61 protein-coding genes and 5 pseudogenes (2 of these 66 only partly in view) are annotated in these 53,530 nt (G+C 70.3%); 32 read left to right on the top strand and 34 right to left on the bottom strand.

Annotation, left to right across the window (positions count from 1 at the left end; all coding sequences use genetic code 11):
* The 3 genes and pseudogenes from ACYVO6_RS20115 to merB form a co-directional block, all read right to left on the bottom strand.
* Nucleotides 1–8, bottom strand: partial view of a four-helix bundle copper-binding protein gene (locus ACYVO6_RS20115; RefSeq protein ID WP_461063003.1) — the 5' end (the start) only. The gene continues 400 nt to the left of window position 1, outside the view; the window shows 8 of its 408 coding nt (coding positions 1–8); the start codon lies at nt 6–8; the stop codon falls past the left edge of the window.
* 66 nt (nt 9–74) lie between these two features.
* Nucleotides 75–263: pseudogene (locus ACYVO6_RS20110) on the bottom strand (DUF5990 family protein); the annotation flags it as partial.
* Nucleotides 264–271: 8 nt separating this feature from the next.
* Nucleotides 272–1,276, bottom strand: a complete 1,005-nt coding sequence (merB, locus tag ACYVO6_RS20105; RefSeq protein WP_461062913.1) for an organomercurial lyase — start codon at nt 1,274–1,276, stop codon at nt 272–274.
* Nucleotides 1,277–1,360: 84 nt separating this feature from the next.
* On the opposite strand from merB, the gene ACYVO6_RS20100 reads away from it, so the two are divergent.
* From ACYVO6_RS20100 to ACYVO6_RS20090, 3 genes are all read left to right on the top strand, one after another.
* Nucleotides 1,361–1,768, top strand: coding sequence for a heavy metal-responsive transcriptional regulator (locus ACYVO6_RS20100; RefSeq protein ID WP_461062911.1), 408 nt, complete (start codon nt 1,361–1,363; stop codon nt 1,766–1,768).
* Nucleotides 1,769–1,815: 47 nt separating this feature from the next.
* Entirely contained in the window at nt 1,816–2,718 is a 903-nt protein-coding gene (locus ACYVO6_RS20095; protein ID WP_461062909.1) for a ClpX C4-type zinc finger protein, read from the top strand.
* A gap of 90 nt (nt 2,719–2,808) precedes the next feature.
* Complete coding sequence (locus ACYVO6_RS20090) at nt 2,809–4,338, top strand: FAD-dependent monooxygenase (protein ID WP_461062907.1); 1,530 nt, start codon at nt 2,809–2,811, stop codon at nt 4,336–4,338.
* On the opposite strand, the gene ACYVO6_RS20085 is transcribed toward ACYVO6_RS20090, so the two are convergent.
* Entirely contained in the window at nt 4,302–4,664 is a 363-nt protein-coding gene (locus ACYVO6_RS20085; RefSeq protein WP_461062905.1) for a TOTE conflict system archaeo-eukaryotic primase domain-containing protein, read from the bottom strand. The two genes, ACYVO6_RS20090 and ACYVO6_RS20085, sit on opposite strands and share 37 nt — an antisense overlap.
* A 519-nt stretch (nt 4,665–5,183) precedes the next feature.
* Between ACYVO6_RS20085 and ACYVO6_RS20080 the strand changes: the two genes are divergently transcribed.
* Nucleotides 5,184–5,711: a thioesterase II family protein gene (locus ACYVO6_RS20080; RefSeq protein WP_461063001.1), complete on the top strand. Its 528-nt coding sequence runs from the start codon at nt 5,184–5,186 to the stop codon at nt 5,709–5,711.
* A pseudogene (locus tag ACYVO6_RS20075) lies at nt 5,620–5,853 on the top strand (cation transporter dimerization domain-containing protein); the annotation flags it as partial. The gene ACYVO6_RS20080 and the pseudogene ACYVO6_RS20075, both read left to right, overlap by 92 nt.
* 26 nt (nt 5,854–5,879) lie before the next feature.
* On the opposite strand, the gene ACYVO6_RS20070 reads toward ACYVO6_RS20075, so the two are convergent.
* Complete coding sequence (locus tag ACYVO6_RS20070) at nt 5,880–6,380, bottom strand: hypothetical protein (RefSeq protein WP_461062903.1); 501 nt, start codon at nt 6,378–6,380, stop codon at nt 5,880–5,882.
* 147 nt (nt 6,381–6,527) lie between these two features.
* On the opposite strand from ACYVO6_RS20070, the gene ACYVO6_RS20065 reads away from it, so the two are divergent.
* Nucleotides 6,528–6,755, top strand: coding sequence for a hypothetical protein (locus ACYVO6_RS20065; protein ID WP_461062901.1), 228 nt, complete (start codon nt 6,528–6,530; stop codon nt 6,753–6,755).
* Nucleotides 6,756–7,518: 763 nt separating this feature from the next.
* Here the strand turns inward: ACYVO6_RS20065 and ACYVO6_RS20060 are convergent.
* The 6 genes from ACYVO6_RS20060 to ACYVO6_RS20035 are packed head-to-tail and all read right to left on the bottom strand — an operon-like array spanning nt 7,519 to nt 11,035.
* Nucleotides 7,519–7,884 carry an ArsR/SmtB family transcription factor gene (locus ACYVO6_RS20060; protein WP_461062899.1) on the bottom strand — a complete coding sequence of 122 codons (366 nt, stop codon included), beginning with the start codon at nt 7,882–7,884 and terminating at the stop codon, nt 7,519–7,521.
* Entirely contained in the window at nt 7,871–8,230 is a 360-nt protein-coding gene (locus ACYVO6_RS20055; RefSeq protein WP_461062896.1) for a (2Fe-2S) ferredoxin domain-containing protein, read from the bottom strand. Before ACYVO6_RS20055 ends, ACYVO6_RS20060 begins: the two co-directional genes overlap by 14 nt.
* Nucleotides 8,231–8,274: 44 nt before the next feature.
* Nucleotides 8,275–9,303, bottom strand: a complete 1,029-nt coding sequence (locus ACYVO6_RS20050; RefSeq protein WP_461062894.1) for a WD40 repeat domain-containing protein — start codon at nt 9,301–9,303, stop codon at nt 8,275–8,277.
* Nucleotides 9,300–10,331, bottom strand: a complete 1,032-nt coding sequence (locus ACYVO6_RS20045; RefSeq protein WP_461062892.1) for a CobW family GTP-binding protein — start codon at nt 10,329–10,331, stop codon at nt 9,300–9,302. The genes ACYVO6_RS20050 and ACYVO6_RS20045 overlap by 4 nt, the downstream gene beginning before the upstream one ends.
* A gap of 6 nt (nt 10,332–10,337) precedes the next feature.
* A complete protein-coding gene (locus tag ACYVO6_RS20040; RefSeq protein WP_461062890.1) occupies nt 10,338–10,610 on the bottom strand; it encodes a hypothetical protein in 273 nt (90 codons plus the stop codon).
* Between the two features lie 29 nt (nt 10,611–10,639).
* On the bottom strand, nt 10,640–11,035 hold the full coding sequence (locus tag ACYVO6_RS20035) for a Fur family transcriptional regulator (RefSeq protein ID WP_461062888.1): 396 nt from the start codon (nt 11,033–11,035) through the stop codon (nt 10,640–10,642).
* 118 nt (nt 11,036–11,153) lie between these two features.
* Here ACYVO6_RS20035 and ACYVO6_RS20030 point away from each other — a divergent pair, with 118 nt between their 5' ends.
* Together ACYVO6_RS20030 and ACYVO6_RS20025 are read left to right on the top strand one after the other, a co-directional pair.
* On the top strand, nt 11,154–11,375 hold the full coding sequence (locus tag ACYVO6_RS20030) for a hypothetical protein (RefSeq protein ID WP_461062886.1): 222 nt from the start codon (nt 11,154–11,156) through the stop codon (nt 11,373–11,375).
* Nucleotides 11,376–11,474: 99 nt separating this feature from the next.
* Nucleotides 11,475–11,771 carry a hypothetical protein gene (locus ACYVO6_RS20025; protein ID WP_461062884.1) on the top strand — a complete coding sequence of 99 codons (297 nt, stop codon included), beginning with the start codon at nt 11,475–11,477 and terminating at the stop codon, nt 11,769–11,771.
* Nucleotides 11,772–12,063: 292 nt separating this feature from the next.
* Here ACYVO6_RS20025 and ACYVO6_RS20020 read toward each other — a convergent pair whose 3' ends face one another.
* The 3 genes from ACYVO6_RS20020 to ACYVO6_RS20010 all read right to left on the bottom strand — a co-directional run bounded on the left by ACYVO6_RS20020 (nt 12,064) and on the right by ACYVO6_RS20010 (nt 13,707).
* On the bottom strand, nt 12,064–12,195 hold the full coding sequence (locus ACYVO6_RS20020; protein WP_461062882.1) for a hypothetical protein: 132 nt from the start codon (nt 12,193–12,195) through the stop codon (nt 12,064–12,066).
* 578 nt (nt 12,196–12,773) lie between these two features.
* Nucleotides 12,774–12,977 (bottom strand): cold-shock protein, encoded by a 204-nt coding sequence (locus tag ACYVO6_RS20015; protein ID WP_141307768.1) that lies wholly within the window; start codon nt 12,975–12,977, stop codon nt 12,774–12,776.
* Between the two features lie 334 nt (nt 12,978–13,311).
* A complete protein-coding gene (locus ACYVO6_RS20010) occupies nt 13,312–13,707 on the bottom strand; it encodes a VOC family protein (RefSeq protein WP_461062879.1) in 396 nt (131 codons plus the stop codon).
* 184 nt (nt 13,708–13,891) lie between these two features.
* Between ACYVO6_RS20010 and ACYVO6_RS20005 the strand changes: the two genes are divergently transcribed.
* The 3 genes from ACYVO6_RS20005 to ACYVO6_RS19995 all read left to right on the top strand — a co-directional run bounded on the left by ACYVO6_RS20005 (nt 13,892) and on the right by ACYVO6_RS19995 (nt 16,367).
* Nucleotides 13,892–14,716, top strand: coding sequence for an HARBI1 family protein (locus ACYVO6_RS20005; RefSeq protein ID WP_461062877.1), 825 nt, complete (start codon nt 13,892–13,894; stop codon nt 14,714–14,716).
* Between the two features lie 729 nt (nt 14,717–15,445).
* Nucleotides 15,446–15,613, top strand: a complete 168-nt coding sequence (locus ACYVO6_RS20000) for a hypothetical protein (RefSeq protein WP_461062875.1) — start codon at nt 15,446–15,448, stop codon at nt 15,611–15,613.
* 76 nt (nt 15,614–15,689) lie between these two features.
* On the top strand, nt 15,690–16,367 hold the full coding sequence (locus ACYVO6_RS19995) for a uracil-DNA glycosylase (RefSeq protein ID WP_461062873.1): 678 nt from the start codon (nt 15,690–15,692) through the stop codon (nt 16,365–16,367).
* Nucleotides 16,368–17,140: 773 nt separating this feature from the next.
* Here ACYVO6_RS19995 and ACYVO6_RS19990 read toward each other — a convergent pair.
* From ACYVO6_RS19990 to ACYVO6_RS19980, 3 genes are all read right to left on the bottom strand, one after another.
* Complete coding sequence (locus tag ACYVO6_RS19990) at nt 17,141–17,668, bottom strand: TerD family protein (protein WP_461062871.1); 528 nt, start codon at nt 17,666–17,668, stop codon at nt 17,141–17,143.
* A 257-nt stretch (nt 17,669–17,925) separates the two neighbouring features.
* Nucleotides 17,926–18,450: a hypothetical protein gene (locus tag ACYVO6_RS19985; protein ID WP_461062869.1), complete on the bottom strand. Its 525-nt coding sequence runs from the start codon at nt 18,448–18,450 to the stop codon at nt 17,926–17,928.
* Between the two features lie 42 nt (nt 18,451–18,492).
* On the bottom strand, nt 18,493–19,812 hold the full coding sequence (locus ACYVO6_RS19980) for an AI-2E family transporter (protein ID WP_461062867.1): 1,320 nt from the start codon (nt 19,810–19,812) through the stop codon (nt 18,493–18,495).
* A 145-nt stretch (nt 19,813–19,957) separates the two neighbouring features.
* On the opposite strand from ACYVO6_RS19980, the gene ACYVO6_RS19975 reads away from it, so the two are divergent.
* Complete coding sequence (locus tag ACYVO6_RS19975) at nt 19,958–21,139, top strand: sensor histidine kinase (protein ID WP_461062865.1); 1,182 nt, start codon at nt 19,958–19,960, stop codon at nt 21,137–21,139.
* Nucleotides 21,136–21,804, top strand: a complete 669-nt coding sequence (locus ACYVO6_RS19970) for a response regulator (protein WP_461062863.1) — start codon at nt 21,136–21,138, stop codon at nt 21,802–21,804. Before ACYVO6_RS19975 ends, ACYVO6_RS19970 begins: the two co-directional genes overlap by 4 nt.
* A 67-nt stretch (nt 21,805–21,871) precedes the next feature.
* On the opposite strand, the pseudogene ACYVO6_RS19965 reads toward ACYVO6_RS19970, so the two are convergent.
* Both ACYVO6_RS19965 and ACYVO6_RS19960 read right to left on the bottom strand, forming a co-directional pair.
* Nucleotides 21,872–22,135 (bottom strand): annotated as a pseudogene (locus tag ACYVO6_RS19965) (ISKra4 family transposase); the annotation flags it as partial.
* Between the two features lie 69 nt (nt 22,136–22,204).
* Entirely contained in the window at nt 22,205–22,729 is a 525-nt protein-coding gene (locus ACYVO6_RS19960) for a hypothetical protein (RefSeq protein WP_461062861.1), read from the bottom strand.
* Between the two features lie 249 nt (nt 22,730–22,978).
* On the opposite strand from ACYVO6_RS19960, the gene ACYVO6_RS19955 reads away from it, so the two are divergent.
* The 5 genes and pseudogenes from ACYVO6_RS19955 to ACYVO6_RS19935 all read left to right on the top strand — a co-directional run bounded on the left by ACYVO6_RS19955 (nt 22,979) and on the right by ACYVO6_RS19935 (nt 27,625).
* Nucleotides 22,979–23,359: a hypothetical protein gene (locus ACYVO6_RS19955; RefSeq protein ID WP_461062859.1), complete on the top strand. Its 381-nt coding sequence runs from the start codon at nt 22,979–22,981 to the stop codon at nt 23,357–23,359.
* Nucleotides 23,360–23,423: 64 nt separating this feature from the next.
* Nucleotides 23,424–23,813 (top strand): annotated as a pseudogene (locus ACYVO6_RS19950) (ISKra4 family transposase); the annotation flags it as partial.
* 183 nt (nt 23,814–23,996) lie between these two features.
* On the top strand, nt 23,997–24,914 hold the full coding sequence (locus ACYVO6_RS19945) for an ABC transporter ATP-binding protein (protein ID WP_461062857.1): 918 nt from the start codon (nt 23,997–23,999) through the stop codon (nt 24,912–24,914).
* Nucleotides 24,911–25,678 (top strand): ABC transporter permease subunit, encoded by a 768-nt coding sequence (locus ACYVO6_RS19940; RefSeq protein WP_461062855.1) that lies wholly within the window; start codon nt 24,911–24,913, stop codon nt 25,676–25,678. The genes ACYVO6_RS19945 and ACYVO6_RS19940 overlap by 4 nt, the downstream gene beginning before the upstream one ends.
* Nucleotides 25,679–25,708: 30 nt before the next feature.
* Entirely contained in the window at nt 25,709–27,625 is a 1,917-nt protein-coding gene (locus ACYVO6_RS19935; protein WP_461062853.1) for an alpha/beta hydrolase, read from the top strand.
* A gap of 12 nt (nt 27,626–27,637) precedes the next feature.
* Here ACYVO6_RS19935 and ACYVO6_RS19930 read toward each other — a convergent pair whose 3' ends face one another.
* The 4 genes from ACYVO6_RS19930 to ACYVO6_RS19915 form a co-directional block, all read right to left on the bottom strand.
* Complete coding sequence (locus ACYVO6_RS19930; protein WP_461062851.1) at nt 27,638–27,916, bottom strand: twin-arginine translocase TatA/TatE family subunit; 279 nt, start codon at nt 27,914–27,916, stop codon at nt 27,638–27,640.
* Nucleotides 27,917–27,991: 75 nt separating this feature from the next.
* Entirely contained in the window at nt 27,992–28,576 is a 585-nt protein-coding gene (locus ACYVO6_RS19925; RefSeq protein ID WP_461062849.1) for a TerD family protein, read from the bottom strand.
* On the bottom strand, nt 28,561–28,848 hold the full coding sequence (locus tag ACYVO6_RS19920) for a hypothetical protein (protein ID WP_461062847.1): 288 nt from the start codon (nt 28,846–28,848) through the stop codon (nt 28,561–28,563). The genes ACYVO6_RS19925 and ACYVO6_RS19920 overlap by 16 nt, the downstream gene beginning before the upstream one ends.
* Nucleotides 28,849–28,940: 92 nt before the next feature.
* Nucleotides 28,941–29,516, bottom strand: a complete 576-nt coding sequence (locus ACYVO6_RS19915; RefSeq protein WP_461062845.1) for a TerD family protein — start codon at nt 29,514–29,516, stop codon at nt 28,941–28,943.
* A gap of 428 nt (nt 29,517–29,944) precedes the next feature.
* Between ACYVO6_RS19915 and ACYVO6_RS19910 the strand changes: the two genes are divergently transcribed.
* Nucleotides 29,945–30,334, top strand: a complete 390-nt coding sequence (locus ACYVO6_RS19910; RefSeq protein WP_461062843.1) for a BlaI/MecI/CopY family transcriptional regulator — start codon at nt 29,945–29,947, stop codon at nt 30,332–30,334.
* 6 nt (nt 30,335–30,340) lie between these two features.
* Complete coding sequence (locus tag ACYVO6_RS19905) at nt 30,341–31,273, top strand: M56 family metallopeptidase (protein WP_461062841.1); 933 nt, start codon at nt 30,341–30,343, stop codon at nt 31,271–31,273.
* Between the two features lie 172 nt (nt 31,274–31,445).
* Here the strand turns inward: ACYVO6_RS19905 and ACYVO6_RS19900 are convergent, their stop codons facing one another.
* Nucleotides 31,446–32,291: an SDR family NAD(P)-dependent oxidoreductase gene (locus ACYVO6_RS19900; RefSeq protein ID WP_461062839.1), complete on the bottom strand. Its 846-nt coding sequence runs from the start codon at nt 32,289–32,291 to the stop codon at nt 31,446–31,448.
* Nucleotides 32,292–32,405: 114 nt separating this feature from the next.
* Between ACYVO6_RS19900 and ACYVO6_RS19895 the strand changes: the two genes are divergently transcribed.
* Nucleotides 32,406–33,005 carry a TetR/AcrR family transcriptional regulator gene (locus tag ACYVO6_RS19895; protein ID WP_461062837.1) on the top strand — a complete coding sequence of 200 codons (600 nt, stop codon included), beginning with the start codon at nt 32,406–32,408 and terminating at the stop codon, nt 33,003–33,005.
* 178 nt (nt 33,006–33,183) lie between these two features.
* On the opposite strand, the gene ACYVO6_RS19890 is transcribed toward ACYVO6_RS19895, so the two are convergent.
* Both ACYVO6_RS19890 and ACYVO6_RS19885 read right to left on the bottom strand, forming a co-directional pair.
* Nucleotides 33,184–33,861, bottom strand: coding sequence for a serine hydrolase (locus ACYVO6_RS19890; RefSeq protein WP_461062835.1), 678 nt, complete (start codon nt 33,859–33,861; stop codon nt 33,184–33,186).
* Nucleotides 33,852–34,730 carry a serine hydrolase domain-containing protein gene (locus ACYVO6_RS19885; protein WP_461062833.1) on the bottom strand — a complete coding sequence of 293 codons (879 nt, stop codon included), beginning with the start codon at nt 34,728–34,730 and terminating at the stop codon, nt 33,852–33,854. Before ACYVO6_RS19885 ends, ACYVO6_RS19890 begins: the two co-directional genes overlap by 10 nt.
* Before the next feature lie 103 nt (nt 34,731–34,833).
* Here ACYVO6_RS19885 and ACYVO6_RS19880 point away from each other — a divergent pair, with 103 nt between their 5' ends.
* Together ACYVO6_RS19880 and ACYVO6_RS19875 are read left to right on the top strand one after the other, a co-directional pair.
* The gene (locus ACYVO6_RS19880) at nt 34,834–35,487 is read left to right on the top strand and encodes a TetR/AcrR family transcriptional regulator (protein ID WP_461062831.1); all 654 of its coding nucleotides are present in this window, start codon (nt 34,834–34,836) and stop codon (nt 35,485–35,487) included.
* Nucleotides 35,488–35,490: 3 nt separating this feature from the next.
* Nucleotides 35,491–35,699: pseudogene (locus ACYVO6_RS19875) on the top strand (M56 family peptidase); the annotation flags it as partial.
* 20 nt (nt 35,700–35,719) lie between these two features.
* On the opposite strand, the gene ACYVO6_RS19870 reads toward ACYVO6_RS19875, so the two are convergent.
* A complete protein-coding gene (locus ACYVO6_RS19870; RefSeq protein WP_461062829.1) occupies nt 35,720–36,103 on the bottom strand; it encodes a DUF4190 domain-containing protein in 384 nt (127 codons plus the stop codon).
* A gap of 316 nt (nt 36,104–36,419) precedes the next feature.
* Here ACYVO6_RS19870 and ACYVO6_RS19865 point away from each other — a divergent pair, with 316 nt between their 5' ends.
* The 3 genes from ACYVO6_RS19865 to ACYVO6_RS19855 are packed head-to-tail and all read left to right on the top strand — an operon-like array spanning nt 36,420 to nt 38,721.
* The gene (locus ACYVO6_RS19865; RefSeq protein ID WP_461062827.1) at nt 36,420–36,824 is read left to right on the top strand and encodes a GntR family transcriptional regulator; all 405 of its coding nucleotides are present in this window, start codon (nt 36,420–36,422) and stop codon (nt 36,822–36,824) included.
* Nucleotides 36,821–37,717, top strand: a complete 897-nt coding sequence (locus tag ACYVO6_RS19860; protein WP_461062825.1) for an ABC transporter ATP-binding protein — start codon at nt 36,821–36,823, stop codon at nt 37,715–37,717. The genes ACYVO6_RS19865 and ACYVO6_RS19860 overlap by 4 nt, the downstream gene beginning before the upstream one ends.
* Nucleotides 37,714–38,721 carry a transporter gene (locus tag ACYVO6_RS19855; RefSeq protein ID WP_461062823.1) on the top strand — a complete coding sequence of 336 codons (1,008 nt, stop codon included), beginning with the start codon at nt 37,714–37,716 and terminating at the stop codon, nt 38,719–38,721. The genes ACYVO6_RS19860 and ACYVO6_RS19855 overlap by 4 nt, the downstream gene beginning before the upstream one ends.
* An 84-nt stretch (nt 38,722–38,805) precedes the next feature.
* Here ACYVO6_RS19855 and ACYVO6_RS19850 read toward each other — a convergent pair whose 3' ends face one another.
* Nucleotides 38,806–39,261: a tellurite resistance TerB family protein gene (locus ACYVO6_RS19850; protein WP_151484836.1), complete on the bottom strand. Its 456-nt coding sequence runs from the start codon at nt 39,259–39,261 to the stop codon at nt 38,806–38,808.
* 139 nt (nt 39,262–39,400) lie between these two features.
* Nucleotides 39,401–40,387, bottom strand: coding sequence for a sporulation protein (locus ACYVO6_RS19845; protein ID WP_461062820.1), 987 nt, complete (start codon nt 40,385–40,387; stop codon nt 39,401–39,403).
* 393 nt (nt 40,388–40,780) lie between these two features.
* Between ACYVO6_RS19845 and ACYVO6_RS19840 the strand changes: the two genes are divergently transcribed.
* The 4 genes from ACYVO6_RS19840 to ACYVO6_RS19825 all read left to right on the top strand — a co-directional run bounded on the left by ACYVO6_RS19840 (nt 40,781) and on the right by ACYVO6_RS19825 (nt 45,727).
* Nucleotides 40,781–42,118, top strand: a complete 1,338-nt coding sequence (locus tag ACYVO6_RS19840; RefSeq protein ID WP_461062818.1) for a hemolysin family protein — start codon at nt 40,781–40,783, stop codon at nt 42,116–42,118.
* Complete coding sequence (locus tag ACYVO6_RS19835; protein WP_461062816.1) at nt 42,115–43,137, top strand: hemolysin family protein; 1,023 nt, start codon at nt 42,115–42,117, stop codon at nt 43,135–43,137. The genes ACYVO6_RS19840 and ACYVO6_RS19835 overlap by 4 nt, the downstream gene beginning before the upstream one ends.
* A 233-nt stretch (nt 43,138–43,370) precedes the next feature.
* On the top strand, nt 43,371–44,711 hold the full coding sequence (locus ACYVO6_RS19830; RefSeq protein WP_461062814.1) for a hemolysin family protein: 1,341 nt from the start codon (nt 43,371–43,373) through the stop codon (nt 44,709–44,711).
* Nucleotides 44,708–45,727 (top strand): hemolysin family protein, encoded by a 1,020-nt coding sequence (locus ACYVO6_RS19825; protein WP_461062812.1) that lies wholly within the window; start codon nt 44,708–44,710, stop codon nt 45,725–45,727. The genes ACYVO6_RS19830 and ACYVO6_RS19825 overlap by 4 nt, the downstream gene beginning before the upstream one ends.
* 385 nt (nt 45,728–46,112) lie before the next feature.
* Here the strand turns inward: ACYVO6_RS19825 and ACYVO6_RS19820 are convergent, their stop codons facing one another.
* From ACYVO6_RS19820 to ACYVO6_RS19805, 4 genes are all read right to left on the bottom strand, one after another.
* Nucleotides 46,113–47,450, bottom strand: a complete 1,338-nt coding sequence (locus tag ACYVO6_RS19820; RefSeq protein WP_461062810.1) for a serine/threonine-protein kinase — start codon at nt 47,448–47,450, stop codon at nt 46,113–46,115.
* 410 nt (nt 47,451–47,860) lie between these two features.
* Nucleotides 47,861–49,078 (bottom strand): trypsin-like peptidase domain-containing protein, encoded by a 1,218-nt coding sequence (locus tag ACYVO6_RS19815; RefSeq protein ID WP_461062808.1) that lies wholly within the window; start codon nt 49,076–49,078, stop codon nt 47,861–47,863.
* Nucleotides 49,068–49,565 (bottom strand): DoxX family protein, encoded by a 498-nt coding sequence (locus tag ACYVO6_RS19810; RefSeq protein ID WP_461062806.1) that lies wholly within the window; start codon nt 49,563–49,565, stop codon nt 49,068–49,070. The genes ACYVO6_RS19815 and ACYVO6_RS19810 overlap by 11 nt, the downstream gene beginning before the upstream one ends.
* A 281-nt stretch (nt 49,566–49,846) precedes the next feature.
* A complete protein-coding gene (locus tag ACYVO6_RS19805) occupies nt 49,847–50,599 on the bottom strand; it encodes an SDR family oxidoreductase (protein WP_461062804.1) in 753 nt (250 codons plus the stop codon).
* Between the two features lie 70 nt (nt 50,600–50,669).
* Here ACYVO6_RS19805 and ACYVO6_RS19800 point away from each other — a divergent pair, with 70 nt between their 5' ends.
* Together ACYVO6_RS19800 and ACYVO6_RS19795 are read left to right on the top strand one after the other, a co-directional pair.
* Nucleotides 50,670–51,635 carry a LysR family transcriptional regulator gene (locus tag ACYVO6_RS19800; RefSeq protein WP_461062802.1) on the top strand — a complete coding sequence of 322 codons (966 nt, stop codon included), beginning with the start codon at nt 50,670–50,672 and terminating at the stop codon, nt 51,633–51,635.
* An 825-nt stretch (nt 51,636–52,460) separates the two neighbouring features.
* Nucleotides 52,461–53,339, top strand: coding sequence for a universal stress protein (locus ACYVO6_RS19795; protein WP_461062800.1), 879 nt, complete (start codon nt 52,461–52,463; stop codon nt 53,337–53,339).
* Nucleotides 53,340–53,459: 120 nt separating this feature from the next.
* On the opposite strand, the gene ACYVO6_RS19790 is transcribed toward ACYVO6_RS19795, so the two are convergent.
* Nucleotides 53,460–53,530 carry the final stretch of a nuclear transport factor 2 family protein gene (locus ACYVO6_RS19790; protein WP_461062798.1) on the bottom strand. It continues 346 nt past the right edge of the window, so 71 of the gene's 417 nt are visible here — the last part of the coding sequence; its start codon lies off the right edge, out of view — the gene reads right to left on this strand; the stop codon is at nt 53,460–53,462.

The following is a 53,530-nucleotide window of genomic DNA, read 5'->3' as shown; positions in this document are numbered from 1 at the left end:
GTGGTCATCACCGGTCGCCTCCTTTGGATCGTGCCGGAGGGCCGCGGGCCGGGACGTGCCGTTCGGTGAGGCCGTGTGGTGCACTCCAGGGTCCAGGTCGCGGCTGCTGCGTCGCCGGGCCGTGGGTCGAGGAGTTCGGCTGGGCGGTCACGGCGTTGTACGGCGACGTGGATATTGCGGTAGGTCGGGACCTGGGTGCCGGCGAGGACCGCAGGCGGGCAGGTCAGACCGGGTAGGTCGACAGCGTCGATGCGGATGCGCATGGCGACCATCATCCGCGCGCTTTCCTGGGGGAGATCCCGGGCTCTGGGGCAGGCTCCGTATCCGTCAGGAGCGCGCCGAAGACCGACCGTCCCAGGGCTTCGGCGCGGGCTTGGTCGATGGCCTTGCCGGTGTAGTCGGAGTGCTGCTCGGTCCACCTCCGTGCGGTGCGGCGGCTGGTGAAGAAGTTCAGGGCGCCGCAGGCGACGTCGGCGGCGGGGCCTGTGCAGGAGCGTTGGCCGACGTAGACCACGGCGGTGTGGGGCTGCCAGCTCATGTGTCCGCCGGTGGAGGTGACGGTAATGATCTCGCCGCTGACCGGGTCGGCGGAGGTGATCACGGCGTCGGTCCCGAGCATGTCCGGGATGCCGAGGGCATCGATCGCGCACATCGCCCACGTCTCGGTGCCGTCGGGGAGGCGGATCCGGTGGGCGGTGGGGGTGGCGGAGAAGGGGTATGCCGCCCGAATCCGCCTTTGGTCGTCGAGGGTGAGGAAGTCCTCGGCGGCCAGTTCGGCCAAGACCTCGCTGGAGTCCCGCCCGAAGGCCCGTGCCACCTGATCCAGGTCGGCCGGATCGGGTGCGCGGCCGGTGGTGGCGAAGGACCGCAGGACAGCCTGTTGCACGACCCGCAGCCCTCCCGTGACAGGTGCGAGAGGGCCGCGGCCACCGCGTCCCGCCGCGTCCATGGGCGGGCAGTCGCAGTCTTCGCCTGCCTCCGCGACATCCAGGGCCCGCTGCAGGTCGGTCACGCTCGGCGCCCCCTCGGTCCGCCCGTCCGGGCTGCGATACAGGCGGCAGGAGACGGAGGCGGCTGTTCCCAGCGCGGCGAAGGGGTCGGTGCCGTCGATGAGCACTGTGGGGGAACCGGTCATGCCGAGCCGTGCGGCCTGCGCCGTGTCGGCAACCTCGACGAACTCCATCTCTGCGGCTCGCCCCTCGAGCGCCCGCTCGATGCGCTCGCGCGCCAGGGGCGCGTTGGGGCAGTCGGGCACCGTCAGAACCGTGATGAGCATCGCCGCGTCCTCCCAGGTCACTGCGGATGTGACCGACGTTAGACCTTCCAGTGCACTGGAAGGTCAAGGCGTAGCCTCGGCCGTATGCGCATCGGAGAACTGGCCGCCGCGAACGACCTCACGCCCAAGACGATCCGTTTCTATGAGCAGGCCGGACTGCTGCCCGCGCCTCCCCGGACGGCTGGCGGTTACCGCGACTACCCGCCGCGGACCGGTGCCCGGCTGGCCTTCGTCCGCGACGCCCAGTCGGCCGGTCTCACGCTCGCCGAGATCCGCTCGATCCTCGCCCTGCGCGACTCGGGCGAGGCACCGTGCGCCCACGTCACCGACCTGATCCAGCAGCACCTCGACGACATCGAGCGGCGCATGGCCGAGTTGCGCAAGACCCGCTCCGCGCTGCGCGGCCTGGCCGAGCGGGCCGCCACCACCGACCCGAGCACGTGCACAGACGCCGACATCTGCAGCATCATCGGCGGCCCCGCAGGTAGGTGACAACAAAGGATTGTCACTCCCCCGATTGACAATCTACGGTTGTCAGCATGAGCGAAGAGCCCACCGTGGAGCAGCTCATCGCAGCCGCCCACGACCGTGCCGGCAGCGTCGACGAACTCGCCCTGCTGGACGCCGTGATCGCCGTCACCCAGGACCTGTCCGGCCATGCGGACGCGGCCGTCGACCAGGTCGTGCGCGAGGTTCGCGCCGTCGGCCACTCCTGGACGGTGATCGGCGAACACCTCGGCGTCTCGCGCCAGGCGGCCCGCCAGCGATACGCCGACCGCGTCGACCGCCTCACCGAGACCCCGCCGGCCGCCGGGCTCATCCGGGGCCGCGACCTGCAGAGCGGACTGTCCGCAGCGCTGGCCGCGGCCGAGGCGGACGGACTGGCCGAGGCAGGAACCGAACACCTCCTCCTCGGACTGCTCACCGATGGCGTGGCCGCCGCCACCCTGGAAAAACTCGGCGTCACCCGCGACAAGATCCGCGAGGCGAGCCGCCGGCTCTTCGCCTGCCCCGCCGGTACGGCGGCCGGGGATCCTGTGTTCTCCGGCGAGGCGCAGGCCGCGCTGGCCGCCGCCGAGCAGCTGGCGACCGAACGCACCTCCACCTGCGCGCCGGTCGTGGTCAACACGCCGCAGCTGCTGGCGGTCATCGCGACGAACCCCGGCTCCCGGGCCCGCCGTGTCCTCAACGACCTCGGCGTCGACGTGGCGGACATCAAGCGCCAACTCCACTGCTACATCAACGTTCCTCGCACCGTTTTCGGGCGTCGCACCCGACGCAAGCGGCGGCCCGAGGACCCCTCCGTCCGTTGCTCCTTCTGCGGCAAACCGGGAGGCGACGAACGCCGCCTGGTTGCCGGCCCCGATGTGTGGATCTGCGCCGACTGCGTCACGCTGTGCGGCGAGATCCTCGCTCAACCCGCGGGGGCGGGCTCCGCGTAGCGCGCTGTCCACGAGGCTCAGGCGGCGGCGCTCGACGAGGGCGAGCCCGCGCGGACTCCAGGCGAGGCGGTCGAGCACTACCGTGGATCCATGACGGCGCCCCTGGACGTGCTGGTGGTCGGCGCGGGGCCCACAGGGCTGGCGCTCGCCGCACAACTGCGTACGTACGGCGCGTCATTCCGGATCGTCGACCGCTCTCTCGACCGGGTCCACGAGTCGCGCGCCCTGGGTATCCAGCCGCGCACCCTGGAGGCGCTCGCCGGGTTCGGGGTGACGGATGAGCTGATCGCTCGCGGCAACCCTGCGATGCAGCTGAGGATGCATCTGCCGCAGCGTGTGGTGCAGATGCCGCTGTTCGACATCGGGCTGACCGACACGGCGTATCCCTTCCTCCTTTTCCTCTCGCAGGCGGAGACGGAGAGCGTCCTCGCGGAGCAGCTCGCGGGGCAGGACGTGGTCATCGAGCGGGGCACGGAGCTGGTCCGGCTGGAGCGAAAGGGGCCGGCCGTCACCTGCCGACTCCGGCGCGGCGACGGCGGTGAGGAAACCGTGGACGCTCGGTACGTCGTGGGCTGCGACGGCGCGCACAGCACCGTCCGCACCCAGGCGGGCATCGGCTTCGAGGGGTACGCCTATCCGCAGACCTTCCTCCTCGCCGACCTGGAGGTCGACGGCCTGGAGCCGGGTGCCGTGCACACGTACATGACCGGATCCGGAATGCTGCTCTTCTTCCCGCTCGGCTCGCCGGCGACCTGGCGGATGCTCGCGATGCGTCCGCCGGGCGCCCCGGACACCGAGGTGAGGCTCGGGCTCCTCCAGAAGATCACCGGCGAGTACACCCCGGACCGGCTGGTGCTGCGGGACCCGGTCTGGATGACCGACTTCCGCCTCCACAACCGCGGCGCCGCCCACTACCGCTCGGGCCCCTGCTTCCTCGCCGGCGACGCGGCCCACATCCACAGCCCGGCCGGCGCCCAGGGCATGAACACCGGCATCCAGGACGCCCTCAACCTGGGCTGGAAGCTCGCCCTCGTGTGCCGGGGCAGGGCTCCGGCGGAGCTGCTGGATACGTACGAGATCGAGCGCGCCCCGGTCGGCCGCAGCGTGCTGCGCTTCACCGACCGCGCCTTCACGATCGGCACCAGCCGCAACCCGCTCATCCGCCTCGCCCGTATGCGACTCGCCCCGCGCCTGGCCCCGTTGGCGCTCCGCGCCACAGGACCGCGCGGGCGGGTCTTCCGTACGGTCTCCGAGCTGGGCATCCACTACCGGCGAAGCCCCGCCTCCACCGCGGGCTCCCGGCCACCGAGGAAGGGGCCGCGAGCCGGCGACCGGCTGCCCGACCTGCCGCGCGGGCTCCAGGCGCGGAGTTCGGGGCCGGGCTGGCACCTGCTTCTGTCCGGGCCGCCCGCACTCTGGCCCGACGAACGCTTCGCCTCAGTCCTGCGCGGACGGGACCACCTGATCAGCGTGCACCGGCTCGGCGGGCAGAGCCCGTGGCCGGACGCGGCCCAGGGGCTCGTACGCCCCGACGGCTACCTCGGCTACGTCGCGCGCGGTGCACACCTCGAAGGGCTGCGCGCTTACCTCGAGCGCTGGCTGCCCGCACAACACGGTTGATCCGTACGGACGAAGAGCCGTGGGCGTCGGTCCGGCGTCCCTACGCCCTGTGCGCAGTCAGTGCTGTGCTCGCGTCCCTGCCGGGTGGGGTCGAGGTGGCGGTAGACGGTCTCGTCGGTCAGTGGCCAGAACACCCGGTCCGTCTCGGCCTTGGTCTTGCCGAACGGGTTGTGCTCGGCCGGGCTCCAGCCACTCCGGCCGGACTTGGCGCTCGCCCACCGTCGCGCGTACACGTCTTGGCGCCGACGAACGACGCGCCACACCTGATCCCGAAGAGCGAGGCTCGCGCCGTCCGCTGCGAAGTCGCTGTCGCAGGCCGGTCGCATGCCGAAGCGCTGCAAAAGCAGCTGCTCCAGGCGATGGCGAAGGTGCTGACCTGGCTGGTGGACCTAGGGGGCGGCGGGGCGTAGGCCGGTCGCGACGGGAGGCAGCCGCGCACGACGCCGTCAAGACGGAGCGCGCTCCCTGAACAGCTCGTATGGCAGAGCGTGACGGAAGCGCTTGCTGCCAGCTACCCCGTATGGCTCGAACCTGCGCACGTCACCAGCGGGTCCCAAAACCGCTGAGGCACGCCCCTCACCTGCGGCAATACCCTGTGCGGGCATGCCGCAGACGAGAGGTGATCTTCCTCGTTGGCTGACTTTCTGTGCACCAGAGGTAGTCCCGCAGGCAGGGCCAATGTGGGCCCTGACCTGCGAAAACACGGAATGTGATCTGGTGCCCCCGGCGGGGGACACGGAACATGGGAACGAGGGAAACCACTGGTCAGTGGGGAGCTGGTGATTCGTGAGACTGTCCGGCTTCGGTGATGGCTACTTGTCGCAGGTTCGAGTCCTGGGCGTGAACTGCGTCACGGAGAGGAGATCAGCGACGGTTGGCAGGGCTTGGTCACCGAATGCGCGGACGCAGTGGCGAATGAGGTGCGTGGACCGTACGTGCTCTACGGCCACAGCATAGGCGCACTGGTCGCCTATGAGGTTGCCAGAATCCTCCAGGCTCGAGGCGCGGACGGTCCGGAGAGCCTGGTGCTGTCCGGGCACATCGCACCACAGCACTGGACGGGAGCCCGGTCGGCCGCCCTCGCCGGTGCACCGGACGCGGAGCTGTCCGCCTGGCTGAAGGCAACTGGTGGAGCACCGGAAGCGGTGCTGGCCAATCCTGATCTGCGTGCCATGGCAGTCGATCTGCTCCGGATGGATCTGGCTGCGTACGCCACCTATCGATACGAGCCCGAGGAGTGGCTGCGTGCCGGAATCCATCTGCTGGTCGGCGGGGCCGAGTCGAGCCCTCTGCGAGCTGCGGCTGCGCTGGATCGGGCATCGGCTGGGTGCGGAGACGGCGGTCGTCATCGACGGGGAGGTGACGGTCCGTGAGGCCCACCAGGTGGCCGTCGATGCCGAGTACGCGCTGCTGCACGTCGTCCCCAGGCCGGCCGCCGCGCTCGTCCACGCCGATCCGGCCTCGGTGCCGGGTGTGCCCGACCCGCACGCCGAACTCGCTCACCACGCGGCCTGACCGCAGCGATCGTTGGCAGCATCTGCTCATCGGCACCTGTCGGCCAGGGCGATGTCGTCGGCCGCCTGGGCCAGTGCGCAGAAGGTCGGCACCGAGACCTTCCAGGTGCCGTCCTGCAGGACGGCGTTCCCCACGGCGGTTGGCAGGGGCCGGCCTCGGAGAGTCAGCGTGTAGGTGACGTCTGCGGTGGTCGCGGTGGCGAACACGACCTGTTCGACTGCGGCTTCGGCCTGCCCGTAGCGCGGGTGGGTGGCGAAGGCTGCCACCATCGGGGCGAGCTGCTCGCCGTCCTTCAGGAGTGCGATGCGCTCCTTGATCGGGGTGCGAGGGTGGAAGAACCTCTCCCAGTTCGTCTCGACCTCGGCCGTGGCCGCTGCCAGGTCGCCCGGCGCTGTGGCGGTCGCGGGCGGAGGCGAGGTGCCCGTCGTTGCGGCGGGCGGCCGGGGCGATGGGCCGACGGGGTTTCCGTCGCCGTTGCCGCAGGCCCCGGCCAGCAGGACGGTGGCGGCCGTGACCGACGCAACCATGCATACGCTCCGGCGTCGGGTCATCTGCCCCACCTCCCGATGCGGCACCAGTCGGGCATTCGCAGGTCACAGGTGTCTTTGCGCCTCAGGTGAATCATCCGAACCTGCCCCGCGGTGCCCCCGGCGGGCTTCATGACGGGATCCGCCATGTCGTGGACCGTCCCGGGTACCCGCGCAGCGCGCCGGGCCCACCCCGAGCTGGTGTACGGCGTGCCGGTTGCGATTGTCCGCGCGGCGGTGTTCACCGCTCCCGACACGGGGCTCTCGGTGGATGCTGCCCTCGTCGCGGCCCGCCGCCGGCTGGCCGCCGCCCGCCCCTCCAGCTCTCGCGCGACCGCCCCCGCCGCGCACTCCAGCGCATCGCGGTGGGCATGACAACAACAACTTCTGGAAACGGGAGCCGTACCGGGACCTGGAAGCTCCTGCGGCTCAGGAATCGGCGTGGTGATGGCTATGTCCCCTATGTGTGGTGTTGTGGCACTTCTCTGTCTGTGGCGCTGTAAAGGGCAGGACGCCTGGTTCTCCCCCGTTCCAGGCGTCCGTGAACGCGGGGTGGGGCGGCTCCACAGCGGTCCCACCCGCGTTCCATGAGCGGGTTCATCGCCCCTGCGCAGCAGCGGTTTACGGCACACCCTGCTGATCCAGCTGGGGAATATGGGATCCTCTCGCTCGCCGCTGCGGCGAGGCGCCGCTCGCGGCGGCAGGTTCGCTCGTCGTGGCCGCAGGCTTGGCCGCGCTGCCGCTGGTTCCCCTGCCCGGCGGTGTCGCCGCCGTGTGCGTGGTCAGTGCGGGGCAGGCACTGGTCACCCGGGCCTTGCGCGTCTGCTCGCCCGAAGCGCGGCCCAGGACAGATGGGGGTGCTGATGGGGGCTCAGCATGCGTGCACGGTCCGGCCTGTGCCGGGGTGCTGTACGACTACGGACCCGCACCGGCCTACCTGGCAGCGGAGAGAGCCGTCTGCGCCGCGGGCGTCATGGCGTCCCGCATTCCTCGCCGCGCATCTGCTGTAGGGAACACCTGATGCCCGGTTGGCGTGAGGCCGGCTCGCGGACAAGCGACGCTGATCTCGGCCGCACCTTCTCGGCGCCCGGCGCTGCTTTCTCGTTAGTGGCGGCTGTGGTTTGTCGAGTTCGGCGCGTCAGCCGGGGTCGTGGATGCCGAGGCGCAGGTGTTCTATGTGGTGGACGGCCTGGTCGAGGAGTTGGGCGACGTGGTCGTCGTAGAGGCTGTAGACGATGCGGCGGCCGTCGCGTCGGCCGGTGACCAGGCCCAGGGTGCGCAGAAGCCGTAGTTGGTGGGAGACGGCGGACTGTTCCATGCCGACGGCGGCGGCGAGCGCGCCGACCGGGTGGGGAGAGTGCCGCAGGGTGATGAGGATGTGCAGCCGGGACGGGGTGGCGAGGGCCTGGAGGGTCGCGGCTACGGAGGCGGCGGTGGCCTCGTCGAGGCGGGCGGCCGCGAGCACGCCGCGGCCGCCGCCTCCGGCGTACTCATCGGCGTGCACGGGCCCTCGCCTCGCGCGGCGGCCGGAGGAACTGCAGCTCCAGCGTGGGCGGGGGTTCGGCGATGCCGGGCCCGCCCGCGGTGGCCCAGGCCAGCAGGTCGTCGGTGCAGTCGTCATCCAGCGCGAAGCCGATCCAGGTCGCGCGGCCCCCGGCCCGGCGTCCGGCGGCGGACGGCTGGACGACGATGACGTTCGCCTGATCGCAGGGGCCCAGGCAGTCCGTCGTACGGACCGCGAGGCGCCCGCCGGAGTCCGCGGCGGCTGCCCGCAGCCGGTCGAGCTGCCAGGCGTGATCGGTACCGGGCAGCTTGCGCGGGTTGCCGCAGCAGCAGCCGCGACACACCACGAGCGTGCAAGGTCGGGCTGTAGCGGCCCGGACGGAGACGACGGTCACAGCCGGGTCCGATCGGGCACGACCTGCGCGCGTACGAGCCCGTCACGGCTGGCGGCGACCAGAATCTCCGGGTCCGGCCAGGCCAAGTCGGCGACCGCTGAGCCGAGTTGGAACGTTCGCGCGGGCTGCAGCAGCGCCCCCGGTCGCCCGGCCGTGGCATGCCACAGCGCGACCGTGCCGTCCTCGCCACCGCTGGCGAGCTGGGTGCCGGAGCCGGGCCGCCAGGCCAGTGCGGTGACCTTCTGGTGGGCGCGGAGTTGGCGGGGCTGCGTACCGGCGGGGCCCTTGCCGGAGAAGTCCCAGACCGTGATGTCGGCCGCGCCGTCGGAGGCCATCCAGAACCCGGTGTCGTCGAAGGCCAGCCGGGAGACCTTCTCCGGGTAGCCGGACATGGTCAGTTCGCTGCCGTCGCGCGTGCGCCAGATGTGGATCGAGGCGTCCTGGTTGCCGCTGCAGATCCACTTGCCCGTCGGGGCGACGGCGAGCGCGAGATGCGAGCCCACGTACGGATAGCTGACCACGGGCTTGGCGGTGTGCCGCTCGTGGCCGTTCACCGCTCCGTACGCGGCGACCGCGAGCCGCCGACCCTGCCGCAGCCACGCGACATCGGTGACCGTGCTGGCGGCGGGCTCGGTGGCCCACAACTCGGCGCCGTCCGCGTCCAGTACGACGGCGCGCCGGCCTACGGCGACGGCGAGCCGGTTCTCGTCGGCCCAGGCGACCGCAGCCGACCAGGCACCTGTGCTCACCTCCCGCACCCGCCCGTCGGAGCGGCGCCACAGCACGTATCCGGTGGGGCCGGCGGCCGCCACGTGCTGCCCGTCGGGGGACACCGCGATGCGCAGCAGCCCGCCGGGCAGCTCGAATTCACCCACCCGCTCGCCGGTCTCCGCGGTCAGGACCGAGCCCTCGCCGGCGGCCCCGGCCACCGCGACCAGGTCACCGGCCGCATGGACACAGACCGGCGCATCGCTCACGGAACTCTCCCAGGCGATCCCCGTACCCGTCTCGGTTGCGGTGCTCATACGGCGGCTCCGGCGCGTTCCGTCACCAGGCAGTCGGCGAAGCCGCGCTCGAGGGCCTCGCGGTCGAGGTTGCGGCCGATGAAGACGAGCCGGTTGCGGCGCGGCTCGTCGGCCCGCCACTGCGCGCCTTCCTCGCCGACCAGCAGCATGTGGACGCCCTGGAAGACGTATCGCCGGTCCGAACCGGCGATCGCCAGGATGCCCTTGGAGCGGAAGATGTCGACGCCCTTGGTGCGCAGCAGGTTGCCGAGCCAGGCGTTGAGGCGGGCGTCGTCGACCTCGCCCGCCAGCTCGATGCCGACCGAGGTGACGGTGAGGTCGTGCTGGTGCTCGGTCTCGGTGAGGAAGGCCGGGTCGTACTTGAGGACGCGGTCGAGGTCGAAGGCGCCCACGTGCAGGACCTGTTGGAGGTCGACCTGGGCGTGCTGGGCGCGCAGGATCTGTACGGGGGTGTTGATCGCCCGTACGCGGGCCTCGACTTCGGTGATCGTCGCCTCGTCCACCAGGTCGGTCTTGTTGAGGACGATCCGGTCGGCGAAGGCGATCTGCTCGACGGCCTCGTTCTCCACGCCTTCCGGCTTGACCTCGTCCAGGTGCTGGAGCACGTGCGCGGCGTCCACGAGGGTGACGATGGCGTCGAGCCGCAGCTGGGCGGCGATCTCGTCGTCCATGAAGAAGGTCTGCGCGACCGGCGCCGGGTCGGCCAGGCCGGTCGTCTCGATGAGGATGTGGTCGAACTTCTCCCGCCTGCGCATCAGCGCGCCGAGGATGCGGATCAGATCTCCTCGCACGGTGCAGCAGATGCACCCGTTGTTCATTTCGAAGATCTCTTCCTCGGCGTCGAGCACGAGGGCGTCGTCGATGCCGACCTCGCCGAACTCGTTCTCGATGACGGCGATCTTCATGCCGTGGTTCTCGGTGAGGATGCGGTTGAGCAGGGTGGTCTTGCCCGAGCCGAGGAAGCCGGTCAGAACGGTGACGGGTACGCGTTCGTCACGCGGCTCGTCCGGCGTGGTCGTTTCGGTCATCAGGGGTCAGGCTCCTTCGGGTGCGGTGGTGAGCAGGGCGGCCCGCAGGTCGTCCTCGGTGATCTGCTCGGCGGGTTGGTGCAGGGTCCAGCGGCGGGCCGCGCCGTCCATGGGGAGTACGGCGACGACCGTCTCCAGCGGCGGGCAGCCCGGTTCGGTGCAGGTGAGCTGGCGGACCATGACGGCGGTGTCCTCGTCGAGGTCGAGCAGCGCGCGTACAGTCTCCTTCAGCTCGCGCAGCCGCGGGCTTGGTGATCGGGGTTGGAATCCCAGGGGCATGGCGGCAGTTCTCCTTCGTCCGCGGTGGGTTAGCAGTCGGCGCACACGCCGGTGAGTTCGACGGTGTGCTCCACCGCGCTGAACCCGGAGTCGGCGGCGATCTGCCCGGCCCACTCCTCGACGACTTCGGAGCCCACCGGCCGACTGCGGCCGCAGGAGCGGCAGATCAGGTAGTGGCGGTGCCCGTCGGCGGGCTGTCGGCGGTACAGCCGCTCCCCGGCGGCGACCTGTACGACATCGACCCCGCCCGAAGCCTCCAGCTCGCGCAGGGCCCGGTACACGGTGGTCAGCCCTATCCGGCTTCCGTCGGCGGTCAGTTGGGCATGCAAGTCCTGTGCGGAAACAAAGTCCTGGCATTCCGTCAGGGCATCCAGGACGGCCGATCGTTGTCGCGTGGGCCGCTGCTGAGCCGTGCGGACGTTCACACCAGTTCACCCCTCGCGCCGCTCGCCGTCCCGCTGCCACCGTAGACAGAAATGAAATCCATGTCCATATGAACGATGAATCATGTGTCGACGGGTGGGGCCCAAGGCGCGTGGGGGCGTGTCAGCCCACCAGTCGGCCACCGGACGGCTGATGGCCGGCGACGAGACCGCCGCCTCGGCGGTTCGGACGAGTGGCGAGGCTGGTGGCGGTGAAGCCCGGCACTTCGGCGAGCGCCGACCGCGCCTGCCTGGGCTGCGTGGGGCGCGCGCACGGCCAGGACACGGCCGGGACACGGTCGGTGTACGCGTCGTGTTCTGCGGCCGGAAGGGCAACCCGTAAGTGACGGGGGTGCATTGGAGGGCCAAGGAGAGGAGGATGGGGTCGGCAGCGCCGGCGAGCGGTCGTGGTCGGCGTTCGGAAGACGACCGGAGATACGACATGACGACTGCACACGCTCCCCATCCGGACCACACGCACCAGCACGGCGAGGGCTGCGGCCATGTCGCCGTCCCGCACCAGGACCACGTGGACTACGCCCACGACGGTCACCTGCACCGCGTCCACGACGACCACATCGACGAGTGCGAGCCCGCGGGTCACTCAGCCCACGACGACCACGCCCACCAGCACGGTGAAGGCTGCAGTCACGTCGCGGTGCCCCATGGCGATCACGTCGACTACGTCCACGACGGCCACCGTCACGCAGGACACGACGGGCACTGGGACGACCACTGAACCGAGTCGCCCCGCTCACTTACTGGTCAGCGTGTCCAGGGTCAGCGCGACCAACTGGGCCCCCGTAGCAGCCTGCTCCTGGTCCGGCATGACGGCGGCGCGGAACGTGCGGGCGTGCAGCAGGGACATCAGCCACCAGGCCGCGGCGCGCGGGCCGAGGTTCGGGCGCTACGTGCAGGGCATGCGGCCCGAGGGATGACAAGACACGTCAACCACCCGGCTGAGCACGGGCACGGACTGGACAGCCCGTCCCTGCAATACCCCTGTGCGGAAGTCGCAGGTGTTTAAAGGCTCAGCGTAGGCCGTCGGTTCCGCCTGCGCGCTCAAACCGCTCCAGCTCGCCCCCGTCGCCAATCACCGCCACCAGATCGGCGCCGGCCAGCCGTGCGCGCGGGATGCCCGTCTCCGTGACCAGCCGGTCCACCGGCACGCGCTCCGGATCATCGGCCCGCAGTGCTCAGTCCTCAACTCCGCCTCGTCGCCGATCAGAAGCAGGACCCTGGCCTTGATCCGCTCGCTCAACCCATCGTTCCCTCCGGGAGGACTGTCAGAGCGGGGATCGTACAGTCGATCAACTGGAACAGAAAGCCCTGTTCCCTCGGCACGGGCGGGCCGACCGGGGCGGCACGCCTCCGCATAACGGCATTGGATCTGATGGGGACGAGTGCGGTGCCACTGTCCATCACACAGTCGCCCAGCGTTCCCGTCGACTCGGCCACTCGGCGACAGGGCTTGGCCACCACGGCACGGGCGACATGGAGGTGCAGCTGCGCACTGACCGGGGGCCCGGAACGGCCTGAGGACCTGTTCCGCCTCAGCTACGCCACGGCGTAGCAGGCACCTGTCCGGCGCGTCCGCGGAGGGGCTGTATGTGACCCGGCAGGGTGCGAAGTGGTGGCTGGGCTCGGTGCTGCCTTTCGGCGGTGTGGTCAGGGGCGAATGATGCGGTGGCTCCCCGGTTTCGCTGACCCGGGAACCAGTGCTACAAGCGCCGGGTCTCGGTCAGGCGGGGGTGACGTTTTCGGCTTGGGGTCCCTTGGGGCCCTGCGTCACGTCGAACTGGACCCTCTGGCCCTCGTTGAGTTCGCGGTAGCCGGTACTGGCGATGGCCGAGTAGTGGACGAACACGTCGGGGCCGCCGCCGTCCTGGGCGATGAAGCCGAAACCCTTCTCCGCGTTGAACCACTTCACAATGCCCGTAGCCATTTCAATCTCCTCCATGGGCACAGTGCGAGTCCGCTTCTGTGCCGTTGTGCTTTGACCGTCAACGGCTTCCCAGGGCTGCGGAGGCTAAACACGGCCATCCGCGAGGTGTCTTCACATCTCGGCGAAGGCAATGCTCAATCATTGGGTTTGAATTCTCTGCCGGGTTCGACTCTCCGGCACGAAATTCCCTCAAACAATTCCTTGGCGATTTGTCCAGCTCGAACGACCCGGCAATCCGGGGTGGCCTCAATGGCTTGGCGCATGGGATCAATGAGGTCTTCTCGGCAACGTGATAGTTGCGGTGTGTGACGGGGTGCGGGTGCCCGCTCGCGGCCTAGTTCTGCGGTGCCAGGGTGCGTAGGACGTCGAACTCGTTGCCCTCGGGGTCTGCCATGACCACCCAGTTTCGGTCTGAGCCCTGGCCCACATCCGTCTTGGTGGCGCCGAGGCCGAGCAATCTGGTCACCTCGTCCTCGGTGCTGCCGTCGATCGGGCTGACGTCGAGGTGAAGCCGGTTCTTCACGGTCTTGCCCTCGGGCACCTGGATGAACAGCAGGGTGGGCGGCATCTGGCGGGCCCGAACATCCTCGACGGTCGGCACCCAGGAGCCGATCTCGACCTTGCCCTCGCTCCGGTCGATCACCTTGAAGTCCAGGACCTTGCACCAGAAGGCCGCGAGCCTCTCCGGATCGTGGCAGTCAACGGCCAACTCGGTGAACCTACTTGTCATGACTCTCCCGGATAGTGCGGATGGGGCTCAGAGTATTGGCCACGCCGCCCGTCCGACAGATCCGCGATCTTCCTGGCTGACTAGGGCCATCAGACGGGCTTGACCCGGCATCAGATACGCGAGAAGCCCCTGGTAGGAACAGGTCTGCGAAGAACAGGTTCCGGGTACCGAGAGGCTTCACGCGTTGACCAGTATCACCTACACCGGCGTGCTCGATGTCAGCCGGGCCACTGCTGAGGCCCTCGCGAAGCTGCTGCTCGAACACCGCGAGCGTCTCGGGACCCGCAAGGGCACCCGCGCCCTGGGGCCGTTCAAACAGGGCGTGTTGATCCTGCGCTGGTTCCTGGACGGTACCCGGCTGACTCAACTCGCCCGCGACAACCGGATCTCCGTCCCGACGGCCTACCGCTACCTCCACGAAGGGCTGACCGTGCTCGCCGACCACGCCCCGGACCTGTCCATCGCACTGGAGCGCGCGGCCGCGGCCGGCTTTACACACCTCAACCTCGACGGCACCGTCATCCGTACCGATCGCGTCACCGCCTCTGGCCCGAACAAGGCCGACCTGTGGTGGTCGGGCAAGCACAAGCACCACGGCGGCAACGTCCAGGTCATTTCCGCACCCGACGGCTGGCCGCTCTGGGTCTCGCCGGTCCGGCCCGGCCGCGAGCACGACACCACCTGCGCCCGTACCCACGGCCTGATCGCCGCCCTGAACCGGCTCGCCGACACCCTCGACATCCCCACCCTGACCGACCTCGGCTACGAGAACATCGGCGACGGGTTCCGCCACCCGGTCAAGAAGCCCAAGGGCGGCGAACTCACCGACGACGCCAAGGCGTTCAACTCCGTCATCCGAGGCGTCCACGGCGTGGCCGAACGCGCCAACGCCCTGCTCAAGGTGACCTTCAAGGCTCTGGGCAGGGTCAGCCTCGATCCCAAGGCGATCACCCGGATCACCCGCGCCGCCCTCGTCCTGCTCCGGATGGAACACGGCCGCACCAGCTGAACGAAGATCACGAACCGTCACGAGACGTTACCGAGAAGGGCTCAATGTGCCGCCATCACCGAAGCGCCAGCGACAGAGTGACGAAGAAAGCGACGCCGTGACCACAACGGCCCCGGCGGCCGCCGGGGCCGTTTCACCTTGCTCCGTCGAAAATTAGTATGTCGCTTTCACGCACATCTTCAGCGTCGCTCAAAAAGTCGCCCAGCATGCCGACAACAGCGTCGAGGTCATCCTGACCCGGTGCGCGAAGTGCCACAACGACCGGCAGTCGATCAACAACCAGTGCACTGAGCACCTGTTGCGCGCTCGACCGGCCGCCCGAGCCGGACCCGTAGCGTCAGGCCGAAACGCGGACGACCCACCAAACCGTGTGCGTTTCGTCGGCCAGGAAAGGCCATTACGTGCAGCCGTTCGTGCCAGAGGCTGACTCACACGTGCTCGTGGAAGTCGAACCTCAGGCCAAGTGCTTAGAAGACGCCTGCTCTATCCACTGAGTCGCCGGGCTGACCAGCGAAAACGCGGACTTCCCGCCCTGCACCCCCCAGTGTGGGGGACACATGAGGGATCGTAGAGCTCTGGTGGCCGGGGTACGCAAGCATCTCGAGAGGCCACATGTAGCTTCCCACGCCATATGCACAGGACCGAAGCCCCTCACGTTCTGCGGGCCCCAGGCGTCCGGGCGAGTCGAAGAAGAAGACTCCCGACCCTTATCCGACATCCGATTTCCGCATGCGCGGGAGTTCCGAGATCTGGGTATCGGTGACGAGAGGCTGGCACGGCGTGATGACCGTGGCGGAGTGGCTTGATCATTGGATGCAACAGGCTCCTCTCCTTCCCGGTGACCGGCTGCGTGATCTGCTGGACCGGCTCGATGACCTCGATGAGGAGGAAGAGTAGCGCCGAGGGCGGCGTGCGTGTGTGGGGGCTTCTGTGTTTGTGCGGGACCGGTTGTGTGTCGGTAGGGTGACGTGCTGTGGCACCACGACCCTTGCATGAACTTGTTGAAGCGGGCTGGGCGAAGGCTCTGGAGCCGGTGGCCGGACGTATCGCGGCGATGGGGGACTTCCTGCGGGCCGAGATCGCGGCCGGCCGGACCTATCTTCCGGCTGGGGCGAATGTCCTGCGGGCCTTCCGGCAGCCGTTCGACGACGTCCGCGTGTTGATCGTCGGGCAGGATCCCTATCCCACGCCGGGGATGGCCATCGGGTTGAGTTTCGCGGTGGCGCCCGAGGTGCGTTCGTTGCCGGGCAGTCTGGAGAACATCTTCCGGGAACTGCATACGGACTTGGGGCTGCCCAGGCCGTCGAACGGCGATCTGACGCCCTGGACCGAGCAGGGCGTGCTGCTGCTGAACAGGGCGCTCACCACGGCCCCGCGCAGTCCGGGGGCGCACCGGGGCAAGGGGTGGGAGGAGGTCACCGAGCAGGCCATCCGGGCGCTGGCCGCGCGCGGTAAGCCGCTGGTGTCGATCCTGTGGGGGCGTGACGCGCGGAATCTGCGGCCGTTGCTGGGGGATCTTCCGGCGATCGAGTCGGCGCATCCGTCGCCGATGTCGGCGGACCGCGGGTTTTTCGGTTCGCGCCCGTTCAGCCGGGCCAATGACCTGCTGGTGCGGCAGGGTGCGCAGCCGGTGGACTGGCGCCTGCCGTAGGTCATGGTGACGGCGGCCTCTTGCCTGGTGTGCCGGGCTCTTGTCGGGCGTGGGTCACGACTCTCGTTGAGCGAGAGTCATCACCGACCGCCTCTCAGAAGGGGTGTCGATCTGTGCTCGATGACGCATCATGTGGAGTGCGTGGCCATCCTTGAACCGGCCGCTAAGGGTTCCTGACTTGCGGTTTTGTGAGTGCGCATTATGTGTGGTGTGGGTGTTACGGGCGATATCTTGACGCTGAAATGAAGCTCGTGACGCTCATTTGACGCTCGCCTGATGGAGTGTCAGGCGTGCTGAAGTGTTGCTTATGCCGCATGTAGCGGCCAAGGTCGAAGGGGTTCTCTCAGGAAAAGGCGGTGAGTCGCCCTGGCGGAGGGGTGAAGAGATCTTCTTGAAGTCCTCTACCAGGTGGTCCTGACCTGCGGCAATGTGGTCGATCAGGTCTCTGACCTGTGCTGATCCTTCTTTCGCGGTCTTTCAGGCTCGTGCCCGGTTAGATAGTCGATTCTCCCCACGCGCTCCCCACAGCCGCCCATACTCCCCAGATTCTCCCCAGGGGAGTCGGGGGAGAGGCTCGGTGTGCCCTGGTGTTCGCGCTTGTGGAGCGGGCGCGGCAGGTACGGTGCGTAATTTCCGGATGCCTCAGGGCGGCGAAGGCCGGGGATGAGGCCGGCGACGCGCTGACGCCCGGGTGCTTGCTTCTGGCGGTCCCAGGAGCTCATGACTGCGCCACCGGGATCGTCCGTGCGTCTCTGTGCTGCTGGCGGTCAGCGCTATGGGGCGCTGCCCATCTCCGCGGTGAAGCCCATGGTGTCGCTGTCGAATCCTCGGACCATCTCGTGAAACTCCCACGCTCCGGAGGTATCCCGGGTGAACTCCGCGACAGTGGCGGCAGTGGATCCGGAGACCTGCGCGAAGTTGTCCTTCAGCAGTTCCTCGTACCCCTCGACCACCAGCACTCCGGCGTTCGATATGTCGCCGAAGGTCTTGGTGCCGCTGTTCTGGTGGATCGCCACGCCCACGACCACCCGTGCGAAGGAGGACGCGAGGCGATCGAGCTCCAGAGACATCGCTTCGACATAGCCGAAGCCCTGGCCGGTCTGGCTGTGGCGGCTCATGTTGATGGTGCCGTCCGGTGAGCGGCTGTCGAAGTGGACGACGTACGCCGGCCGCCCGTAGGGGGCGTCCGCCGAGTAGGTGGCAGCGATGATGTCGAGATGATGAGGCGGCTGATCCCAGGGACTCGGGTCCCACTTGAGCCGCACCTCGGCCTTCTCCACTCCCTGGCTGTCGCTGCTCACCGGATTGCTGCCTCTCCCATACCAAGCCACCACGGGATCGGTCCCCCGCATGGTCAAGTATGGCTCTCGGCCATCCCGTTGAAGCCTTGTCCGGCTGGCTCCTTCGGCGGCCGATGCGTTCACGCGTGTGCCCGGCACCCTGCTGCCATGGTCTCTGTCAGCCACGCAGCGCTCGTTGACGCCGTGCCACGCTCCTGGTTCGAGGGCGTCGTCGCCGTGCTCGCAGGGCTGGGGGAGGAGAACCGGGCCCGGGGTTCCTAGTCGACCTCCAGCGCCGCCCGGGCGAGCTCCAGGAACCTCAGGTGCTCCTGGCGGAAGTCCCGGTGTGCGGCGTCGTACCGGCTGCGCTCTTCCTCGCTGCCCGTCACCAGTTGTCCGAGCAGGCTGTTCGTGGTGATCGCCGCGCGGCGCAGTGTGTGCGCAGCTTCGGCGACCGGCGTCGGCCCTTCCAGCATGACCTCCCGGCTGGCTCTGGTCACCTCGTTGAGCGCCGCTCGGGCGGCGGTCTGCATCTGCGCGACGAGGGCGGCTCGCGGCTGGGCCTCCGGTGTGGCGTCGACCTCCTCCATGCGCCACAACACCTCCGACAGTCCGTGCACCGCCGCGCTCATTTCCCGGTACGCGTCGCGCCGCCGGGTGCGTGCCTCTGCGGCCTGGGCCGCATGCGCGGTGACCTCGGCCTGCACCCGCGCGGATCTGGTGGCACCTCGGCCGGTGACCCAACTCGCGACCACCGCCGTCCCACCGGTGATGAGACCGATCCACCAACTGTTGTCGACCACAGCGGAATTGTGACAGCCGACCGCGCGTCTACAGGGAGTCGCCTACGTGCGGCCCGAAGCGGCCGTGCGGCGAAGCGCTTCCTCCTTCCCGCCGTCCGCCGATGAGGAGCCCTCTGCAGACTCTGACGTTGCCCTCTCTCCGGACTTCTGCTCTCGCAACCGGCGGGCGCGCGTGACGAGGCCGGTGCTGGAGCTTCTGCTCCGGTGCCCGTGGACGCGCGGGTCGTCCGTGACGTCGTAGCGCTGCACGTACGCCCCGAGGAACGCCTGAAGCGTGGCGACCGCGGGGATGGCGATCAGGGCGCCGACGGCGCCGAGGAGGGCGGTACCGGCGATGACGGAGCCGAACGCGACCGCGGGGTGGATGTCGACGGTCCTGGCGGTCAGCTTGGGCTGCAGCAGGTAGTTCTCGAACTGCTGGTAGACCACGACGAAGACCAGCACCCACAGCGCGTACCAGGGGTCGACGGTGAACGCGATGAGCATCGGCAGGGCGCCTGCGAGGTAGGTGCCGATGGTGGGGATGAACTGCGAGACCAGGCCGACCCAGACGGCGAGCACGGGCGCGTAGGGGACGCCCAGCGCTTGCAGAAGTATGTAGTGCGCGATGCCGGAGATCAGGGCCATCAGGCCGCGTGAGTAGATGTAGCCGCCGGTCTTGTCGACGGCGATCTCCCACGCGCGCAGCACCTCGGCCTGCTTGGCGGGCGGCAGGACGGAGCACAGCGCCCGGCGCAGGCGGGGGCCGTCGGCGGCGAAGTAGAACGAGAACAGCGTGATCGTCAGCAGCTGGAAGAGCCCGCCCAACACCTGGGTGGACACGTCCAGGACGCCGGTTGCGCTGTTCTGCACGTAGTCGCGCAGCCAGTTGGAGCGGAGCAGATCCTCCTGTACGTCCACCCGTTTCAGGTCGGTCTTGAAGTGGGTGTTGATCCAGTTGATGACGGAGTCGAGGTAGGCCGGGAAGTCCTCGACGATCTTGATGATCTGCTCGGCGAGCATGGAGCCGAGCAGCGTGACGAAGCCGACGGTCACGATCACGAGGCCGAGGAAGACCAGGAAGGCGGCCAGGCCCCTGCGCATGCCGCGGGAGGCCATCCAGCTCACTGCGGGCTCGATCGCGAGGGCGAGGAAGAACGCGATGAGGATGTTGATCAGCAGGCCGAGGAGCTGGTGGAAGGCCCAACCGGCCAGCTGGAACACGGCGATGAGCGCGAGTGCGAGCACCAGGGCGCGCGGCAGCCAGCCCGGCATGCGCGCACCGCGCCCGGTGGCCTGTCCGGGCGAGGGCTGGGGGCTCGGCGGCGTGTCGATTGCAGACACGTGCGGGGCGGCCTGGCCGGTCTCGTCTGTGCGTGCCACCGTGCAAGTCTCGCCCACGCCGCTTCGGGGCCGGACGCCGCCCATGGTTCTTACCGGATCGGCCCGGTGCGGCGCGTCGGGGCGCAGGCGGGTACTCCCGCTGTCGTACGCGCTCGGGCATGGGCGCTCATACGGTGTGGAGGTGATGTCCTTCGATCGCCTGAGTGCCTGGCTGCGGGACCTTTCGCCGAGGTCCGTGGATTTCCTCGTGGTGGCCGTGGTCGCGTGGTTCACCGGGCTGGACGCGGCATCGAACGAACCGGAGTACCGGCAGGCGGACTGGTTCACCTGGCTGCTGCTCGCGGTGTCGCTGCTCGCGCTGTTCTGGCGGCGGCGGTGGCCGGTGGCGGTCGCGGTGGTGACCGGGGCGGCGTGCGCGGGCTGGGCGCTGTACGGGCACATCGGGGAGCTGCTGAACCTGCCGGTGATCGTGGCGTTGTACACGGTCGCGGTGCAGGGCGACCGGCGGCGCACCCTGTGGACCGGGCTGATCGCCTCGCTGACGTCGGGTGCGGTCGCGCTGTGGGTGGGCAACGACGTGGTGAACCCGCAGGGGCTGGCGGTGCTGGAGATGCTGTGGCCGCTGGTGCCGCTGCTGCTGGGGGAAGCGGTGCGTACGCGGCGGCAGTTGCAGGCCGAGTACGCCGCCCGGGCCGTCCGTGCGGAGGAGGACCGGGAGCGGGAGGCGGCGCGGCGGGTGCATGAGGAGCGGGTGCGGATCGCCCGCGAGCTGCACGACGTCGTCGCGCACACGGTCACCGCGATGACGGTGCAGGCGGGCGTGGGGCTGGACGCGTTCGACGTGAAGCCGGAGGTGGCCCGGGCCGCGATGCGGCAGGTGCGGGAGGCGGGCAAGGAGGCGGTGCGGGAGCTGCGGGCCACCGTCACCGTGTTGCGCGAGCAGGAGGGTGATCCGGTGGAACCGGCGCCGGGGCTCGAGCGGCTCGCCGAGCTGGTCGACCGGTTCGCGGGCGGCGATGTGGAGATCACGCTGCGGCGGGAGGGCGCGCCGGACGGTGTGTCGCCGGTGGTGGGGCTGGCCGTGTACCGGATCGTCCAGGAGGCGCTGACGAACGTTGTCAAGCACTCCGGCGCTCGGCACGCGGCGGTGTCCGTCGTCCGGGCGGACGGTCGGCTGACGGTGGAGGTCGTCGACGACGGCCCGCTGGCCATGCCACAGGCAGTGGGCGGCTTCGGGCTGGTCGGGATGCGGGAGCGGGCCGCGGCGGCCGGGGGCACGATCGACTACGGGCCGCTGCCCGGCGGCGGTTTCCGGGTGCGGGCCGAACTCCCGGCCCGCGGTGGCGACGGAGGGGAGCGATCGTGACGGTGCGCGTGGTGCTCGCGGACGACCAGACCGTCGTACGAGCCGGCTTCCGCGCCCTGCTGGACCTGACCGACGACCTCGTGGTGGTCGCGGAGGCGGCCGATGGGCGGCAGGCCGTGGAGGCGGTGCGGCTGACTCGGCCCGACGTCGTCCTGATGGACATCCGCATGCCCGGCGTCGACGGCATCGAGGCCACCCGCCTCATCGCCGCCGACCCTGCCCTGGACGGCGTACGGGTGGTCATGCTCACCACCTACCAGGTCGACGCGTACGTCTTCGAGGCGCTGCGGCACGGGGCGGCGGGCTTCCTGCTCAAGGACATCGAGCCGGACGAGCTGCGGGAGGCGATCCGCACGGTCGCCGCCGGGCAAAGCCTCCTCGCCCCGGCCGTGACGCGCTCGGTGGTGGAAGAGTTCGCCCGGCTGAAAGGTCCGGAGGCGGCCGGTGCCGAGCGGCTGGCGGTGCTCACCGAGCGGGAGCGCGAGGTGATGGCGCTGGTCGCAGCCGGGCTGAGCAACGAGGAGATCGGCCGGGAACTGCTCATGAGCCCACTGACCGCAAAGACCCACGTGAGCCGCGCGATGACCAAGCTCCGGGCACGGGACCGGGCACAGCTGGTGGTGCTGGCGTACGAGACGGGACTGGTCAGAGCAGGGGAAGGCTGAGCGAGCAATACCGGAGTGGTTCTGCCGGCGGACGGAATGTGCTGCGGCGTCGCCCGGGCCATGCCCAGCCCCGGTGGGCGACGCGGGTGACCCGCACCACCCCGAACAGACCGGTCAGCCAGCGGCGATGCCCCACCTCCCGCCACCTGCGCACCTTCCCGTCCAAGCCGGTCACCCCCCTGGGCCTCGCCCGCCCGCAGCGCGTCCTCTTCCCGGCGGGCACGGAGATCGAGGTGGTCCTGCATCAGTTGTCGCAGCAGCTCACGGCCCCGCTAGCACTGCGGGAGAAGGAGAACGGATCAGGTTCGTGCAGGGCGTCGTACTGTTCCATCGGGGCTCTTTTCCTTGCGTGGATCCGATCTGGTTCGCATCTTCGAATCTGCGGAGAAGAGCCCCTTGGTCACCGCGAGGTGACCCGGTCCCTGCTTCGCCCGCCCCGAGCAAGCGTGAACTGGCCCGGCGCGTCCTCGTCCAGCCAACCCCGCTCTACCAACCGCTTCAGCTTCCCCCGCGTCCCCTCGATCTTCACCGTCGTCGCAGTCAACCCGATCCGCGGCACGATTTGCTTGGCCTGCAACGGCCCCGGCGCATCGGAGACGACCTCCACGATGTCGCGGCACACATCCGGCAGCACTCCCGCGACCAGACCCTCCCGCCACGGCGGCACCATCACCACCCCGATGCCCCGGGCCGCCGTCGCGTCCTTCACTTCCGGCGGATCCGCTGCCGCCCCATCCGCTTGCTTCTCTGCCTCCATGGCCGACAGCTCCGCCAGCACCTCCGCGACGGTCACCCGCGTGACAACCAACCGCGCCAGATCCTCCCGGGCCCCCTCCAGATGAACGGACAACCCCTCTGTCTCCGCTTGGAGTTCGTCGACCCGCCGTCGGGCCACGGCCTCACGTTCCTCCGGCAACGACACCATGACGCCTCCTTCACACGCCACGGTGGAAGCCAGCCGTCTCCGGCACCTACCCATCAGGAACTTCCCTGCTCAGTCCCTCCCCTCAGAGGATCCGGGCTCATCCAGGTTCGGTTGCAAGTTGGCGAGGTGACGGGCTGCCGTCTGGCGCCTCCTCGCAAAGAATCCGACCATTGGCTGCGGGGTGCCCGTGCCCGGGGCGGTGCCGGGATCCAACGGGGGCTGGCGCCGGGGGCGTCGGGAGGGGCGAGCATGGGCAGCTGGATCGTGATCGCGCAGTGCCACTACAACGGTGACTACCTCCAGACCGAGATCATCCGTGAGGTGAACGGTACGAAGGAGCAGGCGCTGGGGGAACTCCGCGCCGTCGTCCATACCTATCGGCCGCGCACGAGGATCATCGAACAGTGGCGCCGGGTGTACCGCCTAGCTGACGGCGAGTCGTACTTCGTGTTGATCAAGGGGATGACAACGCTGTGGAACTGCACGCTGCAGGTCGCGGAGTTGGTCTCGGACTCGGCCGACCAGGGTGAGGCCAGGAGCATGCAGGCGGAGGAGACAGCGGCGGACCTGGCTGTCGAGCCGCAGGACTGGCCGCCTCGCTACTGGCACGACCCTAAAGCGTTCGGCTGATGGCCGGGCGGCGCATCGCGCGGTCGGCTGACGATGCGAGTGGCGACGCCAGCGTTTGGGGCGCACGGCCCTCGCCGGACACGCCGAACGCGCCTCCACCGAGATGACCGTTCAAGCCCGGGCCGAACGCCTCCCCGCCGCCCGCCGCGACAACGGCGACGCCTGCCATCGCTGCCTCACCGGCCACCTCGACCAGCTCCACTACGACACCGCCCTCACCGTCGGCTGGCCGATCGCCGCTGGCGCTGTCGAAGGAGCATGCCGCCACCTCATCGCCGACCGCCTCGACATCACCGGCGCCCGCTGGGGCCTGCACGGCGCGGAAGTCGTCCTCCAGCTCCGCGCCCTGATCACCAACAGCGACTTCGACGACTACTGGTCCTTCCATGCCGCCCGCGAGCACCAGGGTCTCTACCCCACCCCCGACCAGCAGGAGTACAGCCTCACAGCTTGAACCCGACCTTCACTTCAGAGAATCCGCGCCCAGAGGCGATGACGGAAATGGCCTGGCACCGGAAAATCCCGGGGAAATTTGAATGATTGCCTGGTGTGCCCGACGGGAGCTACTCCCGAGGGAGTAGCCGCCGACTCACCGTGGCGGATGTCCGGATCGTCCGGGCTTCATACCGTCGTCGGCATGATCGAAGCACGCGACCTCACGAAACGCTACGGAGACAAGGCCGCCGTCGACGGGCTGACGTTCACCGTTCGCCCCGGACGGGTGACCGGCTTCCTCGGCCCGAACGGCGCCGGCAAGTCCACCACCCTGCGCCTCGTCCTCGGCCTCGACGCCCCCACCGCGGGCACGGTCACGGTGGCGGGCCGGCGGTATGCCGAACTGGCCGCGCCCCTGCGCACGGTCGGCTCGCTGCTGGACGCCAAAGGCGTGCACGGCGGCCGCACCGCCCACCAGCACCTGACTGGGCTCGCGGCGAGCAACCGCATCCCGCGCCGCCGGGTCGAGGACGTCCTCGACCTGACCGGCCTGACCGAGGTCGCCGGACGGCGGGTCAAGGGCTTCTCGCTCGGCATGAGCCAGCGGCTCGGCATGGCCGCCGCGCTGCTCGGCGACCCGGAGGTGCTGCTCCTGGACGAGCCGGTCAACGGCCTGGACACCGAGGGCATCCGCTGGATCCGCACGCTGCTGAAGTCCCTTGCCGCGCAAGGCCGTACGGTCTTCCTCTCCAGCCATCTGATGAGCGAGATGGAGCTGACCGCCGACCACCTGATCGTGATCGGCCGCGGCAGGCTGCTGGCCGACACGGCCGTGCGCGACTTCATCGAGACCAACTCCCGCGCCCATACGCTCGTCCGCTCGCCGGAGCCGGAGAAGCTGCGCGACCTGCTGGAGGCTAAGGGGGCGAGCGTATGTCTGGACGCCCGGGGCGGCTGGCGGGTGGACGGTCTCGACGCGACCGCCATCGGTGACCTGGCCCGCGACCACGGGCTCGCGGTGCATGAAGTCACGCCGGCTCACTCCTCGTTGGAGGAGGTCTACACGGCTCTCTCCCGCGACTCGGCCGAGTACCGGACCCGGCAGGAGGCCCTGCGATGACGACCCTCGCCGACGCACGGGCGGGCTTCTCGCAGTCGCTCGCCCATGAGTGGATCAAGTTCCGCAGCGTGCGTTCCCTGGTCTGGACGACCGTCGCGACCGCCGCCGTGCCCGTGCTGGGTGCGGTGTTCGTCGCGGCGACGGGCAGCCTGCAGCAGGACGATACGGTGCTCGGCGGCAGCCTGAGCCTGTCCGTCGTGGCCCAGATACTCGCCGCGGTCGTCGGCGCCCTGGTGATCACCGGCGAGTACGCAAGTGGCACCATCCGCACCACGTTCTCCGCCACCCCGCGCCGCGCAACCGTGTTGGCGGCGAAGGCGGCGCTGCTCGCCGGCCTGACGTACGCCCTGGCACTGGTCTTCTGCGCGCTCGCCTACCTCGTCGGCGAGGCACTGCTCGAAGACGGCAGGTACGCCCAAGGGGAGCCGCTGCCCGCCCTGTTCGGCATCGCCGCCTCCTTTGCCGTGGCCGCGCTGCTCGGCCTGGCGGTCGGCACCCTCGTACGCCACTCCGCGGGCGCTGTCACCGCCGTCATCGGCGTCCTGCTCCTGCCCTCTCTCCTCGGCCCGCTGTTCGGCGACGCCCAGCGCTGGGTCGCGGGCATCTCGCCGACGGCCGCCCTGCAGAAACTCACCCAGACCTCGGACGCCACCGTCCAGACGGTCGGCAGCCTCGGCCCCTGGCCGTCCCTGCTGCTGGTAGCGGGCTACACGGCGGCACTGCTCCTGCTCGCGACCGCGACCCTGCGCAGCCGAGATGCATGACAACTGCCTTCGCACGAAAGGAAATCAGCCATGCCGTGGAGCCACGGACGCTTACGCCTGCTCCTCACCCTGGTCGTCGTCGACCTCCTGCTGCTGATCGGGATCTCCTGCATGGACGCCGAGGCGACCGTACCCGCAGCGCACGGTGCCCGAGTCACCGCCGAGGAGAAGAGAGGAGAGCGTCTGGTCGACCTCACCGTCGACTCACCCGCCCTGGGCCGCACCGCGAAGGTCCGTCTGCTGACCCCGGACGGCTGGCAGGACAGGCGGCCGGGCGAGAGGTGGCCGACGCTGTATCTGCTGGTCGGCGGGGACGGCAACCACAAAGCCTGGACCGAGGACTATGACGCCCGCCTCAGGGACCTGCCCCAGCTGCGCGACGTGCTGGTCGTGATGCCGGAGATGCCGCTGTTCGGCTTCTACAGCGACTGGTTCAACGCCGGCCGCGGCGGACCGCCCGCCGTCGAGACTTTCCACCTGAAGGAGATGCGCCCGCTGCTGGAGCGCCACTACGGCGCGGGTACCCGTCGTGCGGCCGCGGGGGAGTCGCAGGGCGGGTTCGGCGCCCTCTCCTACGCCGCACGCCATCCGGGGATGTTCCGGGCCGCGGCGAGCTACAGCGGCTTCGTGCACCCGAGCCGACACCCGCACGCCATCCGGGCCGCGATGACCTACCTGGGCCTGGACTGGACGGCGCTATGGGGCGACCCGTCCGCCCAGCGTGCCAACTGGCGGGCCCACGACCCTTATTACCTGGCCGACCGGCTGCGCACCACGCCTGTCTACCTCTCCAGCGGCGACGGCACGGCAGGCGACCTCGACCCGCCGGGCACCGAACCCGACCCGGAGATCCCCGGCCTGGAAGATCCCGCCGACCCGTTCCCCGAGAACGCGATCTCCCCGACGGAGACGCTCATGGAACGCGAGTCCCGTGCCTTGGCCGCGCGTCTGGCCTCCGCCGGCACCCCGGTGACGACCCACTTCTACGCGGGCACACACTCCCCGCCGTACTGGGTTCGGGAGTTCCACCGCTCGCTGCCGCTGCTCCTTGACGCCCTGCACGGCGCCGAGCAAGACCCCCACGTCGTCCGGGAGGAGCGCGTCGCCCCACGTCAGGTTGATCTCACCGTCGCCTCGCCCGCGCTGGGCGGCGCGGCCAAGGTCCGGCTGCTGACCCCGGACGGCTGGGAACGGCGGCGGCCCGGACAGACCTGGCCCGTCCTGTACCTCCTGCACGGCGGCTTCGAACCGGAGACGTACAAGACCTGGACCCGCGAGTCCGACGTCGAGGAACTGTCCCAGCTGCGCGATGTCCTGGTGGTGATGCCGGAGGGAGGCCAGGTCGGCTTCTACAGCAACTGGTGGAACCACGGCACCGGCGGCCCGCCCGCCTGGGAGACCTTCCACCTGGACGAACTGCGCCCCCTGCTGGAACGCCACTACGGTGCCAGGACGCGCCGTGCGGTGGCCGGGCTGTCGATGGGCGGCTTCGGCGCGGTCTCCTACGCCGCCCGCCGCCCGGACCTGTTCCGCACCGCGGCGAGCTACAGCGGGCCCGTTCACCTCCTCCACCCGCGGATGCGCGAGGTCTGGCCGCTGATGGAGGAGGCGTACGGCGGCGACCTGGACGCCCTGTGGGGCGACCGGGATGCCCAGCGCGCCGTCTGGCAGGCGCACGACCCGCACCATCTGGCCGAACGGCTGCGCCACACCCGCGTCTACCTCTCGACCGGGGACGGCCACCCGGGACCGCTCGATCCGCCGGGCAGCGCGTACGACCCGGCGGAAGCCGTCATCCACGACCTGACCCGGTCCCTGGATGCCCGGCTGCGGCGGCTCGGCGCCCCGGTGACCAGTCATTTCCACTCCGGCACCCACCATCCGGCCTACGGGGAGCGGGAGTTGCACCACTCCCTGCCGATGCTGCTGCGTGCCCTGGGCGGGTGAACACCGCGTGCGTCAGCCCTGGGCGCGAGGAGGCTCTTCGCCGCCCGGTCGCGGGGTGGACCGGGGCGCATCGGTGGGCGGTGTGCCGGGTGTGCTGGTCTCGGCCTGGATCACGCGAGGGGCCGCCTGCTCCCCGGCCGTAGCCTGCTCCTCCTCCTTGATCGCCCTGGCCTCCGCCTTGAGGATGCGTGCCGACTTGCCCGCCGAGCGGGCGAGGTCGGGGAGTTTCTTGGCGGCGAGGACGGCTATGACGACGATAAGGATGATCGCGAGCTCGCTGAGTCCGAACATGCGGGTCCTGTCTGCTGTGTGGCCCGGTCCGGGTACGGCCGGGCGCATCGGGGGAGGCGGGCGGGGCGCCCTGGTCTACAGGTGGGGTGCGATGGACGGCAGCAGGTCCTGGAAGGTGCGGCCGGTGGCGGGTTCGCCGATGGCCTTCATCTGCCAGCTGCCACCGGTGCGGTGGACCTTGGCCATGATCTGGGCGGTGTGCTTGCCTCCGCCGGTGAGGGTGTAGCGGGCCAGTTCGGCGCCCGTGGTCTCGTCGACCAGGCGGCAGAACGCGTTCTGCACTTCGGCGAAGGTCTGGCCGGTGAAGGAGTTGACGGTGAAGACGATCTGGTCGATCTGCGCGGGGACGCGGGCCAGGTCGACGAGGACGGCTTCGTCGTCGCCTCCGGAGCCGGCCCCGCCGGTGAGGTTGTCGCCGGTGTGCCGGACGGAGCCGTCGTCGCTGACCAGGTGTTGGAAGAAGACAACGTCGACCGGCTGCCCGGCGGCGAAGAGTACGGCCGAGGCGTCCAGGTCGATGTCTCCGCCTCCGGTGAGCTTGGCGAGGAAGCCTTTGCGAGCTGCGGCCTGCCAGCCCAAGCCCATCCGGACGGAGGTCAGGGCGCTGCCGTCGGCCTTGTTCAGGCTGATCTGCTGGCCCTTGGTCATGTTGACCGACATGGGGTGCTTTTCCTTCGGGTTTGGCGCTGTTTGATGGAACTGTCCGGGAGCGTCTGCTCGGCCGTCCGGACCGGCACGGCTGCTAGCCGGTGGGCGGAGAGCCGCTCTTGGAGTCGGTGGTGGGCGAGTGCCCGGAGGCGCAGGCGCGTGGCGGCCCGGCCGGTCGGGTCGGCGCGCAGGGCGCTCAGGATGTCCGGGGTGTTCAGCGCCAGGTGCAGTACGGCCTCGAAGTCCGCCCGGTCCTGGGGGCGGAGGCCGGAGGGGTGGGCCACGCGGTCTCCTGACGGGTAGGGGTACTTCGGTGCTGGACGAGGGTGTGCCGGGCCTGCCCCCGGGGATCAGGCCCGGGGGCAGGCTGTCTGGGTCAGACGTTGACGCCGAAGTCGGAGGCGATCCCGGCCAGGCCGGACGCGTAACCCTGCCCGACCGCGCGGAACTTCCACTCCGTCCCGTTGCGGTACAGCTCGCCGAAGACCATCGCGGTCTCGGTGGAGGCGTCCTCGGACAGGTCGTACCTGGCGATTTCCGCGCCGCCCGCCTGGTTGACGACGCGGATGAAGGCGTTGCGGACCTGGCCGAAGCTTTGGCCGCGGTTCTCGGCGTCGTGGATGGAGACCGGGAAGACGATCCGGTCGATCTCGGCGGGCACGGTGGCGAGGTTCACCTTGACGGCCTCGTCGTCGCCCTCGCCCTCGCCGGTGAGGTTGTCCCCGGTGTGCTCGACCGAACCGTCCGGGCTGGTCAGGTTGTTGTAGAAGACGAAGTGCTGGTCGGAGAGCACTTTGCCGGAGGTGTCGAGCAGCAGGGCGGATGCGTCGAGGTCGAAGTCGGTGCCGGTGGTGCTGCGCACGTCCCAGCCCAGACCGACCAGGACGGCGGTCAGACCCGGTGCCTCCTTGCTGAGCGAGACATTGCCACCCTTGGCCAGGGAAACTCCCACTGCGTACTCCTTCTCGATGTGTCAGGTCAGGGTCCGGTGGGACCCGGGGATAAAATCTACAACACTGTAGAAGGTGAGGGAGGGTTTACGCGGCCCTCGAGGTTTGGCCGTGTCGCGTAGGGCCGAGAAATGGTGGGCGCGGTGAAGTGGCTGGTCGGTCACGGGAGTTGCCGAAGAGGATGCGGTAGCCGATTAGCAGGACCAGCGCGCCCGCGACGGCCGAGCCCCAGGTGGCGGCGTTCGTCTCTCCTTGTGTCGTTGCCGTCTCTTGCGGCACGGAAGAACCTGTCCGGGCAGACTGGCTTCTACAATCATGTAGATGTTGTGGTGAGGGGCAGCGGAGCACCGGCCGCGGCGCGATGGCCGGCTGTGGAGCGTCGATACGATGGACCGCCCGTGAATTCAGGGTCGGCGGAAGGGAGACAGGCGTGACGGACCAGCGGCAGCGTCCCCCGCGGCGGGGGCAGGGTGAACTGGAGGCACTCGTCCTGTCGGCCCTGCATGAGGCGGACGGCCCGGCGAGCGCGGGATGGGTGCAGGAACGCCTCGGCGAAGACCTCGCCTATACGACGGTGATCACGATCCTCACCCGGCTGCTGGCCAAGGGCGCGGTCACCCGCGAGCGCGTCGGCCGGTCCTTCGCCTGGACCCCCGCCTCGGACCAGGCGGGCCTGGCCGCGCACAAGATGCGCAAGGTGCTCGACCGTGAAAGCGACCGGGAGGCGGTGCTGGCCAGCTTCGTCACCTCCCTGGAACCGGACGACGAGCGGCTGCTGCGCGAACTGCTGGGTCGAGCCGAGGGCGAAGGGGAAGACTGAAGCCTCATGGGGGTGTTCGTCTTTCTGCCTCTGGTCCTGCCGTTGACGGCATGGCCGATCGCGCGCCTGGCCGAGCAGCGCCTGCATCCGCGGACCGCCACCCGGCTGCTGACCGGGCTGGCCGTGGTGATGGCGATGTGCAGCACCGTGTGTCTGGGGCTGCTGATGGTGGTCGGCACGGCGCAGTTGCCCGGCAACCCGCTGCCCGACGGCTGGTCGGATCCCGAGGTGCGCGAGGCCGTGCCGTACGACGAGGTCGCCGGGAAGCTGGCCATTCCGGCGCTCCTCGCGGTGCTGCTGGCCTGCGGCCGCACGCTGTGGCGGCACCGACGGGTCCGCCGCCACGCCCACCGGGCCCTGGCCGGGCTGCCGGGCACGGAGGTGGCCGTACTGCCCGACGAGGTGCCGTACGCCTACGCCCTCCCCGGCGGGCGACGGGGCCGGATCGTGGTGACCACCGCCCTGCTGTCCTGCCTCGAACCGGCCGAACGGCGCGCCCTGTTCGCCCACGAGCGCGCCCATCTCGCCGCCCGGCACCACCGGTTCCTGCTCGCCGTCCAGCTGGCCGCGCGCGCCAACCCGTTCCTGCGGCCGCTGCGCACGGCCGTGTCCTACACGGCGGAGCGGTGGGCGGACGAGGACGCGGCCCACGCCGTCGGTGACCGCAGGACCGTGGCGTGCGCGATCGGCAAGGCGGCGCTCGTCTCCCGGGGCACCCCGGTACCAACGCTCGCGGGCTTCGCCGTGCCTGGGCCGGTGCCGCGTCGGGTGGCGGCCCTGCTGGAGCCCGCGCCCGCGGCGCGCAGCTGGCCCTCGCTGTTCACCGCGGTGGGCATGGCGGCGTGGACGGCGGCCGTGGGGACGGCCCTGTCCGCGATGTCGTCCGCGAACTCGGCCGTCACGATGGTCCTCATCCTGCACGCGGCGACGCCGCTCTGAGGTCTCTGAGCGGCAGGCGCGGCGGCCGGCAGTGCTTATGCACTCTCCGAGAGACGGATCCCCGACAACCAGCCCGCCTCTTGCCAAGGACACCCGACACGGTGGTCGTCTCCAGACCGGCGATCACACCGCCGGGATCGCTACCGGAACTTGTCGAGGATGACCGGGCGGTTCATGTCTCCTGGTGGAACGGTGCCATCCGGCGCAGGAACGCATCCCACAGCCGATCGGGGAGCGCCCGGCGGATCCGTGGCATGACCCGGGCCTGGGGTCCGATCCGGTAGCGGGTTCTGGGACGGCGGGCCGTGACCGCTTTGTGCACGACCTCGGCGACGTCCTCGGGTGTGAGAACGGCGCGGGCGCCCTCCCGATGGGCTCGGTCGGCCATCCTGTTGACGTTGTCCTGGAAGGTTGCGTACGGGCTGTGGCTGTCCTGGTGCCGGAGGGTCGCTCTGCCGGTGCTCATGAACTGCGTCCGTACCGCGCCCGGCTCCAAAAGGACGACCCGGATGCCGGCGTGGGCGACCTCGAGGCGCAGCCCGTCGCAGAGCGCTTCCAGGGCGTGCTTGGTCATGCTGTAGGCGGTCGAGGCGGGCGGGGTGATCAGTCCGGCGGCCGAGCCGAGGTTGACGATCGTCCCTGCGTGCTGGGCTCGCATGCCGGGCAGGACCAGCTGGCACAGCCGGACCAGTCCGAACACATTCGTCTCGAACTGCCGGCGCAGGGCCTCCATCGGCAGTTCCTCGACCACACCGATCTGTCCGTAGCCGGCGTTGTTGACCAGCACTCCGACGGCACCGTGAGCGGCCTCGACCGCCTTGACGGCTCGTACGCGGGATTCCTCGTCGGTGACGTCGAGCCGCAGCGTGCAACAGCCGGCCGCTGCCAGCTCCGTGAGGGTCTCCGGGCTGCGGGCCGAGGCCCAGACGGGCAGGCCCGCCCGGACCAGGGCCAGGGCTGTCGCTCTCCCGATGCCGGTGGAGCAGCCGGTGACCAGCACTGCGTTGGAGCGCTGCATGGTGCCTCCTCGCGGATCAGATCTACTTGCCGAACGGTCGGTAAGTATACCGTCCGTCACTTACCGACCGGTCGTCAAGTAGACTCATAGGAGACCGCACGGAGAAGGGGTCTCATGGCTGAGCGCAACGCCGACAGGACGAGATCACGCATCCTGGACATCGCCGGGAAACTGTTCAGGACACAGGGCTACGCCGGGACGTCGATCTCCGACATCGCCAGGCAACTGGGCACCAGCAAGGCAGCGCTCTACTACCACTTCCCGTCCAAGGACGACATCCTCGACGCGATCCTGGCCGACTCCCTGGCCGCCCATGCCGGGATCGCCGACCTCGCAGCCGAGGACGCGACCGCCGAAGAGCTGCTCGGCGCCCTCATCGACATGGTGGCCGGCGCGGGCCAGGTGCTGGCCATGTTCGGCACCGACCCCTCTGTGGTCGCCGTCCTGGCGGAACGGGGGCGCGACTACAAGCTGCGGGACAAGGACGACCGGATCATCGTCGCGCTCGCCGGACCGCAGCCGGACGCGGCGGCGATGATCCGCGTGCGCGCGGCGATCGCCGTCGCCAAGGACGGCGCGCGAGAGGTGATGGCAAGCAACGGCGGACGCCTGAGCGACACCGACCGCGCCGAGCTCCTGGCCGCCGCGCTCCGGGCGATGGCCCCCGCGACACCGCCGCAGGATCGCACGAAGGAACGGAGCGGAGCCGGGTAACGGCAGGGACCTTGGCCAACACCTGCGGCTGCGCGGGGCTCTCCAGGTGGGTGAACTCCTGTGCCCGTGGCCCGGTGGTCGGCGCGAGATTGTCCGGACACTCTCCCGGTAGGCCAGTACGTCATCTCCGTCAGCCGTACCGACCGGCAGACCACGCTCCTTTCTTTCCGTGTCAAGTTCAAGCGTGCGGCCGGAGCAGTGAGGGCCGCACGTCCGCCGGTGCACCGGACTGCGGTTGCGAACGACCGACGCGGGCGGAGCGGATCGCGAGGACGAGGCGGAGGCCGATGGTCGCGGCGCCGGCGGCCGCCGCGACAGATACGGCGATGAAGGCGTCGGGCACCCAGGTCATCAGCTGGCCCAGGCTCATGCGGCCGGCGAGCTGCGCCAGGGCGATCCAGGGCAACGCGCCCACCAGGCACCAGAGGGCGGTCAGGGTGGTACGGCGCAGCGCGGTGGCGGGCGTGGCCGGGCGGCGCAGGAGCAGGGCCGAGCGTCCGGCCGCCAGGATCAGGGCTGCGGCCACAGCGGTGACGCCCCAGACGATCATGTAGTAGCTGGACGCGGACGCGGTGTCTGCGGGCGGGGTCCGGCCGTCCGCGAGTACGCGGGCGGCGCCGAAGCCGACCTGCATGACCGCATCGTCGTGGAGGAGCCCGTACAGGTTCTGCTCGAGTACGAGCGCGATGTTCCGCTCCGGCAGCAGGAACAGCATCGCCGAGTAGCCAGGGGCCGCACCCGTGTGCCAGATGGCCTCGTCGAGCGGTGCGCCCAGGCCGCCGACCCGCCAGCCCAGCCCGTAGCCGGTTGCGGTGCCGGGGGGCTGGAGTTCGCCCTCTTCGCGCATCAGCCGCACGGATTCGGGGTGAGGACGGCGGCGCCATCGGCGGTCTTCCCCGATCGGAGCTGGAACGACGCGAAGGCCGCCAGGTCGCTCAGGTCTCCGCCCGTATAGCCGTAGCCCGCGCCGTGGTCGTCCACGCCGTCGGCGAGCGCGGTCGGTATGCCCCACAGAAGCTGATGACCTGGCGTCAGGTTCCGCTTGCGGGCCGATGCCTGGTCGGCGATGGCGCCGTTCATGCCCGCCGGGTCGAGCACGGTCTGCCTGAGGTGGTCGGCGAACGGGCGCTTGGTGACAGCCTCGACCACGGCGGACAGGACGAGGTAGTTGGCGCTGGTGTAGGCGTACGTGGTGCCGGGCGGGCCGAGCGGCTGCACGTCGTCCAGGTCGCCGATGCGTTCCGCGGGACGGGGGCAGTCGGCGTCAAGGCGGTCGGTGACGTTGAACGTGGCCGACTCGGGGATGCCGGCGGTCTGGTTGAGCAGATGACGGATGGTGACCCGGGACGCGTGCGCGGGGCCGCCGAACCGGAAGTTCGCCACGTGGTCGACGACCCGGTCGTCCAGGCGGAGCCGTCCGTCCTGGACGAGGACCATCACCGCGGTCGCGGTGATCGGCTTGGCGACCGAGCCCCACAGGAACGGGGTGTCGGCCGTGACGCGCTCGCCCCGTCCGTCGGTTCCCCAGGACCGCTGGTGGATCGGTCCGTCGGGGCCGACCACGGCGTAGGAGATTCCGGGCGCGCGGGTGGCGTCCATCCGGTCGCGGATGTAGGCGTCGATCGCGGCGTAGCGGTCGGACTGGACGGAGGCCGCGACGGCCTGGGGCGATCGGGGCGCAGAGGAGCAGGCTGAGCAGCAGGGCCACCGTGCTCGCGGCGGCACGCCGTAAGTGGATGCGCATGGGGGTTCCTCACGGTTCTTCGAAAGGCGAGACAGATAACCATATGGTCGTACGGTTTTTACCGTATGCTGGTACGGTTATCAAGTGCCAAGGACCGCTGACCATGAGGAACGCCGACGTCAGATCGCCGTCGCCGTCTGCGAGCTCATCTCAGAACACGGGCTCGACGCCGTCACCGTCGCCCGTACGGCCACCACCGCCGGGATGTCGGTCGGACTGGTGCAGCACTACTTCCGCACCAAGGACGAGATGCTGCTCCACGCGTTCAAGGAGGTCAGCGCCCGCATCCGGAGCCGGGCCGACGAGCGGATCCGGGCCGGGATCGAACACCGGCGGCCCATCGCGCGCGTCCTGGTCGAGGCGCTGGCCGAGTTCATCCCCCTGGACGAGACCCGCCGCACCGAATTCCGGGTCGCCAGGGCGTTCGCCGGCCGAGCCCTGGACGCGCCCGCCCTCGCCGAGGTCGACGTCGCGACCGCCCAGCAGCTGCGCAAGGACATCGCACAGGCCGTCCGCAATGGCAAGGAGTGCGGCGAGGTCGAGGCGGATCTGGACCCGTGGCCCGCGGCCGTTCGCCTCACCGCCGTGACGGAAGGGCTTGCGATGCAGGTCTACCGCGATCCCGTCGGCGTGAACGGGGTGCCTGCGGCCGAGCTGTCGGCATCGGTCATCGAAGCCGAGCTTGCCGTCGTCTTCACCGGTGAGTGCCATCAGTACGTCACGGCGACCGAGGTGTGACCTGCGGCGGGGTGCCTTCCGCTGCGCCCGGCTTGCGGGCTCACTGAGCCAGCTGCGTGTTTCGTGGTCGCGGCGCGTAGCTGGCCGTCGGTGCTCACTGCAGTTGGAATGGCGGCCTGGTCGGCGGCCGTGATGACGGCAGTGTCCGCGATGTCGTCTGCGAACTCGGCTGTCCAACGGTCTTCATCCTGCACGCGGCGACGCCGCCCTGAGAGCCCCGAACGGTCAGGTCCTACGCGCTGTCCACAAGGACGGACAGCCCGGCGACCAGCCCGATGAGGGCCAGGCCCGCCAGGGTGCAGACGAGGAGGAGCAGCCAGCCGGTCAGGATGCCTGCCAGCGCGACTCCGCGCCCGTCCCCGTCGAGGCCGCGGCCCCGGAAGCGGCCGATGTGCCCCGCGACGATGGCGACGAGCGCGCACAGCACGGCCATGCCGACGAAGACGCCGGGGTTGATCCAGGCGATGGGCCCGGCGAAGTTGCCCAGCGACGCGACCCCGCCGAGCGCGAAGAACGCGCTGACCTGTGCCGGACGGTTCCTGCCCGCCCACGAACGCTCCCTCGTTCCTGCCGCCGACCGTGCGTTCTCGCCGCTGCTCACCGTCGTTCCCCTCATCGACCACTCCGCGCCCGGAGTTGGGGCTGGATGTTACAGCGGCTGTTCATCGTGAACGATGCGGCGCGGGAATGCCGGGTGGCAGAGGCGTGTGCGAGGGCGGTGTCGTCGCCCAACGCTTTGATCGTGTCGCTGAGTTGACAGCTGTCAAAGGCCACTCGTCCCTGCAGCCGCGGTTGGGTCTCGCGGTCGACGTCGGACGCAGCAGCGCGTCGATCCAACCTCTGGGGCGAGGGCCGTCAGCACTACCCGTCTCACCTTGCATGCCTTGACGCATTGCCAGCCTAGAAGGCTAAAGTGCTAGGGAACTAGATAAATGGAGGAACTAGTGATTGAGTTCCACCTGGACAGCCGGTCCGGCCTCTCCCCGTACCAGCAGCTGGTCCAGCAGGTGCGGCACGCGCTGCGCCTGGGCCTGCTGGAGGAGGGGGACCGGCTTCCGACGGTCAAGGAGGTCGTGGGCCGGTTGGCGATCAACCCGAACACGGTGCTCAAGGCGTACCGGGAGCTGGAGCACGACGGGCTGGTGGCCGCCCGGCCGGGGGTGGGCACGTTCGTGACCCGGACGCTGGCCGACGCCACGCTCGCCGCGCACGGCCCGCTCCGCAAGGACCTGCAACGCTGGCTGACCAAGGCCCGCCTCGCCGGCCTCGACGAGGAGTCCATCGAGGCCCTGTTCATGAACACCTTTCGGACCGCCGCTGGAGAGGACGTAGCGTGAGCGCCGTCTTACGCGCCCAGGCCCTGGGCAAGAGATACAAGCAGCGCTGGGCGCTGCAGAACTGCGACCTGGACGTGCCCGCCGGGCGGGTCGTCGGCCTGGTCGGCCCCAACGGGGCAGGAAAGTCCACCCTGTTGAACCTGGCCTCCGGCATGCTGACCCCGACCACCGGCACCATCGAGGTGTGCGGCGGCCGTCCCGCCACCGGCCCCGCACAGCTGGCCAAGGTCGGCTTCGTCGCCCAGGACACCCCGACCTACGCCGCCCTGAGCATCGCCGATCACCTACGGCTGGGCGCCCGTCTCAACCCCGGCTGGGACGACGGCCTGGCCCGCGAGCGGATCCGTCGGCTCGGCCTGGACCTCAAACAGCGGGCCGGGAGGCTGTCCGGCGGCCAGCTCGCCCAGCTTGCCCTCACCCTGGGCCTCGCCAAGCGGCCCGAGCTGCTCATCCTGGACGAGCCGGTCGCCGCCCTCGACCCACTCGCCCGACGGGAGTTCCTGCAGGACCTGATGGAGGCCGTGGCCGAGCACGAGCTGAGCGTCGTGCTCTCCTCTCACCTGGTCTCCGACGTGGAGCGGGCCTGCGACTACGTCATCGTCCTGGTCGACTCCCGGGTGCAGGTGGCCGGCGACATCGACGACCTGGTCGCCCGCCACCACCGGCTCACCGGACCACGCCGGGACCCGGACACGCTCCCGGCCGGTCAGCACGTCATCACCGCCAGCCACACCGACCGGCAGACCACCCTCCTGGTGCGCACCGACACCGCGGTCCACGATCCCGCCTGGACCGTCAGCCCGCTCGGCCTGGAAGACATTGTCCTGGCCTACATGGCCCGGCCCGCCGATGCGGTACGCGACACCCGACCCGCACTGGAGGTCCTGCGATGATCTGGCTGACCTGGCGCCAGTTCCGCACCCAGGCCGCCGTGATGTTTGCCGCGGTGGCTGCCCTCGCCGCCACCCTCGCGATCACCGGCCCGCAGCTGGCCGACCTCTACCGAGCTGCCGGCAGCAGCCTGGTGGACCGGCTCTCCAGTTCGGACCAGACCCTCTACTACGCCGGACTGGTGGTTGTGCTTGCCGTGCCGGCGGTCATCGGGATGTTCTGGGGCGCGCCGCTGATCTCCCGTGAACTGGAGATGGGCACCCACTACCTCGCGTGGAACCAGGGCGTCACCCGCACACGCTGGCTGGCGACCAAGCTGGGCCTGGGTGCGGCGGCCGCCATGACCGCTGCCGGACTGGCCGCACTCGCGGTGAGCTGGTGGAGCAGCCCCATCGACCGGGCGGTCAACGGCGGTGGCGCGACGGACACGTACTTCCCGCGGCTCGACCCGGTGGCCTTCGCCGCACGGGGTGTCGTCCCCATGGCCCATGCCGCCTTCGCCTTCGTCCTGGGCGTCGCCCTCGGCCTGGTCATCCGCCGCACCCTGCCCGCGATGGCCACCACGCTCGTCGTCTACGCCGCCGTACAGATCTCCACGCCGATGTGGATCCGACCCCACCTGGCCGCCCCGGACCGGACCACCGTGCCGATCGAGCCCGGCGGCGCCCCCATCAGCGTCCAGGAGGGCGCCCAGCAGATCGTTGCGCACCCCGAAGTGCCCGGCGCCTGGGTCACCTCCCAACAGACACTGAACGCCGCCGGTCAGCCGGCCCCCGTGCCGTCGTCCTTCGCCGACTGCCTGCACACCGAATCGGGCCCGCCCACCCTGCAGCAATTCGACCGCTGCCTCGCCGACCTCGGCGCCCTGGGCTACCAGCAGCGGGTGACGTACCAGCCCGCCGGCAACTTCTGGGCCCTGCAATGGGCCGAGACCGGGCTCTACCTCGGTCTCGCCCTGGCCCTGACCGGGTTCTGCGCCTGGTGGATCCGCCGACGCCTGACCTGACGGGATGCCAAGCAACTCCCGTCGAAGGCGGTATGCCGGGCCGCTGCCCCCCAAGGGCAGCGGCCCGGCATCGCGGTGCTCCGGTCAGAGGTCGAACTCGTGCGGCGGCAGGTCGAGGGTGAAGCACGCCTCGCGGACGATGGCCTGCTCGGTCTTGTCGAAGTCGCCGTCGGCGCCGCCGATGACGATGCCGATCTGGATCACGGCACGCGCTTCGGCGGGCTTCTTCTTCGCCTTGGCGATCTCCTGCAGCACGCTGACCTTGCCGAAGTCGAAGTCGGCGACCAGTTTGTTGAGGTTGTCGTCGAAGCGGCGCTGGAGGTCGTCGGCGGGGAAGTTCTGCAGTACTTCGTTGGTGGCGATGAGCTGGGCCACCCGGCGGCGCTCGGCCGGGTCGATGGTGCCGTCGGCGGCCGCGACCAGCGCGCACATCGCCATGCTGGCGTCACGGAAGGCGCCGCTCTTGAGGTCGTTCTTCTTCGCCATCAGCTGGGTCTGCATCGTCGATGCAGAGTCCTTGATGCGGTCCCACAGGGCCATGAGAACTCCGTATGTGTCAGAGGTGGGTCCGGGCCCGGTAGTGGCCCCGACCGCCGCATTCTTCTACAGCAACGTAGAAGTTATCAGGGCGGGGTGGCGAGGGAGGGGGTGAAGCGCCTCGGGTTTCGCCCCCTCCCGGTCACTCTTCCTCTTCCTCGTCGCCCTCGAAGAAGTCGCCGACCTCGTCGACGACTTCGGCCGCGACCATGCCGCCGGCGACACCGACCGCGAGCCCGGCCGCGCCCGCGGCGACGGCGGTGCCCATGCCGGGGCCGGAGCGGTGGCCGTCGTGGTGGTGCTCGCCGTGCCCGTGGTGGCCGCCGTGGCCGTACGCGGCGTGCGAGCCGTACGAGGCCCGGTGCTCGACCAACTGCCGGATCCAGCCGTCGACTTCGGTGTTCCAGTCCCGGTGCTCGACATCGTGGTGTCCGACCGTGAAGCGGGTGACGGCGTCGTGGCCGGAGGAGAAGAGGCCGCCGCGTTTGTCCGCCTCCAGGACGACCTCCATGCCGCCCGGCGCGGCGAGGAAGGTCAGCTCGATCTCGTTCACCTGGTGCGCATGCTGCGGCGCCGGGGTGAGCTCGATCTCCTGGTAGAAGGGCAGTTGCTGCCCCGTACCGCCGATGCGCCCGTACTCCAGATCGGCGGACCGGAAGCCGAAGCCGAGCTGGCCGAGGGCTTCGAGGATCGCCTCCTGTACGGGTAGTGGGCGCACGGTGAGCTGGTCGAGGTCGCCCTTGTCCTTCGCGCCGGCCACGGCCAGTTCGGTGCGCACGCCGAGCGCGATGCCCAGCGGTTGCCCGTACAGCTCGGTGATCGGGGTCTCCCAGGGCAGCGTCACCGTGAAGGGAACGCTGCGCTCCTCGCCTGCGCCGAGCCGGAAGCCGCCGCCAACGGTGAACCGGTCGAAGGTGACCGCGCCTTCGCTCTCCCCGTCCTCGTGCTCGGCCTCGACCCGCGCCACCAGTTCCAGGGTGATGTGCTCGATCTCGAAGTCGGCGTCGCCGCCCTTGAGATGGACCTGGCCCGAGAGCGAGCCGCCGGGCAGGGCCGCGCCCGGGTCGAGGACCGTGTCCACCGGGGGCCCGCCCACACCGAGCGAACCGAGCAGCCGTTTGAACACCATCGCGGCGTCCACTCCTTCATGTGCGTGTATGTCTCTTGACGAAGGGCAAGGAGAAGCGTGCGGGTGCCCGGGAACAACCGGGAATGTCCTCACGTTCTCCCTCTACAGGCGAGTAGAAGCATAGGGTTCTCGGGGCCGGTCCAGGCCGTTTCCCGCGGCCTGCGGCGGGAAAGTCCGAAAAAAGTCGCCCGTCAGGTCGGCAACGGACTTGACCAGGAAGCTTTGCCCGTCTTTTACGATGGCCCGGAGGGTGTGTCAGCCCTCCCGACCCCCGAGGGTCTGCCCGACCCTCCGAGCCGAGAAGGAGCGACGTCCCGCAATGGGTGAGCCTCCCAGTACCAGCCGTGCCATGACCCGCCCGCCGCATGTGCGTGAGGGATCGGGGGTGGCACGGTGACCGAGATCCTGCTGCTCCTGCTCGCCCTGTTGCTCACGCTGGCCTGCGCGCTGTTCGTGGCGGCCGAGTTCTCGCTGACCACCGTCGAGCGTGGTGACCTGGAGCGGGCCGCCGAGGCGGGCGAGCGCGGTGCCGACGGCGCGCTGAAGGCCGTACGCCACCTGACGCTCCAGCTCTCCGGCGCCCAGCTGGGCATCACCGTCACCTCCCTGGTGATCGGCATGCTCGCCGAGCCGTCCCTCGCGGCGCTGCTGCGCGGCCCGCTGAAGGCGATCGGCCTGGGCGGTGCCGCCTCGTCCGTGGCGACCGTGCTGGGCGTGGTCGTCTCCACCGTGGTGCTGATGGTGGTCGGCGAGCTGGTGCCGAAGAACTGGGCGATCTCCCGGCCGCTGGCCGTCGCCAAGGTGGTCGCGGGACCGCAGCGCGGATTCACGGCAGCGTTCGGCCCGTTCATCCGCCACCTCAACAACACCGCGAACCGCTTCGTGCGCCGCTTCGGCCTGGAGCCCGCCGAGGAGCTGGCCTCCGCCCGCGGCCCCGAGGAACTCGTCGCGCTGGCCCAGCACTCGGCCGCCGAGGGCGCGCTGGAGACGGACTCCGCCGAGCTGTTCGTGCGCACCCTCCACCTGGGCGAGCTGACCGCGGAGAACGTGATGACCCCGCGCGTCGACGTCCGCGCCCTCGAAGCGCACGCGACGGCCGCCGACGCCGCCAATCTGACCCATGCGACGGGTCTGTCCCGCTTCCCGGTCTACCGCGACAGCCTGGACGAGGTCATCGGCACCGTCCACATCCGTGACGTGCTGGCCCTGGAGCCCGCCAAGCGGGCCGTCACGCCGGTCACCGAGCTGGCCACCGCCCCGCTACTGGTGCCCGACAGCCTGCCCGCCGACCGGCTGCTGGAACGGATGCGGGCGAGTCGCACCATGGCCGTGGTCATCGACGAGTACGGCGGCACGGCGGGCGTGGCCACGGTGGAGGACATCGTCGAGGAGGTCGTCGGCGAGGTCCGCGACGAGCACGACCCGATCGAGATCCCCGACCTGCTGCCCGCCCCCGCCGCCGAGGACGGCCGCGCGGCCTGGGAGGCGGACGGCAGCGTCCGCATCGACCAGCTGACCGAGATAGGACTGGCCGCGCCCGAAGGCCCGTACGAGACGGTGGCCGGCCTGGTCGCCACCCGGCTCGCCCGGATCCCGGCCAAGGGCGACGTGCTCGACCTGGACGGCTGGCGCCTCGACGTCCTCGACATCGACCACCACCGCGCCGACCGCGTGCGCATCACGGCGCCGGTCCAGGTGCCCCGTCAGGACCGGCAGGAGGCCGCCCGATGACCGTTCTGCAACTGGCCATCGGCGCCCTGACGCTCCTGACCAACGCGTTCTTCGTCGGCGCGGAGTTCGCCCTGATCTCCGTGCGCCGCAGTCAGATCGAACCGCGCGCCCAGGAGGGCAACAAGCGCGCCCGGATGACTCTGTGGGGCCTGGAGCACATCTCCGCGATGATGGCCACCGCCCAGCTCGGCATCACCGTCTCCTCGCTGGTGCTCGGCGCGGTCGCCGAACCCGCCGTCGCGCACCTGCTGGAGCCCGCCTTCGAGGCGGCCCACATCCCGCACGCCCTCGTCCACCCGATCGCCTTCGTCATCGCGCTCACCGTGGCGACGTACCTGCACATGCTGATCGGCGAGATGGTCCCCAAGAACATCGCGCTCGCCGCGCCCGCGCCGACCGCGCTGCTGCTCGGCCCGCCGCTGGTCGCCCTCACCCGGGCGCTGAAGCCGTTCGTCTTCGGCATCAACGCCTTCGCCAACGCCCTGCTGAAGCTCTTGAAAGTCGAACCGAAGGACGAGGTGGAGGCCGTCTTCACCGACGACCAGCTCGCCCGCATGGTGCTCGACTCCAGCCAGGCCGGGCTGCTCTCACCGGAAGACGGCGAGCGGCTGCGCGATGCCCTGGAGCTGGGGACCCGCCCGGTCGGCGAGATCCTGGTCCCGGCCCAGCGGATGCACACCGTCGACCACGCGATCACCCCGGCCGAGCTGGAGCGGACGGCCGCCCGGGCGGGCTTCTCCCGCTTCCCGGTCACCGGCCCGGACAAGGCCCTGCTCGGCTACCTCCACATCAAGGACACCCTCGGCATCGCCGACCGGGACCAGCCTTTCCCACGCGGCGGCCTGCACCCCGTCACCCGGGTCCGTATCGACACCCCGCTGGACGACACCCTCACCGCGTTGCGGGCCGATGGCAGTCACCTGGCCGCGGTCACCGGCGAGACGGGCACCGTGCTCGGCTTCGTCACCATGGAGGACGTGCTGACGGAGCTGGTCGGCCCGACCCCGGCCGCCGCGTGACCGCCCGGCCGTCCTGCGCGCCTCCGCCCAGGACGGCCAGGCTCACCTCCAGCTGAAGGGCAGACGCGGCGGGCGGCGACCGGGAACGCGGAGTCAGCCACCATCGTTTACCCACTGCACATCAACCCAAGGAGCAAGCACGTGTCCGCCAGACCGACGGACCCTTCGGGGCACAGTCCCCGACCACCCCGCCACCAAAAGCGTGATCGCGGCACACAGCGGGGTGGTGTTCAGTGAGTGCCGCACTGGGCCTGCTGGCCGTCCTTGTCCTGACCGTTGGCACCGGCTACTTCGTCGCCCAGGAATTCGCCTACGTCGCTGCCGACCGGCTCGCCCTCGCACGCGAGGCCGAAGCGGGCGACAGGCGCGCGGCCCGTGCCGTGAAGGTGCTGGGGCGGCTGTCGTTCATGCTGTCCGGCGCCCAGCTGGGCATCACCGTCACCGGCCTGGTCGTCGGCTTCCTCGCGGAGCCGTCGGTGTCCGCGCTGCTCAAGCCCGTCCTGCCGGGCATCGGCATCCCCGACGGCGCCATCTCCGGCGTCTCGGTCGTCCTGGCCTTCGTCCTGGCGACCGTGCTGCAGATGGTGATCGGAGAGCTGGCGCCGAAGAACCTCGCGCTCGCCGTGCCGGACCGGCTGGCCAAGTCGCTGGCCGCCTCCACCCTCGCCTATCTGAAGGCCGTGGGCCCGGTCGTACATCTCTTCGACAGCGCGGCGAACAAGCTGCTGCGCAAGGTCAGTATCGAACCGGTGGAGGAGCTGCACCACGGCGCCACCCTGGAGGAGCTCAGCCATCTCATCGGCGAGTCCCACGAGCAGGGCGAGCTGCCCCCACGCACTGCCGAACTCCTCGACCACGCACTGGAGTTCAACGAGCGGACGCTGGACGAGGTGATGGTGCCGCGCGCGGACGTGGCCTTCGTACGCAAGGACGCCTCCGCAGCCACCACGGTGGAGCTGATCGCCAAGCACGGCCACTCCACCTACCCCGTCCTCGACGACCACCCCGACAACGTCACCGGCGTGATCGGCGTACGCGAGCTGACGCGCCTGCCCGCGGACCGCTTCGACGGCGCCCAGGCCGCGATGGCCGGTGACCTCGCCCGGATGCCGCTGCTGCTGCCGGACACGCTGCGACTACCGGACGCCGTGGACCGGATGCGCGAGCGCGACGACGAGTTCGCCGTCGTGCTGGACGAACACGGCGGCGTGGCCGGCATCGTCACCTACGAGGACATCGCCGAGGAACTGGTCGGCGACATCGCCGACGAATCCGACCAGGTCGTGGAAATCGCCCTGCCCGACGGGGACGGCTGGCTCGTGGACGCGGGCCGCCGCCTGGACGAGGTCGCCGAGGCCACCGGCATCGAACTGCCCGAGGAAGACGACTACGACACCGTGGCTGGCCTGATCGTCGACCGGCTCGGCCGCTTCCCGGCCGTCGGCGACCGCGTCACCGTCGAACTAGCCGACGGCCGCCGCGCGGTCATCGACGTACGCACGCTCGACCGCCATGTCCCCGAGCGCGTCCGGCTGCGGCAGCTCGCGAAGAGCCGTGAGGAGGAGCAGGCATGAGTTTCCCGATGGCGCTCTTCGTCACCGTGCTGCTGCTGATCGGCAGCGGGTTCTTCGTCGCCGCCGAATTCGCCCTGGTCGCCTCCAAGCGGCACCGCATGGAGAAGGCCGCGGCCGAGGGGCAGCGCGGCGCCAGGGCGGCACTCGCCGGAATGCGGGAGCTGTCGCTCATGCTCGCCGGCGCACAGCTCGGCATCACCGTCTGCACGCTGGGCCTGGGCTCGCTCTCCAAGCCCGCGATCTCCCACGAACTCGACCCGCTGCTGGAGAAGCTGGGCCTGCCCGCCTCGCTCAGCTACGGCATCGCGTTCGCCGCCGCGATGATCATCGTGGTCTTCCTGCACATGGTGGTCGGCGAGATGGCCCCCAAGTCCTGGGCGATCGCCCACCCCGAGCGTTCCGCGATGCTGCTCACCCCGCCCTTCCGGGGCCTGGTCAAGCTCGTACGCCCCCTCATCTCGCTGCTCAACAAGGTGAGCAACGCCCTCGTGCGGCTGTGCCGGGTCACCCCGCGCGACGAGCTCACCTCGGTCCACAACCGTGAGCAACTCACCCACCTGGTCGCCGAATCCGAACGGCTCGGCCTGATCAGCAAGGACGACTCCGAGCTGATCACCAGCTCGCTCACCGAGCCGCAGTCTCCGGTCGGCGACCTCCAGGTGCCCGCGGAACGGATCACATCGGTGCCAGTGGAGGCGGGCGTCGACGACATCCTCGCCACCGCGGCCGCGCACGACCGCAGCCGCCTGCTGGTCCGCGACGGCCCGCTGGTCGTCGGCTCCGTCCACACCCGCGACGCGCTGATCGCCCGCTCCCGGGGCAGGGCGGCCACTGCTCGCGAACTCGCCCGCCCGGTGCCGGAACTGGCCGCACAGGACACCGTCGGCCACGCCATCGAGCAACTGCGTCGGCACCGCGCCTCCCTCGCCGTCGTCGGCGACGACAGCGGACGGCTCACCGGCCTGGTCACCCTCGACGACCTGCTGGCCCGCCTCCTGGACCCACAGACGAGGTAAGGAGGGCCTCGGGTCCCTGCTCCGGTGCGGACCGATGTCGTTTGCTCGCTTCGGGAATGAAGCGGGCAATTTGGCCTGGCTCGGCGGTTCGGATCGGTAGCTGTGGGGCTGCTGTGCTCCCATGCTCCCGGCCGCGGGAGCCGGTCGCTTCAGGAGGTCCGGGCGTGGCGGTGACGCCGGCGTGACGGAGCCGGAACGTGCTGACAAGGCGTGGTGCCGTGGGCGTTCGCTTACTGTCACAATGTGGACACGCGCTGCGCGCGTCGGCCCCTTTCCGCCTCATCCCCGTGACGGCGAGGGGCCGTTCAGTGCTTCTTGATGGCCGCCAGGAGTCCCGAACGAGCTCCGTATCAGTTGCTGAGGACGGCGGTGCTGTGACGCAGGGTCAGTCCTTGTCGCGCCCAGCGTCCCCCTTGTCCTGGTCCTTCCCTTTTTTCGTGTCCTGCTGCTCCTCGTCGTCCTCGCTGTCCTCGCGGTCGTCGTCCGCGGTGTCCTCAGGCTCCACCTGGTCGGTCGGACCAGTGTCGGCAGGGGAGGTGCTCGGCGCCGAGGCGGCGGGGGAAGGGCTCGTGGTGCGGGCCGGGTCCGTTCGAGGGGGCTCCGCCGAGCTGCGGTCGGGTGCGAACCACGCCATGCCGGCCAGTACCGCCGCAACGAAGAGCACTGCTGCGGCGATGACGCTCACCGCTCTTGGCCGATGTGCCACGTACGCGCGGATGCCCGCCCGCTGCCGGCGGCGCGTCCGATGCGCCGGGGCGCTGGGTCCGACGGCGGAGGGGAAGGCGTACGTGGTTGTGGGGCCGGCCTCCGGGATGTGCCGGCCTGTCCCGGACCGAGCGATCGTCTCCTGGGCGGGGGTGCGCGAGCCCTGCGACTGGGGGGTGGGCGCCGCGGCCGGGAGCGGTTCGGGGTGTCCTCGCCAGGCGCCGTCGGCGAACCAGTCGGCCACCTGGCGCGCGGTGGGCCGGTCCTCGGGTTGCTTGGCGAGGAGGCCGAGCAGGTAGTTCTCGAAGGCGGGTGGCAGCACGGCGCCGTGCTGCCGCGGCGGTACGGGGGAGGCGTCGAGGTGCTGGTGGAGGACCGCGATCGCAGTGTCGGCCTGGAACGGCGGGCGCCCGGTGAGGAGTTGGTAGAGCACGCAGCCCAGGGAGTACACGTCGGACGCCGGTCCCGCGGGCTTGCCCAGGGCGCGTTCGGGGGCGAGATAGAGGCTGGTCCCGACGATCTGCCCGGTCGCGGTGAGCGCGGCGGCCGGGTCGTCCATGAACTGGGCGATGCCGAAGTCGCCGATCTTGACGGTCCCGTCGGCGTCGAGGAGCAGGTTGCCGGGCTTGATGTCCCGGTGCACGATGCCCTGTTGGTGCGCGACGGCGAGCCCGGCGGCCGTCTGCGCCGCTATCTGCGCCACTTGCTCGGCGGGCAGCGCTCCGGTGCCGGACAGCACGCGGGCGAGGCTGTCGCCCGCGACCAGCTCCATCACCAGGAACAAGCGGCCCTCATGCTCGCCGAAGTCGAGGACGCCGACCACGTGCGGGTCGCTCAGCCGCCCCGCCGTCTGGGCCTCCAGACGGAACCGGGAGACGGCGGTGGGGTCGGTGTCCTGGGCGAGCAGGAGCTTGACGGCGACCGGTCTGTCCAGCGTCTCGTCGTACGCCTGCCAGACCTCTCCCATCGCGCCCCGCCCGATGGCGGTGCGCAGCCGATACCGGCCCGCTATCAGCACGTGTACTTCATCCTCATGCCGTGAGACGACTCGATCGCCGCAGGCCAAGACGCCACCCGGGACGGGTGATGGTGGGGGTGCCGCAGCGGCCCCAGCCTACTGGCGCGAGGAGGGCGATCGGCCACGATCACGTACCGGCCACCGGGCCGACCGGCGCAAGGGCCCGCCCGCGGAATCCTCACGTGTCCAAGACCCCACGTGAGACGGCCCAGGAGGCCAGGAGGGACACCGGCAGAGAGTCCCGATCAACTGTGCGGCGCCGGTGGCCGCGCTCAGGAGAAAGTCGCCCCCCAGGTGGGCGATGCCCTCGTACGCCAGCCCTGTCTGACCGGCGCGGGAGCGCGCCGTCGCGCAGGCGCCCAGGACTTGGCCGGGCGGCGTCGGAGGATGAGCAGCCGAACTCGCGCTGGTCAGTTCCTCGCGTCGCCGTCGCGCACGATCTCCAAGGCCGCGCTCCGCGCGACATCGACCGGGACTGCGACGACACCGTCCGCGGAGGTCGCCGTGGTGAGCAAGCCGAGCACGTAGCCGCCTTCGTTGACCAGTGGCCCGCCCACAGCCGTCCGGGGCACGTCGGCATCGACGCGAATCACCTCGAGCTCACCGCCACCGTCCGTCGTCACCGGCTCGTCGAGCGCGCGGAGGGAGCCGGCGGCCACCGCCCCCGAGGCGCCGATCGCGAACGCCCGGTCCCCGCTGCGCGCCTCGGACAGCCCGGAACCGGAGTGCAGCGGCGGCAGACCGGAGTCGTCATCGACCCGCAACGCGGCGATGTCGACACGGGGCTCGTGGCCGAGTACCCGCGCCGTGAGTCGCCTGCCGTCCGGCTGTACCACGGTGACCTCGCGCGCGCCCTCCACCAGTCGCGCGCTGGTCACCAGGATGCCGGGCACGGCGACGCGAAATGCGGATCCGGTACCGCCCGGTCCCTCCAGCGACACCACGCTGGCTGGCACTCGCGCCGCGGCCGGGCCGAGTTCGTCCGCGCCCGAGCCGAGTTCAGCCCACTCTCCCGGTTCGATCCGGTCGACCAGTTCGAACCCGTTACCCGCCCGGGCGTAGACGGCTGCCTCGCCCTCGCCGATCGGGACCGCGGGGGCCAGCACACTCGGATAGACCCCGTGAGAGGCGATGACCAGGTTCGGTTCGTCCGGGCGGGGCGCTTGCTCCCTGATGAGCTGGTTCAGGCGCCGGTCGGCCTGCTCGTCCCGCTCGGGGTACAGCCGTTCGAGACCGTTCACCACCTCGAACCGGCCGAAGGCCAACTCGGCGGTGTCCCTGCTGCGGCAGTAGGGGCTGGCCCACACCTCGCCGACCGGTATGTCCAACCGGCGGACGGCTGTGCCGATCGCTCGGGCGTCGGAACGTCCCTCGGCGGACAGGTTGCGTTGTGTGGCACAGTCGTTCAGGTCGACGGTGGCATCGTCCGGTTGCGACTGATCGGTGGTGGCGTGCCTGATGACGATCGTGAGTCCGCCGTTCCGCAGCGAGGCCAGCAGGCTGCCACCGCTCTGCGCTCCGGCGCCTCGCTCGGTGACGTTGGTGTCCGCGGCGGGGTCGCCGCCGGTGCACGCGGCCACCGTCAGGAGTACGGCAACCGCGAGCACCGCGGCCGGCCTACGCGTCACTGGGCTGTCCGATGCGGGTCGAACGACCGGAGGGGGCCCGCCTGTTGGTGAACACCCAGTCGGCACCGAATCGGCCGGCGCCGGTCCCCAGCAGGGCGAGCGAGGCGGCGAGCATGATGAGCGCGAACCCGGAACCGCTGCCGTCCTGGCCCATCACCAGGGACTCACCCGGATGGACGAAGATCAGCGCCCCGGCCATCACCACGGCCAGACCCGCACTTACCAGCCGGGTGAACACGCCGAGGATGACCAGTACCCCGCCGACAAGCTGCATGTAGGCGCCGAACCAGGCGCTCAGCTCCGGCAAGGGGATGCCCGCGTCCCGGTAGTTCGCGGTGTTCGCGCCGGCTCCGCCCTCCTGGGATGCGTCGCCCCAGCCGTGCGCGATGAAGATGGCACCGACCGCGATGCGCAGCATCAGCAGGCCGGTGTCGGAGATCAGCCGTTGTGCGCTGTCGCTCAGAAATCGCCGATTCAGTGGATTCATGACGTGTCCTTAATGGTTGTGATCCTTAGGGGGTGATCGGTGGGAAATGGGGCTTCGGGCTCCCGAGGAGCCGGGTGTGGCGCAGGGCGTGGTGCCACCTGGGCTCGCATGCGAGCCGGCGCCCGTGCCGCGGGACTCGTGAGCGCCGCCTTACCAACGACCTCCACAAGCCCGGGTACTACCCCGGCCGTGTTCCGCTCCGTCACGCACGGCGGCTCGACTCAGCGGTGCGGACTCGCTCAGGGGTACGGTCCCCGCCCGCCCGTCCGCGAGTGCTCCGTTCACCACGGCACGCTCGTCTCAGCGGAGCCTTCGTAGCCGCGGAAGGTGCCGCTCGGGCCGTCGGCTCCCAGCAGTGCGAGCGCGACCGGCACGGCGGCTCCCTCCTCGACGGACAGCACGCCACGGTGGTCGTTGAGGTCGGTGGCGACGAACCCGGGATTCGCGGCGTTGACGAGAATCCCCTCCTCGCGCAGCGCGTTCGCGTACAGCACGGTGACCGCGTTCAGCGCGCACTTGGAGGACCCGTATGCGAGCATGCCGTGCGCCGAGATCGGGGAGTCCCGATCGGCGAGCAGCCGCAGCGAGCCGAGCTGGCTGGACAGGTTGACCATTCTGGGACGGGCCGACCGGCGTAGCAGCGGCAGGCATGCGTGGATCATCGCGACGGCGCCGAAGACGTTGACGTCGTAGGTGCGCCGCATCTGCTCGACGGTGACCTCGGCGATCTGGTAGCCCCATTCGGTGACGACGCCGGCGTTGTTGACCAGCACGTCGAGCCGACCGGACTCCTCGCCGACGTGTTTCGCGGCGGCGTCGACGTGTGCGTGGTCGGTCACGTCCAGGCGCAGGAACCGCACGTCGGCCGTGGGCCCGGCCAGTTCCCGCTCGGCCCGCCGACCGCGTTCCGCGTCCCGCGCGCCGAGGTACACCGTCATGCCCTCGGCGGCCAGCCGCCGGACGATCTCGTACCCGATCCCCTTGTTCGCACCGGTGACCAGTGCGACTTCGCCCTTGTACCGCTGTTCGTCCATACGCCCACTCCAGCACCGCAGGCCGTCGAGGTGGAAAGACCGATTGGCTCTGTGCCCATACCCTGAAGGTATGGACAGTTTTGACGGGCGTGAGCTGCGCTACTTCGTCGCGGTCGCCGAGGAGCTCAACTTCTCCCGCGCGGCCGAGCGCCTCGGCATGGCTCAGCCCCCGCTGTCGAGAGCCATCCGGCAGATGGAACGGCGCCTCGGCGCCAACCTGTTCGACCGGGACACCCGCCAGGTGGCGCTGACCGATCTCGGGAAAGCCATGCTGGACGAGGCACGGTTCGCGCTCGATGTACTCGCCGGGGTCAGCCGCCGGGCCCACCGTGCCGCGCTCACCACGCCCACGCTGGTGGCGACCGCGAAACCGGGCATCGCCACCGGAATGCTGCAACGCATCGTGGACGCCTACGCGGCGCTGCCCGGTGCCGTCCGCATCGAGACCGTGGTCAGCGGCTACCGGGAGCAGGCGGACATGGTGCGCGACGGGCGGGCAGACGTGGCGCTGCTCAGTTCCTACTTCGACCAACGCGGGCTTGACGTCGAGCCGTTGACCACCGAGAGCAGGGTGGCCGCCCTGCCAGCCGACCACCCGCTCGCCCAGCGAGACGCGCTGCAGTGCCGCGACCTGGAGGGCGACCCGGTGCCGCAGTGGCCCCAGTCCACACCGGCCGAGCGCGCCTACTGGTCCGGGCGCGATCGCACCACCGGGCGGACCCCCCTCGGCGAGGCCGTTGCCGGGGTGCTCCCGCCCGGGCCGCTCGTCAGCGATCCCAGCCAGCTGCTCGAGGTCGTGGCCCTCCGACAGGCCGTCGCGCTGATTCCCGAGGCGCTGGCCGCCGACAATCCGAGACCGGACATCGCGTACCGGCCCGTCACCGACGCCACCCCCTACACCGTGGCGCTCGCCTGGTCCGAAGGTTCGCGGTCGCGCCACCTGGCGCAATTCGTCCAGGCTGCCAGTGACCTCTACCCGCCGCAGCGCGTGGCGAGTCGAACGGCAGGAGCCGCCACCGCCTCAGCCACCGCCTGAGAGAACGAAGGGATCAACGGACTCCTCAAGGGCCATAGCGCCGACACCTCCGTGCCGAAGAACCGACTCGCCCATGACTGCATCGCCCAGACCCTGCTGGTCGTCCACATGGCCACCACCGCGAACTTGATGACCAGGACACCATGTGCCAGACACCCGCGGTGCAGGACGAGCCGTCGTCGTCCGCCGGTAGGCCGATTTGCGAGGTAGGAGTCCGGGGTGTCGTATGCCTGGCCTTCGACCGGCTGCCGTCGGCTCTGCGGATACGGACCTGCCGATTTCGGGTAAGTCAGTCATGCAGGGGCGCGTGCTCTGCGGTCAGCCGGGTGCGTTGATCTTCGTTCGGCCCCGCTGGCGGCGTCGCATCCGTGGTGGCCCGGCCCTCGCGGGGCCTGGGCCGGCCCTCGGCCTCGGCATACAGGGGTGCCGTAGTGGGCGTCGCCGGTGCGACGGACGGCTCGTACTCGCCCCACAGGACGCCTCCGCCGGCACGGCCTCATGGGCCCCCGGACACACCTGCCCCAGGAGTCCGGGGGCAGGGCCTCCGATCGCCGCGTCGGCGTGACGGTGGTACGGCAGTTTCCAGCCCCCTCTCCGTGCTGCCTCTCGAGAGGTCTGCGCCCCGAGCGGTGCACCGCAGGACAAGCACGGCACACAGGGGCGTAGCGCGGGTCATCGGCTGCTGTATAGCTCCGGGCGAGGGCCCGGAGGACGCTGAGAAGAAGACGGAACGGCAGCGAGCGCCCACGTGCACCGGGCTTATGTGCGACGGTGGCCCGGGGGGCGTGCGCCGGGCAGCGGGCGCCCGGATGAGAGAAGCAGGCCATGAACGGGCCGGTGGTAGTGGGAGTGGACGGTTCACCCTCAGCCCTGGCAGCGGTGGACGATGCAGCCCTGGAGGCGTCGCTGCGAGGTGTGGAACTGCGCGTGGTGCATGCCTTTTTGTGGCCCGCCCTGCACGCACCGCCCGGTCCGTCGCCGCTGGGACCTCCCGCCGGCGCCCTGCACGAATCGGTCGAACGGATCGTGGCGGACGCCGTCGAACGCGCGCGGAGCCATGCCGCGGGCCTGCACGTCGCCCATGCCGTGATCGCCGGTGAGGCATCGACGGTCCTGCAGGCACAGTCGCGCACGGCGCAGCTCATCGTGGTCGGCCACCGAAGCTCCGAGGGTCTCGCCGAGCTGCTCGCCGGTTCCACCGCCGTATATCTGAGCGCGCACGCCCGCTGCCCGGTGATGGTCGTCAGAGGACGTCCGGACCCGGCCGGTCCGGTGCTGGTGGCCGTCGACGGCTCCCCACAAGGACAGCCCGCCATCGCCTTCGCCTTCTCGGAGGCCGCACTTCGGGCGGCGGACCTGGTCGCGCTTCACGCCTGGAGCACCTGGACCGATCACGGCGAGCACGCTCTGGGCCGCCCGGTGGAGCTGGTGGGCGACGTGGACCGGCTCCGGCAGGAGGAGGAGCGGGTGCTGGCCCAGGCCCTGTCAGGGCACCGCGACCGGTACCCGGGCGTCACCGTACGGCCCCGTCTGGTCCGCGGGCGCACCCGCCCGGCACTGATCGAAGCAAGCGCGCACGCCCAACTGATGGTGGTCGGGGCACGCGGGCACGGCGGCTTCACCGGCCTGCTCCTCGGATCGGTCAGCCAGGCCGCCCTCCATCACGCCCACTGCCCGGTCACTGTGGTGCGCTCCGGCCTCTGACCGCCTCACCAGCGGCTGTGGCGACATCCCGTTACCAGCACCAGCCTTGCTCGGCATCAGCGGATCCATCTGCAGGACGGGCTGCTCGTGCGGATGCCCTGCGCCGTTGCCGCCGGTAGCTCAGCTCGGGACCGCAGCTGTGATGTGGCTCAGAACGCACAGCCAGCGACCGTCTCGTTTCACGAACACGT

It is taken from the genome of Streptomyces pseudoechinosporeus (genome assembly GCF_054783935.1).
This window is presented reverse-complemented; position numbering and strand designations above follow the sequence as displayed.

Bases quoted from the DNA above. Each gene is read 5' to 3' on its own strand.
- ACYVO6_RS20040 (WP_461062890.1), bottom strand. From the start codon at position 10,610: ATGCCCCTGGGATTCCAACCCCGATCACCAAGCCCGCGGCTGCGCGAG.
- ACYVO6_RS19865 (WP_461062827.1), top strand. From the start codon at position 36,420: ATGGAGGAACTAGTGATTGAGTTCCACCTGGACAGCCGGTCCGGCCTC.
- ACYVO6_RS19810 (WP_461062806.1), bottom strand. From the start codon at position 49,565: ATGAATCCACTGAATCGGCGATTTCTGAGCGACAGCGCACAACGGCTG.
- ACYVO6_RS19870 (WP_461062829.1), bottom strand. From the start codon at position 36,103: ATGAGGGGAACGACGGTGAGCAGCGGCGAGAACGCACGGTCGGCGGCA.
- ACYVO6_RS19850 (WP_151484836.1), bottom strand. From the start codon at position 39,261: ATGGCCCTGTGGGACCGCATCAAGGACTCTGCATCGACGATGCAGACC.
- ACYVO6_RS19855 (WP_461062823.1), top strand. From the start codon at position 37,714: ATGATCTGGCTGACCTGGCGCCAGTTCCGCACCCAGGCCGCCGTGATG.
- ACYVO6_RS20050 (WP_461062894.1), bottom strand. From the start codon at position 9,303: ATGAGCACCGCAACCGAGACGGGTACGGGGATCGCCTGGGAGAGTTCC.
- ACYVO6_RS20090 (WP_461062907.1), top strand. From the start codon at position 2,809: ATGACGGCGCCCCTGGACGTGCTGGTGGTCGGCGCGGGGCCCACAGGG.
- ACYVO6_RS20015 (WP_141307768.1), bottom strand. From the start codon at position 12,977: ATGGCTACGGGCATTGTGAAGTGGTTCAACGCGGAGAAGGGTTTCGGC.
- ACYVO6_RS19975 (WP_461062865.1), top strand. From the start codon at position 19,958: ATGTCCTTCGATCGCCTGAGTGCCTGGCTGCGGGACCTTTCGCCGAGG.
- ACYVO6_RS19800 (WP_461062802.1), top strand. From the start codon at position 50,670: ATGGACAGTTTTGACGGGCGTGAGCTGCGCTACTTCGTCGCGGTCGCC.
- ACYVO6_RS20095 (WP_461062909.1), top strand. From the start codon at position 1,816: ATGAGCGAAGAGCCCACCGTGGAGCAGCTCATCGCAGCCGCCCACGAC.
- ACYVO6_RS19895 (WP_461062837.1), top strand. From the start codon at position 32,406: ATGGCTGAGCGCAACGCCGACAGGACGAGATCACGCATCCTGGACATC.
- ACYVO6_RS20065 (WP_461062901.1), top strand. From the start codon at position 6,528: ATGTCGTGGACCGTCCCGGGTACCCGCGCAGCGCGCCGGGCCCACCCC.
- ACYVO6_RS19945 (WP_461062857.1), top strand. From the start codon at position 23,997: ATGATCGAAGCACGCGACCTCACGAAACGCTACGGAGACAAGGCCGCC.
- ACYVO6_RS20070 (WP_461062903.1), bottom strand. From the start codon at position 6,380: ATGGTTGCGTCGGTCACGGCCGCCACCGTCCTGCTGGCCGGGGCCTGC.
- ACYVO6_RS20045 (WP_461062892.1), bottom strand. From the start codon at position 10,331: ATGACCGAAACGACCACGCCGGACGAGCCGCGTGACGAACGCGTACCC.
- ACYVO6_RS19900 (WP_461062839.1), bottom strand. From the start codon at position 32,291: ATGCAGCGCTCCAACGCAGTGCTGGTCACCGGCTGCTCCACCGGCATC.
- ACYVO6_RS20025 (WP_461062884.1), top strand. From the start codon at position 11,475: ATGACGACTGCACACGCTCCCCATCCGGACCACACGCACCAGCACGGC.
- ACYVO6_RS20100 (WP_461062911.1), top strand. From the start codon at position 1,361: ATGCGCATCGGAGAACTGGCCGCCGCGAACGACCTCACGCCCAAGACG.
- ACYVO6_RS19805 (WP_461062804.1), bottom strand. From the start codon at position 50,599: ATGGACGAACAGCGGTACAAGGGCGAAGTCGCACTGGTCACCGGTGCG.
- ACYVO6_RS20085 (WP_461062905.1), bottom strand. From the start codon at position 4,664: ATGCGACCGGCCTGCGACAGCGACTTCGCAGCGGACGGCGCGAGCCTC.
- ACYVO6_RS19940 (WP_461062855.1), top strand. From the start codon at position 24,911: ATGACGACCCTCGCCGACGCACGGGCGGGCTTCTCGCAGTCGCTCGCC.
- ACYVO6_RS19925 (WP_461062849.1), bottom strand. From the start codon at position 28,576: ATGTCGGTCAACATGACCAAGGGCCAGCAGATCAGCCTGAACAAGGCC.
- ACYVO6_RS19930 (WP_461062851.1), bottom strand. From the start codon at position 27,916: ATGTTCGGACTCAGCGAGCTCGCGATCATCCTTATCGTCGTCATAGCC.
- ACYVO6_RS19845 (WP_461062820.1), bottom strand. From the start codon at position 40,387: ATGGTGTTCAAACGGCTGCTCGGTTCGCTCGGTGTGGGCGGGCCCCCG.
- merB (WP_461062913.1), bottom strand. From the start codon at position 1,276: ATGCTCATCACGGTTCTGACGGTGCCCGACTGCCCCAACGCGCCCCTG.
- ACYVO6_RS19955 (WP_461062859.1), top strand. From the start codon at position 22,979: ATGGGCAGCTGGATCGTGATCGCGCAGTGCCACTACAACGGTGACTAC.
- ACYVO6_RS20010 (WP_461062879.1), bottom strand. From the start codon at position 13,707: ATGACAAGTAGGTTCACCGAGTTGGCCGTTGACTGCCACGATCCGGAG.
- ACYVO6_RS19825 (WP_461062812.1), top strand. From the start codon at position 44,708: ATGAGTTTCCCGATGGCGCTCTTCGTCACCGTGCTGCTGCTGATCGGC.
- ACYVO6_RS19905 (WP_461062841.1), top strand. From the start codon at position 30,341: ATGGGGGTGTTCGTCTTTCTGCCTCTGGTCCTGCCGTTGACGGCATGG.
- ACYVO6_RS19795 (WP_461062800.1), top strand. From the start codon at position 52,461: ATGAACGGGCCGGTGGTAGTGGGAGTGGACGGTTCACCCTCAGCCCTG.
- ACYVO6_RS20000 (WP_461062875.1), top strand. From the start codon at position 15,446: ATGCGCGGGAGTTCCGAGATCTGGGTATCGGTGACGAGAGGCTGGCAC.
- ACYVO6_RS19835 (WP_461062816.1), top strand. From the start codon at position 42,115: ATGACCGTTCTGCAACTGGCCATCGGCGCCCTGACGCTCCTGACCAAC.
- ACYVO6_RS19960 (WP_461062861.1), bottom strand. From the start codon at position 22,729: ATGGTGTCGTTGCCGGAGGAACGTGAGGCCGTGGCCCGACGGCGGGTC.
- ACYVO6_RS19935 (WP_461062853.1), top strand. From the start codon at position 25,709: ATGCCGTGGAGCCACGGACGCTTACGCCTGCTCCTCACCCTGGTCGTC.